The organism is Fibrobacter sp. UWOV1 (genome assembly GCF_900142495.1).
Classification (GTDB): domain Bacteria; phylum Fibrobacterota; class Fibrobacteria; order Fibrobacterales; family Fibrobacteraceae; genus Fibrobacter.
This window is the reverse complement of record NZ_FRBA01000002.1, coordinates 288,357-346,027: the sequence shown is the minus strand read 5'-3', so window position 1 is coordinate 346,027 and position 57,671 is coordinate 288,357. Positions and strand designations below refer to the sequence as shown.

The 57,671-nt window shown below is 50.1% G+C and carries 45 protein-coding genes (2 of these 45 cut by a window edge); 21 read left to right on the top strand and 24 right to left on the bottom strand.

The annotated features are described in order from the left end of the window. Positions 1-417, bottom strand: partial view of a hypothetical protein gene (locus BUC02_RS05180; RefSeq protein ID WP_072809628.1) — the 5' portion only. Its footprint begins 75 nt before the window's first position; the window shows 417 of its 492 coding nt (coding positions 1-417); the start codon lies at positions 415-417; its stop codon lies beyond the left edge, outside the window. A 178-nt stretch (positions 418-595) separates the two neighbouring features. On the opposite strand from BUC02_RS05180, the gene BUC02_RS05175 reads away from it, so the two are divergent. Beyond that, entirely contained in the window at positions 596-1,987 is a 1,392-nt protein-coding gene (locus BUC02_RS05175) for a sugar porter family MFS transporter (protein ID WP_073319563.1), read from the top strand. A 152-nt stretch (positions 1,988-2,139) separates the two neighbouring features. On the opposite strand, the gene BUC02_RS05170 is transcribed toward BUC02_RS05175, so the two are convergent. From BUC02_RS05170 to BUC02_RS05145, 6 genes are all read right to left on the bottom strand, one after another. Beyond that, positions 2,140-4,299 (bottom strand): glycosyl hydrolase family 8, encoded by a 2,160-nt coding sequence (locus BUC02_RS05170; RefSeq protein ID WP_073319560.1) that lies wholly within the window; start codon positions 4,297-4,299, stop codon positions 2,140-2,142. A 223-nt stretch (positions 4,300-4,522) separates the two neighbouring features. Then, on the bottom strand, positions 4,523-5,692 hold the full coding sequence (locus BUC02_RS05165; RefSeq protein ID WP_073319557.1) for an acyltransferase family protein: 1,170 nt from the start codon (positions 5,690-5,692) through the stop codon (positions 4,523-4,525). Between the two features lie 91 nt (positions 5,693-5,783). After that, positions 5,784-6,845, bottom strand: a complete 1,062-nt coding sequence (locus BUC02_RS05160) for a hemolysin family protein (protein WP_073319554.1) — start codon at positions 6,843-6,845, stop codon at positions 5,784-5,786. Beyond that, positions 6,845-9,190: a signal peptide peptidase SppA gene (gene sppA, locus BUC02_RS05155; protein WP_254794109.1), complete on the bottom strand. Its 2,346-nt coding sequence runs from the start codon at positions 9,188-9,190 to the stop codon at positions 6,845-6,847. The genes BUC02_RS05160 and sppA overlap by 1 nt, the downstream gene beginning before the upstream one ends. After that, the gene (locus tag BUC02_RS05150; RefSeq protein ID WP_083564397.1) at positions 9,171-10,118 is read right to left on the bottom strand and encodes a Gfo/Idh/MocA family protein; all 948 of its coding nucleotides are present in this window, start codon (positions 10,116-10,118) and stop codon (positions 9,171-9,173) included. Before BUC02_RS05150 ends, sppA begins: the two co-directional genes overlap by 20 nt. Continuing rightward, entirely contained in the window at positions 10,096-10,803 is a 708-nt protein-coding gene (locus BUC02_RS05145) for a hypothetical protein (protein WP_139261023.1), read from the bottom strand. Before BUC02_RS05145 ends, BUC02_RS05150 begins: the two co-directional genes overlap by 23 nt. Before the next feature lie 213 nt (positions 10,804-11,016). On the opposite strand from BUC02_RS05145, the gene tagD reads away from it, so the two are divergent. From tagD to BUC02_RS05055, 18 genes are all read left to right on the top strand, one after another. Then, on the top strand, positions 11,017-11,415 hold the full coding sequence (tagD, locus tag BUC02_RS05140) for a glycerol-3-phosphate cytidylyltransferase (protein WP_073319545.1): 399 nt from the start codon (positions 11,017-11,019) through the stop codon (positions 11,413-11,415). Positions 11,416-11,452: 37 nt separating this feature from the next. Continuing rightward, positions 11,453-12,682: a CotH kinase family protein gene (locus BUC02_RS05135; RefSeq protein ID WP_163453865.1), complete on the top strand. Its 1,230-nt coding sequence runs from the start codon at positions 11,453-11,455 to the stop codon at positions 12,680-12,682. Between the two features lie 20 nt (positions 12,683-12,702). Next, on the top strand, positions 12,703-14,148 hold the full coding sequence (locus BUC02_RS05130) for a lipopolysaccharide biosynthesis protein (RefSeq protein ID WP_073319539.1): 1,446 nt from the start codon (positions 12,703-12,705) through the stop codon (positions 14,146-14,148). A gap of 10 nt (positions 14,149-14,158) precedes the next feature. Further along, positions 14,159-15,274 (top strand): DegT/DnrJ/EryC1/StrS family aminotransferase, encoded by a 1,116-nt coding sequence (locus tag BUC02_RS05125; protein ID WP_073319536.1) that lies wholly within the window; start codon positions 14,159-14,161, stop codon positions 15,272-15,274. Positions 15,275-15,284: 10 nt separating this feature from the next. Next, positions 15,285-16,280: an acyltransferase family protein gene (locus BUC02_RS05120; RefSeq protein ID WP_073319533.1), complete on the top strand. Its 996-nt coding sequence runs from the start codon at positions 15,285-15,287 to the stop codon at positions 16,278-16,280. 13 nt (positions 16,281-16,293) lie between these two features. Further along, a complete protein-coding gene (locus tag BUC02_RS05115) occupies positions 16,294-17,562 on the top strand; it encodes an ATP-grasp domain-containing protein (protein WP_073319531.1) in 1,269 nt (422 codons plus the stop codon). Between the two features lie 8 nt (positions 17,563-17,570). Next, positions 17,571-18,338, top strand: a complete 768-nt coding sequence (locus tag BUC02_RS05110) for an SDR family NAD(P)-dependent oxidoreductase (RefSeq protein ID WP_073319529.1) — start codon at positions 17,571-17,573, stop codon at positions 18,336-18,338. Positions 18,339-18,342: 4 nt separating this feature from the next. Continuing rightward, complete coding sequence (locus BUC02_RS05105; RefSeq protein WP_073319526.1) at positions 18,343-19,485, top strand: glycosyltransferase family 2 protein; 1,143 nt, start codon at positions 18,343-18,345, stop codon at positions 19,483-19,485. A 125-nt stretch (positions 19,486-19,610) separates the two neighbouring features. After that, the gene (locus tag BUC02_RS05100; RefSeq protein WP_073319523.1) at positions 19,611-20,669 is read left to right on the top strand and encodes a pyridoxal phosphate-dependent aminotransferase; all 1,059 of its coding nucleotides are present in this window, start codon (positions 19,611-19,613) and stop codon (positions 20,667-20,669) included. Between the two features lie 25 nt (positions 20,670-20,694). Further along, positions 20,695-21,414 (top strand): IspD/TarI family cytidylyltransferase, encoded by a 720-nt coding sequence (locus BUC02_RS05095; RefSeq protein ID WP_073319520.1) that lies wholly within the window; start codon positions 20,695-20,697, stop codon positions 21,412-21,414. 13 nt (positions 21,415-21,427) lie between these two features. After that, entirely contained in the window at positions 21,428-21,862 is a 435-nt protein-coding gene (gene rpiB / locus BUC02_RS05090; protein WP_073319517.1) for a ribose 5-phosphate isomerase B, read from the top strand. 2 nt (positions 21,863-21,864) lie between these two features. Then, a complete protein-coding gene (locus BUC02_RS05085; RefSeq protein ID WP_073319514.1) occupies positions 21,865-22,680 on the top strand; it encodes an SMP-30/gluconolactonase/LRE family protein in 816 nt (271 codons plus the stop codon). 35 nt (positions 22,681-22,715) lie between these two features. Next, positions 22,716-23,639, top strand: coding sequence for a LicD family protein (locus BUC02_RS05080; protein ID WP_073319512.1), 924 nt, complete (start codon positions 22,716-22,718; stop codon positions 23,637-23,639). Between the two features lie 14 nt (positions 23,640-23,653). Beyond that, entirely contained in the window at positions 23,654-24,817 is a 1,164-nt protein-coding gene (locus tag BUC02_RS05075; protein WP_073319510.1) for a pyridoxal phosphate-dependent aminotransferase, read from the top strand. Between the two features lie 16 nt (positions 24,818-24,833). After that, on the top strand, positions 24,834-25,838 hold the full coding sequence (locus BUC02_RS05070; protein ID WP_073319507.1) for a glycosyltransferase family 2 protein: 1,005 nt from the start codon (positions 24,834-24,836) through the stop codon (positions 25,836-25,838). Positions 25,839-25,859: 21 nt separating this feature from the next. Further along, positions 25,860-26,816 (top strand): putative nucleotide-diphospho-sugar transferase, encoded by a 957-nt coding sequence (locus tag BUC02_RS05065; protein ID WP_073319504.1) that lies wholly within the window; start codon positions 25,860-25,862, stop codon positions 26,814-26,816. A gap of 65 nt (positions 26,817-26,881) precedes the next feature. After that, the gene (locus BUC02_RS05060) at positions 26,882-27,652 is read left to right on the top strand and encodes an endonuclease/exonuclease/phosphatase family protein (protein WP_175549804.1); all 771 of its coding nucleotides are present in this window, start codon (positions 26,882-26,884) and stop codon (positions 27,650-27,652) included. A 13-nt stretch (positions 27,653-27,665) separates the two neighbouring features. Further along, entirely contained in the window at positions 27,666-29,036 is a 1,371-nt protein-coding gene (locus tag BUC02_RS05055; RefSeq protein ID WP_073319497.1) for an O-antigen ligase family protein, read from the top strand. Here BUC02_RS05055 and BUC02_RS05050 read toward each other — a convergent pair. From BUC02_RS05050 to BUC02_RS04985, 14 genes are all read right to left on the bottom strand, one after another. Beyond that, complete coding sequence (locus tag BUC02_RS05050; protein WP_073319494.1) at positions 29,033-30,085, bottom strand: glycosyltransferase family 2 protein; 1,053 nt, start codon at positions 30,083-30,085, stop codon at positions 29,033-29,035. The genes BUC02_RS05055 and BUC02_RS05050 overlap by 4 nt on opposite strands. Further along, a complete protein-coding gene (locus BUC02_RS05045) occupies positions 30,075-30,905 on the bottom strand; it encodes a LicD family protein (protein ID WP_073319491.1) in 831 nt (276 codons plus the stop codon). Before BUC02_RS05045 ends, BUC02_RS05050 begins: the two co-directional genes overlap by 11 nt. After that, positions 30,905-31,696, bottom strand: a complete 792-nt coding sequence (locus BUC02_RS05040) for a LicD family protein (protein WP_163414918.1) — start codon at positions 31,694-31,696, stop codon at positions 30,905-30,907. Before BUC02_RS05040 ends, BUC02_RS05045 begins: the two co-directional genes overlap by 1 nt. Before the next feature lie 65 nt (positions 31,697-31,761). After that, positions 31,762-33,132: a nucleotide sugar dehydrogenase gene (locus tag BUC02_RS05035; RefSeq protein ID WP_073319485.1), complete on the bottom strand. Its 1,371-nt coding sequence runs from the start codon at positions 33,130-33,132 to the stop codon at positions 31,762-31,764. Between the two features lie 155 nt (positions 33,133-33,287). Continuing rightward, on the bottom strand, positions 33,288-36,020 hold the full coding sequence (locus tag BUC02_RS05030) for a CotH kinase family protein (RefSeq protein ID WP_254794108.1): 2,733 nt from the start codon (positions 36,018-36,020) through the stop codon (positions 33,288-33,290). 131 nt (positions 36,021-36,151) lie between these two features. Beyond that, entirely contained in the window at positions 36,152-36,997 is an 846-nt protein-coding gene (locus tag BUC02_RS05025) for an EamA family transporter (RefSeq protein ID WP_073319480.1), read from the bottom strand. A 15-nt stretch (positions 36,998-37,012) separates the two neighbouring features. Next, a complete protein-coding gene (locus tag BUC02_RS05020) occupies positions 37,013-37,390 on the bottom strand; it encodes a four helix bundle protein (RefSeq protein ID WP_073319477.1) in 378 nt (125 codons plus the stop codon). A gap of 48 nt (positions 37,391-37,438) precedes the next feature. Then, positions 37,439-39,766: a lytic transglycosylase domain-containing protein gene (locus BUC02_RS05015; protein WP_083564396.1), complete on the bottom strand. Its 2,328-nt coding sequence runs from the start codon at positions 39,764-39,766 to the stop codon at positions 37,439-37,441. Positions 39,767-39,854: 88 nt separating this feature from the next. Next, a complete protein-coding gene (ptsP, locus tag BUC02_RS05010) occupies positions 39,855-41,675 on the bottom strand; it encodes a phosphoenolpyruvate--protein phosphotransferase (RefSeq protein ID WP_073319474.1) in 1,821 nt (606 codons plus the stop codon). Further along, positions 41,647-41,919 (bottom strand): HPr family phosphocarrier protein, encoded by a 273-nt coding sequence (locus BUC02_RS05005; protein WP_073319470.1) that lies wholly within the window; start codon positions 41,917-41,919, stop codon positions 41,647-41,649. The genes ptsP and BUC02_RS05005 overlap by 29 nt, the downstream gene beginning before the upstream one ends. A gap of 8 nt (positions 41,920-41,927) precedes the next feature. Further along, the gene (locus BUC02_RS05000) at positions 41,928-42,848 is read right to left on the bottom strand and encodes an MlaD family protein (RefSeq protein WP_073319467.1); all 921 of its coding nucleotides are present in this window, start codon (positions 42,846-42,848) and stop codon (positions 41,928-41,930) included. An 82-nt stretch (positions 42,849-42,930) separates the two neighbouring features. Further along, positions 42,931-43,584 carry a TrmH family RNA methyltransferase gene (locus BUC02_RS04995; protein ID WP_073319464.1) on the bottom strand — a complete coding sequence of 218 codons (654 nt, stop codon included), beginning with the start codon at positions 43,582-43,584 and terminating at the stop codon, positions 42,931-42,933. Beyond that, entirely contained in the window at positions 43,581-44,648 is a 1,068-nt protein-coding gene (locus BUC02_RS04990; RefSeq protein ID WP_073319461.1) for a hypothetical protein, read from the bottom strand. Before BUC02_RS04990 ends, BUC02_RS04995 begins: the two co-directional genes overlap by 4 nt. Positions 44,649-44,650: 2 nt before the next feature. Then, complete coding sequence (locus BUC02_RS04985) at positions 44,651-46,186, bottom strand: M16 family metallopeptidase (RefSeq protein ID WP_254794107.1); 1,536 nt, start codon at positions 46,184-46,186, stop codon at positions 44,651-44,653. A gap of 374 nt (positions 46,187-46,560) precedes the next feature. On the opposite strand from BUC02_RS04985, the gene BUC02_RS04980 reads away from it, so the two are divergent. Both BUC02_RS04980 and BUC02_RS04975 read left to right on the top strand, forming a co-directional pair. Beyond that, the gene (locus tag BUC02_RS04980; protein WP_073319458.1) at positions 46,561-47,505 is read left to right on the top strand and encodes a glutamate--tRNA ligase family protein; all 945 of its coding nucleotides are present in this window, start codon (positions 46,561-46,563) and stop codon (positions 47,503-47,505) included. Between the two features lie 69 nt (positions 47,506-47,574). Continuing rightward, positions 47,575-51,672 (top strand): hypothetical protein, encoded by a 4,098-nt coding sequence (locus tag BUC02_RS04975; protein ID WP_073319455.1) that lies wholly within the window; start codon positions 47,575-47,577, stop codon positions 51,670-51,672. Positions 51,673-51,788: 116 nt separating this feature from the next. Here the strand turns inward: BUC02_RS04975 and BUC02_RS04970 are convergent, their stop codons facing one another. The 3 genes from BUC02_RS04970 to BUC02_RS04960 all read right to left on the bottom strand — a co-directional run. After that, on the bottom strand, positions 51,789-52,193 hold the full coding sequence (locus tag BUC02_RS04970) for an SPOR domain-containing protein (protein ID WP_073319452.1): 405 nt from the start codon (positions 52,191-52,193) through the stop codon (positions 51,789-51,791). A gap of 64 nt (positions 52,194-52,257) precedes the next feature. Continuing rightward, on the bottom strand, positions 52,258-56,931 hold the full coding sequence (locus BUC02_RS04965) for a fibro-slime domain-containing protein (RefSeq protein ID WP_175549802.1): 4,674 nt from the start codon (positions 56,929-56,931) through the stop codon (positions 52,258-52,260). Positions 56,932-57,239: 308 nt separating this feature from the next. Beyond that, positions 57,240-57,671, bottom strand: partial view of a fibro-slime domain-containing protein gene (locus BUC02_RS04960; protein WP_175549801.1) — the 3' end only. The gene runs 4,326 nt beyond the window's last position; only the last 432 of its 4,758 coding nucleotides appear in the window; its start codon lies off the right edge, out of view; its stop codon occupies positions 57,240-57,242.

Sequence of the window (57,671 nt, the reverse complement as noted above, 5' to 3'; positions counted from 1 at the left end):
GCAAAGGGGCTTGCGGCAAGCCATCAGAATGTTGAAGAGTTGTTCGACCACGTTCGCCTCGGACAATTGAAAATAGTAGCAAGCGGCCTGAAAACGCTGGTAATCCGGATCGCTCTTGTAGAGTTCCGCAGGGAGATCCTTCATGACCGTATCCAAGTCGCAGGCAAAATCCTTGCGCATCAGGAATTCGGCCAAATGACCCGCCATGGCAATGTGGGCATCGCCTTCGAGCTCGGTTCCGGCGATGTGGGTAATGCCGGGGCGATCCTTGGACTTGTCCATTTTAACGTATTCGAGAGGGCGTTTAAACAAAAAGGCAATAAGTGCGTGACCCGCCTCATGGTTACACAACTTTTTGAATTCTTCTTCGCCGAAGAACTCCACCAACGATTCTCTTGTTAATGTTTGTTCCGACATTGCGTAATCCAACTATTCGAAAAAAGTAATACAAAAATACAAATTTGAGCACTGATTTTCACCCCGAATATTCCAACTTGGAATATAATTTATCATAAAAAAAGGCGTCAAATCTTGCTTTTGGGAGGACTGAACACTTATATTGTCTATAAATCCTTTAACCCAAAAGGGGGCTTAAATGTCCAATGCAAGGTCAAATATGAGACATATCGTTCTCATAACCCTATCTGCCGCGATTGGCGGATTTCTATTCGGCTTCGATTCGTCCGTGATTAACGGGGCGAACGGAGCCCTTAAAGCACACTTCCATGCGACCGATTATGAACTCGCCTGGGCTGTTTCACTTGCACTGATTAGCGCCGCTGTCGGTGCATTTTTTGCAGGCCGAATTGCCGATGCCTTCGGACGCGTCAAGTGCATGCTTTTCGCTTCGGACTTGTTCCTGTTAAGCGCAATCGGTTCCGGTATTCCTTTTGGCATTTCTGACTTTATCTTGTGGCGCGTGATAGGCGGTTTCGGCATCGGCATGGCAAGTATTATTGCCCCGATTTACATTGCCGAAACAGCACCTGCCCACTTACGTGGACGACTAGGTTCGATGCAGCAGTTCGCCATCGTGATAGGCATTTTCGTGGCGCTTCTCTCGAACTACCTGATTGTGCGTATCGCAGGCTCTGCCAACAACCCGATGATCGGTAATGTCAAGGCTTGGCAGGTGATGTTCTGGGTCGAAATCATTCCGGCAATCCTTTACGGATACGCCGCCTGGAAACTCCCCGAATCGCCACGTTACCTGATTCACAATGGATTTATCGAGCAAGCCCAAAAAGTACTAGCACAAATCAACCCTGAAGGCGTCGATAAAGAAGTGGAAACCATCCAGTCTTCTTTCAAGAACAAGAAACAGCCCAAGTTTATTGACCTGATCGAGATTATTGACGGCAAGGAGCGCATTTCGCCGATTCTGTGGGCAGGCCTCGGACTCGCCATTTTGCAGCAGCTGGTGGGTATTAACGTGATTTTCTACTACGGCACCATGCTTTGGCAGAGTGTCGGCTTCGGCGAAAGCGACGCCTTCCTTACGAGCGTGATTTCGAGCGGAGTGAACCTGGTGATGACCGTAGTTGCCATTTTGCTTATCGATAAAATCGGCCGTAAGCCGCTCCTGTTGATCGGTAGCATTGGCATGGCGATTACCTTGAGCACACTTACCGTATGCTTTATGAGCGCCGGTGCCGACGGCACACTCCCGGGAACGGCCGCTATTATCGCCTTGATTGCTGCAAACCTCTATATTACCTTCTTCGCAGCAACGTGGGGACCGGTCATGTGGGTGATGCTTGGCGAAATGTTCAACAACCGCATTCGTACCATCGCAATCGCTATTTGCGGTCTTGCCCAGTGGTTTGCCAACTTCGTGGTCACCTGGACGTTCCCGGTGCTTACCGGCAAAGATGGCATCGGCGTCGGCCCGACTTACGCTCTGTATTCATTCTTTGCAATCTTCAGTATCTTCTTCGTGGCCAAGTTCATCAAGGAAACGAAGGGCAAGGAACTGGAAGAAATGTAGGATGAGGTATGAGTTGTGACTCATAACTCAACTGATTATTGATAGTAGAGCGGCGTTTAACGCTGCTCTTTTTATTTAGATTGAAATAAAAAGCAAAAGGTCCTCGGCATTGCCGAGGACCTTCGCTCATAGTCTTTCGCTATTCAGCAGAGTTACTTGACAGAGACCTTGCTGAGCTTGTTGCCAACGCGAACCATGTAGAGTCCCTTGCTCGGGACGGACACGGCAGCGTTGCCAAAGATAGCCTTGCCAGAAGCAACCAGCTTACCCTGCATGTTGAACACGGCGATGTTGGAGCCAGCCTTGGCGCCTTCAACAGAGATGTTCATGCCGGCAACGGTAATCTTTGCTGCGGCCGGAGCTGCAACAGCCTGGATACCAGTCTTCGGCGTGTCAGAAATCTTGATGCCAGTAATCTTTTCCGGATCAACAACGTTGCCGCTAGCATCGAGGAATTCAACAGCCTTGATGGAGAGTTCGCCAATGCCGCCCTTAGCGTCCTTGACTTCCCACTTGATACCGGTAACACCCTTAAGAATCTGGGTGCCTTCCGGAGCCTTAGCCTGGTCGACCCAAGAAAGGATATTGATCAAGCTATCCGGATTCGGAGAAGAGCAGCTCTTGTCACGACCGAGGAAGCCCATATCACAAGGAGTCAGATCGTAAGTCGTAGCGACATAGTCACCGCTCACAGGAACGTAGATACCCGGTTCTGCACCAGCTTCACCCGTGAATTCGTTAAGGATTGCCATACGGATCGGGCCAGAAGCCTTCATCGTCACGCGGAGAGACTTGATGTTGAGCTTGGTAAAGTCAACACCCTTCTTGTCGTTAGAAAGGAAGGACATGGCGATACCGGCAGACGGATACTTGAGGAGGCCTGCATCAGCCTTTTCCTGAGTCCATTCCGGTTCCGGACCGATTTCCATGGAAGCTTCGGCGTAGATAGCGCCATCCTTCAGGTAGAGCGGAGAAGAGCCAGAGTCCGGAACCATCTTGGTACCGATACCGAGCTTGTCGTGGTAGGCGCCCCAGTTCCAGAAGCCAGAGAGACCAACAGTAGAATCGCGAGAAGCCATCTGCTGACCTTCGATGTCGGAAACAGACGGAGCCTTGGTCGGATCCGGAGTGAACTTTTCAAAGCCAGTCGTATTATAGAGGTTAGGCATGTTACCAGTCAAGAGGAGGAGGTAGAGCATGTTCAAAGTAGCCGGATAGTACTTTTCTCCTTCGACAGAGCCTTCACCGCAACCCTGAGCGGTAGTGCAGCTCTTCTTTTCCTTAAGAACTCTGTAAACGGTGCCGAGATAGGACTTTGCTTCGTCGCTAGAAATGGATGACGTTGCAAGGCCGAGACCGCCGGAGAAAGTAGAAGAAACAAAGTTACGCTTCACACTCATATCGGCTTCATAAGAGTTGCTCTTATAGGCATAGCCAGAGTTCACACCGCTAGCGGTATGAGTAGACGGAATGAGCCAATCAACGACTTTCTTGTTGAAAGCCTGAGCCTTGGTATCGCCATACCAGTAATAAGCCCAAGCCATGCGCCACGGAGTACGGGCTGCGTCATCGTAGAAACCGATGTCGTTAGAAACGGCTGCAGATGTCAAAGTCGGCTTGTGATCGCCCCAGCTGCACCAGTCCGGCACAAGACCGGTCTTAGAATCCTGGCAAGCGTTCAAGTCAGTGTAAGCCTGGGAGATGACGCTAGACCAAGAACCGCCAGCAACATCCTGGAAGAGCTGGAAGTTGGCAGTCGTTGCATAGCTCGGGTTGAAACCGTCATTCCACTGGTTACCCGGCTTAATCTTGTTGCTTGCGATATCGTTGGTAGCAATCCAGGAAATGAGGGACTTACCGGCAGTGAGGTAAGAATCGTCATTCCACTGCTTGGAAGCCATCACGAGAGCGAGAGCGGCATCGAAGTCAGCGTCAGATGCAGTACCAGTACCACCGCTGCAACCGATACGCCAGTTCATACCGCCACCATTGACGCTGTTGCCAGTCCAAGTCTTATAAAGATTCTTGAAAACATCCTGATCGTCCATGTAGACGGAAATCAACATACCATATGCAATAGCTTCGGAAACAGTAGAGCAAGTTCCTTCCGGAGCGAGCACCCAACCATTGCTAGCCTGGTACCAAGCCTGTTTCCACAGCTTGTAATGTTCCTTGATCATGTCCGTATCGGCATATTCGATAGTCGTGCCGTGCGGATGTTTCATGTTCTGCGGGAACGGGTATTGCCCCGCATAGGCAGCGGCTGCCGTAAGGGCAAGGGCGCCGATCGCAACTTTGAAAGTGTTCTTCATAATTATTCCTTATTGATGACTTTTACACCCACTCTTAAATATAAAATAGAGACCTTTTTTGGGAAAGGTTTCAATTGTAATAATTCAGTTGCAAAAGTGGCGTTTTTACGTAAATTTCTAGGAATCTAGTGATTTTGTTCACACCCCGATTTGCACTTTTTGTTCGCCAAACGTTCTCAAAAAATTGCGGGAATTTACGTCCCGACAAAATGTTAACAGCAAGTTACTTTGTAGAATTCTGCTGCAACTTGGCTTTTGCCTTCTTGCGACGCCAAACTTTGAACTCGCTATACAGCGTACTGACCGTATAGATGAAAATCAAGAGCAGAATTGTATTCTTGGGCTGGTTCAAGTTGCAAATGCCCCATGCAATCGTAATAATCGGCAAATGAATCAAATACGGGTAGAACGAAGCACGGCCGATTTTGCGGACAATGCCAATGCAGAAGAACTTCGCGACAAAACCCTTGCCGGTCAGAAGCGAAACCAGGAAAAGGCCGTACAATAAAATCGGGAGCGAATGATGGAAGAAATAATTGAAGCCAGGATTCAGTTCCGGACGCATCAGGAAGAGACTGCCGTAAATAGCGGCGAGCATGACAAATTGCGCAATACCGCTTGCAAAGTTTCGCTTGAGAAAGTCGAAATGGCCTTCTTTAAAGAGTCTAAAGAGCACCATGCCGAACAAATATTCGAAAATACGGACGGGCGCAAAAATGTGGAAGAAACGGTACTTGGCATCGTAGCTTTCGAACCAGAGGTTGTCGGAAAGGCCGAAGAAAATCGCCCACAGAATACCCGGAATAAAGAGCGTTCCGAAAAGCACCCAGAGCGTGCGATCGCTCTGTTTGAAAAGCCAGCGGCTAAACCAGGGAGTCACCGCGTAGCATACGAAGAAACTCGTCAGCGACCACGACGGTTCATTCAGTTTCATGCCCAAATCGGGCACAATGGACCAAGTAAGCGTGATATGCAAAAGGAGGCTTCGCCACGGGTGGGTCATTTTTGCAAGGCCTGCGGCAAAGCAGTCGCCCATTTCGTTTAAAGCGGGCAGGTGCGTGTAACCGCTAAACTTGAAGACGAGTACCACGAACATGAGGAGCGTCATGAAGAAGTGCAGGCGGTACAGTTTGGAGATGCGGGCGAACATGAAGGGGATTACAGGAATACGGCGTTCCGGATCGCTAAACTTGCTCGCGAAAAGAAAACCGGCGAGCACGTAGAAGATGCCGGCGGCAAAGGCGGGAGCATTAATGATAGGCATGATCCACTTGTAGTCGGACATGTAATTGAGGGCCGAAGAAGAGCCCAAGTGCAGCATCACGATGTTAATGCTTGCGAGGAGTCGAAGGCCGTCAAGAGCCGGGAAGTAGTTAGGCTTATTTACTGTCATAATATAATTCGGAGTTCAGAATTCGGAGTTCAGAGTTGAAATTAATTCGGAGTTAGTAATAATTAATTCTGAAATCTGAATTCCGAATTCATCATTTTTTTCCTTTATCTTGTTGGCGGATGCGGGCAAGGGCTTTGGAGCGGCGGCGGGCGGTTTCCTGGAGGTCGATGGCTTCGTCATATTCATCGACGATTTCACGGCCGAGGATTTCTTCGAGGACGTCTTCGAGACTGACGATGCCTGCAATGGCGCCCCACTCATCGACCACGCCCACGATATGTCCGCGTTGCTTTAGGAATCGGAGCAAAAGCTTGTCAAGCGTAAGGCTGTCGGGAATGAGTTGCAACGGGCGCATCATCTGGCGGAGTTTTACATCGCGCATGCCCTCGGCAAGCTTGTTGTAGGCGTCGCGGCGAAGTACGATACCGACCCAGTTGTCCTTTTCTTTTTCGTAAAGCGGTACGCGCGAAAACGGCCAGTTTCCGCGTTCATCGAGAGTCTCGCCGATAGAGGCGTCAGCCTGAAGCGAGAATACCACTTGACGCGGTGTCATGACCTTACGCACCGGCACCGACTTTAGAGCCAAAATGTTCTTGATAACCAGGGACTGTTGGCGGTCAATGACATCTTCGCGGAGTCCGAGACTCACCAGGCTGTTGATGTCATCGATACTCACGTCTTTCTTGTCTTCTTTTTCGCGGGTCCAGTGTTTGGTGAGCGTGAGGCAAAGCCAGATAATGCCTGTCCATGAAAGGACAATCGTGATGTAGTAGAACGGTACTGCGACCAAGGGGGCGACAATTTTTGCCTGTTTGACGCCAAGCGTTTTCGGCGTAATTTCGCCAAACAGAAGAATGAGCACTGTAAGAATTATCGGGAGCGACACCTGCCCAATCGGCGGCAGATTCTTGACTGCCAGCGCCGTCGCCAAGGAAGCGCCCACCGTATTGGCAATCGTATTCACTACCAACACCGATGCAATGTATCGATCGATATTTTCTTTCACGTGCACAATATAGCGTGCCGTGAACTTTTTCTGTTTTTGCAGTTGTTCAATGGTTGCAGGCGGCATGCTGTAAAATGACGCTTCTGTCACCGAACAGAACGCCGAAATGGCAAGGCAACCTAGAACCGTAAGGACGATATAAAACATTATTCAATACCTAACAAAGCCGGCTCAAAAAGCGCGGGCTCGACCGCCCAAAGTTGCGGGCGGCTCAAGTCATAAATGTATTCGGTCCAGTCGGAAAGCTGGTAAAGCATCTTGGAGCCCGGCGTCGGGAGCGTGAGCGAATGGCCGGAGCCGAGCACTTGCAAATCGACGTCGGTGTTTTCGCCGATGTCGGCAAGTTGCTTGGCGACGGCGATGGCGTCGTCGATTCCGCCGAGGCCGTGCACGAGTCCTGCGGCAAGGGCCTTGATGCCGATCATGACGCGGCCGCCACCGTAGGCGGTATCGACGGTCGCCTGCGGGATTCCCGTAGCTTTAGAAACGACTCCAGTAAAGCGATCGTAGAATTCATCCATGTACGCTTGCAAGGCGGCCTTTTCGCGGTCCGTCCAGGGGCGCGTAAAGGTCGTCGCGTCGGCATATTCGTGCGTCTTGACGGTTTCGGCCTTGAGCCCGATTTTTTCCATAAGGCCCGAGGCGTCGACTTTACCGCCATAGATACCGATGCTACCCACAATGGCCATCGGTTCTGCAAGGATCTTGTCGCCGGCACAAGCGATATAGTAACCGCCCGAGGCGCCCATGTAACCGATGCTAGAAACCACAGGAATGCCAATTTCGCTGATATTGCGAAGCGCAGCCCAAATCTTGTCGGAAGCGATTGCGGAGCCGCCCGGCGAAGAAACGCGCACTATCAAGGCTTCTGCACCGGTGCCGGGCAATTTGCGGATTGATTCGAGTACCGAGCGTTCCATGCGAGAATCGATAGTGCCGTCAATATTCAAGAGGGCGATCTTTGCTCGCGGAGCCCAACTTTCGTTGAAAATCTTCTTGCCTGTCGGCGTCCAAGTGCGGTACGCCGCATTCGGGTAGTCGATATCAAAGAACGTCTTCAATGCGTAAGATGGCACTTGATCCAGGTAAAGCAAGGTGTCTACAAGGCCCGCGCGTTTTGCCGCAGACGCCGTCACCAAAGGCTCGCCCGCCAAGGAATCCAAGTGCTTGTAGGCTTTTTCGGACGACATTTGCGGACCTACACCGCGCATGGAAATGTAGGTTTGCAAAGCGGTCCACAAATCATGATACAGCGTGTCGAAATTGTCACGAGCTTCTTTTGACATAGAATCCGCGACGTACGGTTCTACTGCTGACTTATAAGCCCCATGACGCAGGAATTCCGCCTTCACGCCTAGTTTGTCGAACAGACCCTTATAGAAAAGAATGTTTCCGCCGAGACCGCGCCAGTTCATGTGAGCGGAGGGTTCCACTGCAATACGGTCTACATGCGCAGACGCCAGCAACACCGCAGGGCGGATGTCATCCATGTAGGCGACCACCTTGCTTCCGCGGGCCTTGAGTTTTTTGACGTAGCGGTCAATTTCGCTCGAGACGCCGATGTTACCCTTGTAGCCCGAGAAGTCCAGAATCACGAGGCCGCAGGCCGGGTCGCGCAGCATGTGTTCAAACAGATTACGCACATGCCAGATGCTAATGGAACTCTTGCGGAAGAACGAGAATTCGTCTTCGGTTTCCGCAACTTGCATGTCGAGCGGCACGCGAATAATCTGCGCACTCAAAGAAGCGTTCGGGTTGCGGGCACTGTGATAGCCCCAGGCGCCGCCCTTGGGCAAGAGGTCGTCGTATACATGCAAGGCGACATTGTTGTAAGCACCGAAACTGGTGGAGAAGGTAAGGCGGTATTCGTCATCGCCATAGAGCGGCATGCGGAAGCCCCAGCGCACACCGTAAAGGCCGAGTTCAAAAAGCAAACGGTGGTCTTCGAAATCTTCGACGTCGTAACTCACACTGAAGAGAGGGCCGAGGCGCAAAGTTGCACCCAAGTTCTGCACACGTTCAGGAGCCTGCGGGCCGGCATAAAGCACATTGTCGCAGGAGTAGCCAAGCGACACGAACGAAAGAGGGCGAATCATAACACCCAAATCCATGCTCCATTCCGTGCCCGTAAATTCTGCAGTACGGATAGCGTTAACGCGCTCGCCTACAAAAATCGTGCGGTTCCAGAGAGCGTTTCCGTGAATGAGGCTCCAGCGGGAAAAATCGAGGTGATGCGGGCCCTGGGTATATTCAAAGCCTGCAGCCCAATGTTCTAAATTACCGCCAACACGAAAATCCTTGATGGAATTGTCGTAATCGTAACTAATGAGCGCGCCCTTGGAATCAAAGGCGGCAACGCCGGCCGGGTTACCCCAAATGCCATGTTCATTTTCAAGCGATACAAAACCCGACTCGCCCGGAATATAGGCGAGGGCATACGTAGCGCAGAACAAAAAAAGCGCGGATACAACCTTATTTTGCATCAAATTCATTCGCACTCCCCTTCTTGCATACTTCACCAACCAAAGAAACCATGATCACTGCAGCACAGGCGTCGTATAGGCCTCCATACCAACTGTAATCGGGTTCCTCATCTTGCGCCGTTTTTTTATAACTTCTTAAATAATTTAGAAAAGCCTGATGTTCCTTTTGTAAGGCATACGCCGGATTGCCGTTGCGATAGGCGCCCAAATCCAGCTTGACCGAGCGAGCGCCCATCGAAATTTCTACCGTACGCGAATCAGAGGCGGAATTTCGGTCTGCTATAAATTCAGCATTTAACGTTTTCAAGTCATAGAAGGCGTGCACCCGGTCGTCCGACAGTTCTTCGCAGCGAAACGACTTGTACATCATCGCTTCCTTGCCGGCAAAGAAATGAAGCAGGTCCATGTCGTGGATCATCAGGTCATATTCCACGGAGACATCGCGGTTGCGCGGAGAGAATCCGTGCGTCCGCGTAAACTTGAAGCTGACCGGGGAGGCATCTTGTTTCTGGAGAAACCAGAATTTGAAGTAATCCTGCATTTCCTTGAAAAAATCGGACTTCACAAATTCTTCGATGGCCGGGTTGTAGCGTTCCGAATGGCCGACAAAGACAAATGCATTACGCTCCGAGGCAATGCGCCGAAATTTTTCTGCATTTTCAAAAGAGATAGATACCGGCTTTTCGACAAGCACCGGGAGCATGATTTCGATAGATTTTTTGACGTATTCGTCGTGCGTTACTGCAGGCGATGCGACCACGGCAAAGTCCGGCGAAAGTTTGCCGACTGCGATTTGTTTGAACAGGGCGGTCGCCTCGGCCGTGGTATCCGCCACTCCGATAAATTCAATGCCATCGGCTTCGAACAACCGCTTGTGCCGCTGCCCCATAGTTCCGTTGCCGATCAGGACTGCTTTATAAGAACATGAATTTTGCATAAAGTCCTAACGTGTGGCCGGTTTCCATTCCAAACAGGTAGCCGCGATTTATTTCGTAAAAAAGGGCGATTCCTAAAGAATTCTTGAGCACGGCAAAATAGCGGGCGGCGTCAACGCGCATTCTAAAGCCTTGGTCCAGGTCATCCATTTTACGGTACGACTTTTGCATGTTCAGGTTTTCGGATTCCTGAATGCGCCAACGGTACAGGAAAACGTAATCGAACTTCCAGCCGGAATAATCGTCACGGTCCCAGAGGAACTTCCACGAAATGGAGCCCTTTACGCCCAGTTCATCGCCCGGTTGATAATTCTGCTTTTCAAGGAACGTGTAGTATTCAACCGCGGCCCCAAGCGTCATATTCCGGGAGAATTCATAAAGGCCGAAGGGCGAAACGCCCAAGCGGTAGAATCGATTGACTTGCGAGCCCTCGCGCGGCGGAAGGGCCCAGTTTAAATCTACCCCGAAAAACGGGAAGGGGCGCATTTTTACACCCAGGTACGATTCATTCAATCCGTTGACATGCAAGTTCAGCGCCTCGTGACGCTGATCGTGAAGTTCCGTATCCCACAGGTAGCTTACAAAACGGTATGAGAAGTCACCGTAAACGCTAAAGCAATGGCAAGGAGCGAACTCCCCCGACACATTCATGTCTGCACTGTAAACGTCGTCTCGAAGTTCCGCCAAACCTCCAAACAGGGCATAGCTTTCGGGGGCTCGCACCGGCAAAATAGATTCGCGGGCATGGCCCAAAAGCGCCAAGACAACAACACAAAAGGGAATTATTCTTAAAGAAAGATATCGTTTCACAGCTAGATGACTACAATTTAACAAAAAAGACAATCCTGCAGGCACGGTTGGTTGGAAATCCCATAACGATTATCTATATTAGGGTTCATCATGAAGAAGATAATCACATACGGTACTTTTGATCTTTTACATTACGGCCATATTAACCTTCTGAAGCGCGCCAAGGCTTTAGGCGATTATCTTATTGTAGCCCTTTCCACTGACGAATTTAACTGGAACCAAAAACAGAAAAAATGCTACTTCAGCTACGAGAAGCGTAAGCAGCTCCTGGAAGCAGTGCGCTACGTGGACCTCGTGATTCCCGAAGAAAGCTGGGACCAGAAGAAAACGGACGTCAAGGAATACCACGTAGATACTTTTGTGATGGGCGATGACTGGAAAGGAAAATTCGATTTCCTTAAAGATTCCTGCGAGGTGGTTTATTTGCCCCGCACGCCGGAAATCAGCACGACCCAAATCAAAAAAGATCTGGAAACTTTAAAGAAATAGTAGACTTACAATGAAGCGTCCATCCCCGAAGCTTCTATTGTTTTTCGTTCTTCTTTTTTTAGCATTTATTGTCAATTCTTGCGGTACCTGGGGCGAAAATTCATCGCAGGCCGCCGATTCGGCGTATTTACCGCTGGACGATTCAGAACATCCTTACGCAGGATTGCCGCGCCTGGTGATTGAAACAGAGAATTTTAGGCAAATTAACAACAAAGAGACGAAAGTCCCGGCACGACTGCAGTTCTATGGCGAGAACAAGCCTTCTAGCGAAATTCTGGACCTCACGATTAAGGGGCGGGGCAATTCCAGTTTTGTCATGACCAAATACGGCTACAAGATCAAACTTGCCGAAAAAGAGTCCATGCTCGGAATGCCCAAGGACAAGGAATGGGACTTGATTTCCAACTTTCGAGACAGATCCATATTGCGCAACTACATCACCTACCAGCTTGCGGGAATCCTCGGCGACGAATACTTTCCGAAGGGCAAGTTCATAGAGCTATACCTGAACCGGCAATACCTGGGAATCTACCTTCTAGTCGAACACGTCAAGGTTTCCAAGAGCCGCGTCGACATTCCCAAAAGCGATTCCAGCTTTCTTTTCGAAAAGACCTCGGCCACCACGACAGACGGAGCCCTGTTCACATCCGGTCTCGGCTACATTTTCAAGTTCCGCCAGCCCAAGGAACCAAGCGAAGAATCCAGGGCCCTTCTCGAAAACCACATTGACGATTTCGAGAATTTTCTGCAATCCAAAAACATTTATAAACTTGACCTCATCGGGAATTGGATTGACATCGATGACTTTGTAAGGTATTACTGGATTCAGGAGTTCACGAAGAATATCGATGGACACAGGCGAAGCATTTTTATTACCTGGGAAACGGACAGCGTCCTGAAAATGGGCCCCGTATGGGACTTTGACCTAGGCTACGGAAATTCATTAGACGTTAAAAGCGGACCCGAGGGGTGGCTGATTCGCAAGTACGGATGGAACCGCTATTTGTTCAAGAACAAGGATTACGAATCGCGGGTAAGGGAATACTGGAAAAAGAACCGCTCCGCATTTGTCGCGACCCTGGATTCCATTGATTCCATGTCCGAAAAACTGGAGAGAGCATCGGCAAACGAATTCAAAAAATGGCCCATTCTGGAAAACGACTCCAGGTGGCCCTTCCATGAAAAATTCGACAGCTACCAGGACGCCGTAGACGATCTAAAATCCTGGATAGAAGCGCGAATCCAGTGGGTTGACGAGAACATATAATTCTATATTATGCCCCGAAAATGTCTTTGAAGCAAAAAACTTTCAAAGGCGTCATTTGGAGTGCTGTAGAAAGATTTTCTACCCAGGGCGTTCAGTTCCTGTTCGGTATTCTTTTAGCTAGACTTCTGACGCCTAACGATTACGGCATGATTGCCATGCTCACCATCTTTATGGCGGTGAGCCAAACTTTCATTGATAGCGGTTTTGGAAACGCACTCATTCGAAAGCCGGACCGCAACGAAGCCGACAAGGCCACCGTATTCTTCTTCAATATCTTTATGGCGGCGGCCTGCTATGGCATAATCTTCTTGGGAGCGCCCTTTGTAGCCCAGTTCTACAAGATGCCGCAGCTTTCGGATATTCTCCGGATTCTCGCCATCAACCTGATTATTCAGGCCTTCGGATCAATTCAGCGATTGAATCTGACCATTGACCTGAATTTTAAAACGCTGGCAAAGGTTTCCCTGATTGGAGCCATCGTGGGCGGCACGGCAGGCCTTATCAGCGCCTACAATGGACTTGGCGTATGGTCGCTGGTTATCCAGCAAATGGTCACGACTTCTACGAGAGTGGTTCTGTTCTGGACTCTTGTTCACTGGCGTCCCAAGACATTTTTCAACAAGACGTCTTTCAAGAACATGTTCGGTTTCGGGTCCAAACTTTTGATTTCCGGTTTGCTGAACACCCTGTACGAAAACGTCTACGACCTGATTATCGGTAAAGTCTTTTCGGCAGGCACCCTTGGTAACTACAGCAGGGCATCCCATTTCGCCAATTTCCCGTCAAGCAACATTAACGGTATTTTCCAGAGAGTCACGTTCCCCGTTCTAAGCAAAATCCAGAACGACCATGACAAACTGAGAGTCGGATACCTGAAGTTCCTCAACATGGCCACCCTGGTCGTATTCCCGCTGATGATCGGTCTTTCGGCTGTGGCAAAGCCATTCATTCTCTTGGTTCTTACAGACAAGTGGGTCGACGCCATCCTGATTTTGCAAATCATCTGCTTTGCCCAAATGTGGTACCCGGTACATTCTATCAACCTGAACATGCTTCAGGTATTGGGACGTTCCGACCTATTCCTGAAACTGGAAATCATCAAGAAAATTGAAGGTATAACAGTACTCTGCATAACTCTTCCCCACGGCATTATCGCCATGTGTTTTGGCCAATGGTTCAACGCCTGTTTTGGACTAGTTATAAACACATACTATTCTGGAAAACTACTAAATGCCGGACTTTTACCCCAACTCAAAATGTACATTCCCACCATTTTGAATTCCCTAATCATGGGAGCAATTTGCTTAGGCGTCACCAAGCTTCTCCCCGAAAAGGAATATGGCATTCAGTTGATCCTTGGAATAACCGCTGGCGCCACCTACTATTTGGTCAGTAACTGGATATTTAACAGATCTACCGTCAAAGAACTTCTAGAATTATTAAACAGAAAGAAAAAAAAATTGTAAATTAACTACCATGAGCGAAAACAAGAAGATTACAGTCACGTCACCACTACTTCCGAAATTGGAAGACTTTATCCCGATGCTACAGGATATTTGGGACAGAAAGTGGCTGACGAACAACGGATTCTACCACGAAATGCTTGAGAAAGCTCTTGCCGAATATCTGGGAGTCCAATACATCAGTCTGTTTACCAACGGAACGCTCCCCCTGATTACGGCCCTGCAGGCCATGCGAATTTCGGGCGAAGTGATCACGACTCCGTACAGCTTTGTCGCGACCACCCATTCTATCTGGTGGAACGGCCTCAAGCCCGTCTTTGTCGACGTGGACGAAACAACCGGCAACATTGACCCTGAAAAAATCGAGGCCGCCATCACGCCACACACGACGGCGATCATGCCCGTGCATGTCTACGGCACGCCCTGCAACATGAAACGCATCCAAGAAATTGCAGACATCTATGGCCTGAAGATTATCTACGACGCGGCCCACGCCTTCGGCGTCAAGAAGGACGGCGAATCGGTCCTGAAGGCCGGCGACATGAGCACCCTCAGCTTCCACGCCACTAAGGTATACAACACTATCGAGGGCGGCGCCCTCGTCTGCCACGACGAGGCAACAAAGAAACGTATTGATTATCTCAAGAATTTTGGTTTTGCTGGAGAAACAACCGTCGTAGCACCCGGCATCAATAGCAAGATGGATGAGATCCGTTCCGCCTACGGCCTGTTAAACCTGAAACAGGTGGACGACGCCATCGCTAAGCGCAAGGCCACCGCCGAGAAGTACCGCGAAGCCCTCAAGGACGTCCCCGGTGTACGCTGCCTGCAGGATATCGAGGGAGTGCGCCACAACTACGCCTACTTCCCGATCTTTATCAGTGAAGAATATGGTTTGAGCCGAGACGCTCTTTATGAAAAATTGAAAGAACACAACGTCTACGGCCGTCGCTACTTCTACCCGCTCATCAGCACGTTCAGCGCCTACAAGGGATTGGAATCGGCCGACCCCAAAAATCTCCCTGTCGCACACAAGCTCGCAGACCAGGTATTGTGCCTGCCGATGTTTGCTGGAGTGAGCGACACTGATGCCGAACGAGTGGTCGACATAATCGTCAACAAAGGATAACCATTAGCAAATGGAACAATCTATCAAACGGCTTAATTTTATTGACATTGCCAAGGGTATAGGAATTATCCTTGTTGTGTTAGGGCACTGCCTTGCATACGAATGTCATAACAAGCTATTTATGATGATTTATTCGTTCCATATGCCACTTTTCTTTTTCCTGTCAGGCTTTTTATTCAAAAGCAAAGACTATGCAGCTTATCTCTCGGGAAAAGTAAAAACATTGCTATTCCCAATGATATTCTTTCAAGCACTGAATGTCATTTCCTATGGAATTCTTTTCATATTGGGATTAGAAACGTTCCACGACACAATTGCCTTTGGTGGCTTTTGGTTTTTGGGAACATTGCTATACGTATCATGTCTTTACTACATGCTATCGGAAAAAATATTTTCTAATTCCAAACGACGCGGCATCATTATTTTAACAAACGCATTAATCGCAATGGTCTTTGGCCTTATCTACGCAAAAAATGTCAGCGACCAGCCAAACCAGTTAATCGCGACCTCATTCGTTGCATTCTCATTTTACGCTTTAGGACATGTCTGTAATACGAATCAAAGCCTACAGAATCTTGCGTTACGCGACTCCAAACTGATGCGAGTTTTCGCAACCATCGGATCCATAGCCTTGTTCGTTCTGTTAGCATATCTCACAAGCTTTACTAGCAGAAACGTCGACATGAACACGAGCAGATACGGAAACAGCTTGTTTTTTATTTTAAACGCACTTGTCGGAATCAGCGCCGCATTTTTGGCCAGCGTGGCCATTTCCAAAAATCGCATCCTTGAGTTTTTTGGCAAAAATTCACTAATGATATTTCTGCTTCATATTCCATTGTGGAAAACATTTGACTTTATCATGAAAAATCACTTCAGCATGCTGAGTGTTAGTTGCAGAATTTTTTGCGTATTCCTTACAAGCATAACTATTTCAACCATACTTGCCATCATCATAAACAGGCATTTTACGTGGTTAAAAGGCCAAATAAATTTCAACAAATAAAAAGATAAGACACATGAATACAAAAGGGAAAAAACTTCTTATTCTTGGAGCAAACCCGGAAACCGCCAATATTGTCAAAGTGGCCCAGGAAATGGGAGTCACAACCATCGTAACCGATTACGATCCGCAGGCTCCTGCCAAGAAAGTTTCCAATATCAGCTACAACATCGATGCCATGGACGTCGACGCCCTTTACGATATGGCTATCCGCGAGAAAGTGGACGGAGTGCTTGTCGGTGTAGCAGACCCATTGATTGCGCCTTACCAGAAGCTTTGCGCCCGCCTTGGAGTCCCTTGCTACGGCAACGAGGAAACAGTCAAGGCGTTTACAAACAAGCGCCATTTCAAGGAAACCTGCAAGAAATTCGGCATCGAAGGCATCCCCGAATATTCCATTGACGATAAGGACGCGGTCAAGTTTCCGGTGATTGTCAAGCCTGCCGACAGCAATTCCGGTAAGGGAATCACACTTTGCCGCAACCGTGAGGAATTGGACAGTGCCATAGAACGCGCCCAAAAGGAATCCCGAACGCATACCGTCCTGATTGAACGTTACATGAAATGCGACGACCTGAGCATCTACTACACCATTGTCGATGGACAAGTTTACCTTTCGAGCCTTTCGGACCGCTACACTTTGCGCACGAATACCAGCGCCCCCCCCATTTGCGTAGGCGATGTTTTCGTTTCCAAGTACTACGATGAATTTGTAAGGAACGAACATCCCAAATATGTGAAGATGTTCAACGAACTGGGTTTGAAAAACGGTGTGCTTTATGTTTCCGCCTTCTGCGAAGACGGCCACTTCTATGTTTACGATCCCGGTTTCCGCCTCCAAGGCGGCGGCTTCCACTTAATCCTCAAATACATGAACGGCTTTGACCAGCGCAAAATGCTGGTGAATTTCGCCCTCACCGGATCCATGGACTACGCAGAAACCACCGGCGGAAACTTTGACGAAAAGAACGACGCGAATATGCATGGTAAAAGCGCCGCGGTCGTATGGTTCCTATTGAAGAACGGAAAAATTGCCGACATCAAGGGACTGGACTTTGTCAAGAATCATCCCTCCGTCGATTTCGTTATTGACCGTTTTAACATCGGCGACGAAATCACCCCGAACATGCTAGGCACAGAACGCCAGGTATTCCTGCGCATCTTTATGCACTGCGATAGCAAAACGCAGCTTGCGACAATTCTCAAGGATTTCCAAAGCCATTTGACCGTGACCGACGAAAAGGGCGAAAGCTTGATTCTACCGTCTTTACTGAACGTCTTGTAGGAGGAACCATGGAAATTTCACTGAGCAAAAAAGTCATTGCCATTTCGGGCGGCACAAAAGGCGTTGGCAAGCAACTGGCTCTGCAATGCGCCGCTAACGGTGCACATGTAGTCATTTCCGGCCGCGACGAATCAAGCGCCGCAAGCATTGTGAATGCAGCCAAGGACGCCCCCGGCTCCATCGAATTCAAAAAGACGGACTTGCACAACGTCAGTTCCATCCGCGAACTCTTTGCCTTCGTCGCGAAGAAGTACAACAAACTAGACGGTTTCGTGAACTACGCCGGCATCACTCCAGCCGCATCCCTTACAGAATGTTCCGAAAGCCTTTTTGACGATGTCTTTGACATTGATATCAAGGCGGCCTTTTTCTGCTGCCAGGAAGCAGTAAAGCTTATGCAGAAATCAGGCGGCGGCTCCATTATCTTAGTCGGCTCCACGCACCACACCAGAGGCAACAAGGACCGTACCGCTTACGCCTGCGCCAAGGGAGCCCTCTACACACTATCCAACCACATCGGCAAGCACTACGCCGAAGACAAGATTCGCTGCAATTACCTCGTCATGGGCTGGACGCCCACCGATGGCGAACTCGCTTTACGAAAGTCCCAGGGCATGTCCGAACAGGAACTACGCAAAGAAGCAGCAAAGGCAATTCCCATGGGCAGAATGACAGAGGCGTCAGACATTGTTCCCGCCATGGTCTATTTGCTCAGCGATATATCCTCTATGGTAACAGCCACCGAATTCAAAGTCAACGGTGGAGAACTGATCTAATCTCATGGCTACTGTAAGCATCATTGTTCCCATCTATAATGTTGAAGCGGAATTACGCAAATGCGTTTCCAGTATTTTAGCACAAACCTACAAAGACATTGAGGTCATTCTTGTAGATGACGGCTCCCCCGACAACTGCGGAGCAATCTGCGACGAATTTGCCTGCAAAGACGCCCGCATCGTGGTCATCCACAAAGAAAACGGAGGCCTAGTCAATGCGCGCAAAAGCGGTCTTGAAAGATCAACGGGCCGGTTCATTTCTTACGTCGATGGTGACGACTGGATTGAAGAAGATTTTATCCAAAACCTCATCGATTGCCAACAGAAATACAACGTTGATATTGTAGCGGCTGGTTTTTCTAAAGACATCGGGGACATATCCGACGAGCACGCCAATGTAATTCCTTCTGGTCTTTACGACAAACAAAGAATGATTGCCGAAGTATATCCAAGAATGATTTGCGCAGGTCCCTACTTCTATTTCGGCGTCTGTTCCTATGTTTGGAATAAATTATTCAAAAAAGAATTGCTTTACGATTGCCAAATGGCAGTAGACCCACGCATTTCCATTGGCGAAGACACCTCCGTCGTTTATTCCGTATTGCTCAAGTCTAATTCGCTCTACATTAGCGATAACGCTAGCTACCATTACTATCAAAAAGCTTTCTCTATGCTGAAAAGCATGGGTTCCCTAGAAAAAGAAAAAGAGAAAATCGGTTGGTTAAATAATTATCTAGTAAATTCCTTGAAGGACACTCCCTCAGAATACAATTTGACGGGACAAATAGAGCGCTACATCGACAGCCTAAGGATTATTCGCTACGGAGAAACCAAAGACCCTTCACAGAATCGCTTTTTCAATGTGGATTCCGCAACTCGTGTGGCCATTTTCAACAGCGGAATCGTAGGCCAAAACATATATTCCATCTACACGACCAAGAAAATAGCCCCCATCACAGGATGGTTCGACAAGGACGCCGTCTTTTACCAAGCCCATGGTTTAAACGTAAAAGACTTCGACGAAATTCCAAACACAGAATTTGACAAGATCATCATTGCAAATCTTGATGAGAAAAGCATTCTGAGCGCTCTGAAAATCCTTGAAAAATTCAAAATCGACCCGCATAAAATAATTACCCTGCTGTAAGAACATTGCGTACTCGCCAAGGGTTTCAAACAGCCCTATTTTGCAATGGCGGAAGGCATACTGCCAGCCGTAAAAAAACTATATTTAAGCAAAGAATTTATAAACTACCTTCAACGGGAAGCACCATGTACTACGTAAATCCCATTATCAAGAGTTTTTTCCGCACAAACCAACCCGAAGGCCGCGGTAAATACGTAAGACTTGACCAAAACGAAAATCCGGACGGAATTCCACAATGGCTCTTTGACAAAGCTATGGCAAAAGTCACGCCGGAATATCTTTCCATCTATCCGGAAGAATCCAAGCTCACAGCTGAATACGCCAAGGTCATCGGTCTCAAAGAAGAAAACATCGCACTCACCGACGGAAGCGTCGTTGCGATGGGCTACGTTATCAAGGTATTTGGTGAACCCGGCAAAGACCTCATTTGCGTCACCCCGACATTCGGCATGTACAAAGTCTATGCCGACATGCAAGGCATGAACACGAAGTTTGTACACTACGAAAAAGATTATACGTTCAATATCGAAAAGCTTCTCGTCGAAATCAACGAGAGCACAAGCCTTGTCTCTCTCGTGAATCCGAACATGCCTATCGGCAACGCCTACACCATGGACGAAATCCGCAAGGTGCTCGACAAGGCCAAGGAAAGCAATGCGCTTGTCATCGTTGACGAAGCCTATTATCTTTTCCACAAAGAAACGGCGCTTCCGCTCCTAAAGGAATACGACAACCTCGTCATTCTCCGTACGTTCTCCAAGATGCTTTCGATGCCGGGACTCCGCATCGGTGTTGTGATTTCGAGCGCAGAGAATGCCCAGTACATCCGCAATTACAAGCCGCACTACACGGTGAACGCGGTAGCACTTGCTGTTGCCGAAGAAATGGTTGCGAACTATGACCGCGTCGTGAAAGAACTCACCGACAAATTCGAAGCGGGCAAAGCTTACCTGCTCAATGCGCTAAAGGAAACCGACTACTCCTTCATTCCAACCGAAGGCTGCTTTATCTGCATCACGCCAAAGCACAAGACCGCAGAATACATCACCGACGAACTCAAGAATCGCGGAATACTTATCTTCTGCGGCAAGGGTGATTCCGCCGGATTCCTGCGCGTCACCATCTGGGACAAAAAATATATGGAAATGTTCATGAAAGAACTTGTGGACATTGACGTAGCCTAATTCAATAGCGAGAACAGGATTTTCAATGAAGCATGTAGCAATTATTCTGGCAGGTGGTTCCGGAACCCGGATGGGGGGAGCCATGCCCAAGCAATTTCTCTCTTTGATGGACAAGCCAGTCATTGTTTACACGTTGGAAAATTTCCAGCGGAACGAGAACATCGATGAAATTCTCGTCGTTTGCATAAAGGACTGGATTGAACACCTTAAAGAAATTTTAGATGAATTCAAAATTCCCAAGGTAAAATGGATTGTTGAAGGTGGCGCGACCGGTCACGATTCTTCCCGCAATGGCATTTTCTTTTTGAAGGACAAACTGGAAGATGGAGACCAGGTAATTATTCACGATGCAGCCCGCCCCATTCTGCCCCAGCAAGCCATCAACGAGATGTTAAAAGTCTCACACGAAAAAGGAAACGCATCTCTCGCTATTCCCTGCTACGAAACGGTGCTGTTTACCGAAGACGGTGGCAAAAGCGGACTCAAAGAATTGGATCGTAGTTCCATTATGCGTGTACAGACCCCGCAAGCTTACAACTACAAGTTAATCCGATCCATGTACGAAAAAGCCGAAGCCGAAGACAAACACGATTTTATTTATGCAGACCTTGTTTGCACCTATTATGGTGAACGCATTTATTTTTCCAAAGGCTTTACGAACAACATCAAGATTACCCGCAAAGAAGACATTCCTCTTTGTAAGGCTTTGATGAAGTTTAGTGACGAAGAGCTGTTCAATTCCTAACCAAAGGATTCATATGATCAAGAAAATTGCAATTGGCGCAGACCACGCTGGAGTGGAATACAAGCAGCCCCTTATCCAATATTTAGAATCCAAAGGCTATGAAATTGTAAACGTTGGCACTGATACCACAGACGCCGTCGATTACCCCATCTACGCCAAGAAAGTTTGCGAAGAAGTCACAAGCGGACGAGTCGATACAGGCATTCTCATCTGCGGTACCGGAATCGGCATGAGCATGATGGCAAACAAGCAGAAGGGCATCCGCGCAGCTGTTTGCGGAGACACTAAATCAGCCGAATTCACCAGGCTCCACAACGATGCAAACGTTCTCTGCATGGGCGCACGCATTATCAATTTTGACCTCTGCAAGCAAATTACAGACATCTATCTTGCAACCGACTTCATGGGCGGCAAGCACAAAGTGCGCATCGACATGTTCGAAGATTAATCATGGCAGCCGACAACTTTCCAAAGCTTGTATTTTACGCGCAATCAACACTGCTCGAAGGTCCCTCCTTCAGCAAGGACTTAAACCTGATTCTGTGCGTTTCTATTGAGCAGGAACGCCTATTTCTCATTAATCCGGACGAGCAAACTGTAAAGACATTCAAGACCCGCGGACAAGTTGGTTTCGCCGTTTTCGGTGGTAACGACCATATTATCTACGCCGCTTACGAGGGCGTATTTCGCCTGAATATTTCTACAGGCAAAGAAACATTCCTCTACCATCTGATTAGCGATCCGCAAATTCGCTACAACGACGGAAAATGGGATCCGAAAGGCAGACTCCTCTTGGGAACGACCGGCTACAAGTGTTTCAAGGAAAAGCAGAACGCGCTCTACAGCCATGACGGGCACACCGCCAAGGTTCTGGTAAGCGGCACCAGCATTTCCAACGGCATCGGATTTTACAAGAACTACATGTTCTTCATTGACACCCCGACGCGCAAAGTGGGCCGTTACCTCTATGACGAAAACGGAAACGCCACCTTCGACAAATACATCGTATCCATAGAAGGAGCAGGCGTCCCCGACGGCATGGATATCGACGACCAAGGCAACCTCTACGTTGCCATTTGGGGTGGTTCACGCATCGAGAAGTACAACCAGGAAGGACAAAAAGTCGGGGAACTCGCAATCCCTGCCCTCAACGTCACCTCCGTATGTATCGCCGGCGACAAACTCTACATCACGACCGCAATGCACGACGACGGAACCGCAAGCGAACCGATGGCCGGCGGGCTTTTTGTTGCTGACAAATTCTAACGACTTTTTAAAAGCATTCACAACCGGAACTTCAAATGACTGAAATTGAAAGAATCAAGCAAGAAGGTTGGCTCCCGGAAAACTTCTGGAACGAAGAAATCCGAGACGAATATCTGGTATCTGCCGAGATGAAAAAAGTCTGGGCCATCGAAATGGACTTGTATCGCGAAGTGACCCGGGTTCTGAACAAGTTCAACCTGCGCTATTTCACCGATGGCGGAACAACGCTGGGCGGTGTTCGCCACAAAGGGTTCATCCCCTGGGATGACGACCTCGACATTTGCGTTCCTCGTGAAGACTACGAAAAGCTGCACCAGTTGGCAAGCGAATTCAAAAGTCCCTATTTTTTGCAATCGACAGTCACGGATCCTGAATACGGCTACTCTTTCATGCGTTTGCGCAACTCCAACACATCCGTGGTGGTAAAGCCATTCACCCATGCAAAGTTTAATCAGGGCATCTACATCGACATCTTCCCACTGGACAACGCCACCATGGAAGATATCGCACCCCGCATGCAGAAAATCGAAAAATTGATTCTCAAGAATTCCGCTTACATGCGCAAGGACTTTCCCGAAAAAAGTGAAAACGACTTGAAAAAGATTAAGGAATTCCTTGACCCGAACATGAAACCGATTGACGTGTGGAACGAAATCAACAAGGAAGCTACGGCCGACAACGATACGGAAACCGGCTACTGGTCAACCATCGTCACCACGATATTCGCGCCCTCCAAGAACATATTCCCTAAAAGTATTTTCGATTCCTACAAGGACATTCCCTTCGAATCCATTTCCATTCGCGTACCCACAGGTTATCATGAACTGATGACCATCTACTACGGCAACTACATGGAATTCCCGCCTGTGGAAAAACGCGGAAACTGGCATTCCATAGAATTCTTTCCAGATATCCCCTACAAGCAACTATATAAAGAGAAATTCGGATTAGAACTATAAACAACATCAGGTTTATGAAAGATTTAAGTGTTAGAACATCACGATTCAGCGATTCGATGATTCGCCAAATGACCCGCATTTCCTTGGACTGCGGGGCAATAAACCTTTCCCAGGGGTTTCCAGACTTTGATCCGCCTAAAGAAATTACCGACCGTTTGAAAACGGTCGCCGACGAAGGCCCCCACCAATACGCAGTCACTTGGGGTGCTCCGAACTTCAGGGAAGCCCTAGCAAAAAAGCAGAGCCATTTTACCGGACAGTATATCGACCCCATGAAAAACGTCGTAGTCACCTGCGGCAGTACAGAGGCCATGGTGGCAGCCATGATGGCCGTGACAAACCCAGGCGACAAGGTCGTGCTGTTCTCCCCCTTCTTTGAGAACTACATCGCAGATACCATTCTCTGCGGTACAGAGCCCATCTATGTACCCCTGATCCCGCCCGACTTCAAGTTCGACGTGGATGCACTTGAAAAAGCCATCAGCACCGAAGGCGTAAAGGCAATCCTCATTTGCAACCCATCGAACCCGAGCGGCAAGGTTTTCACGGAACAGGAACTCCAAGTTATCGCCGACATTGCCATCAAATATGACATCTACGTCATTACCGACGAAGTCTACGAACACATCATCTACGCCCCGCACAAGCATAAGCACATGTCTACCCTGAAGGGCATGGAAGAAAGGACTCTTGTCTGCTCTTCCCTCTCAAAGACCTTCTCCATTACGGGCTGGCGTCTCGGCTACGTCATTTCAAGTGAACGCATCATTGACAGAGTCAAGAAAGTCCACGACTTCTTGACCGTCGGTGCGGCAGCGCCACTTATGGAAGCCACCGTTGTCGGCTTGAACTTTGGCGACGATTACTATATCGGGCTTCAGCAACATTACACCCACATGAAAAATCTTTTCACGCAAGGCCTCAAAGATTTGGGAATAGCATTCACCGACCCTCAAGGCGCTTATTTCGTGCTAGCAGACATAAGTAAATTCGGTTACAAAAGCGATGTTGAGTTCTGCGTGGATCTTGCTCAAAAAATCGGTGTCGGAGCCGTGCCGGCATCCTGTTTTTTCAAAGAAAACGTTCATCATCTCATCCGTCTGCACTTTGCAAAGAAAGACGAAACATTGAATTCCGCGCTAAACAGACTTGAAAAAATAAACACACTGATCAAATAGACATCTTCTTAAAGCCATGCTGAATAAAACTCAAGAAGAAATTACCGTAAAATGGAAAAGTATGGATACCGAACATCCACTGGTATCCATAAAATGTTTGGCCTTCAATCAAGAGAAATACATTGCACAAACTTTAGATGGGTTCCTAATGCAGGAAACCGATTTTCCGTTTGAAGTGATTGTTCATGATGACGCTTCTACAGATAAGACAGCAGACATTCTTCGGGAATATGAAAAGAAATATCCGCTTATCGTAAAGCCCGTTTACCAAACGGAAAATCAATACAGCAAGCGAGATGGTTCCCTTACCCGAGCATCCAACGCTCCTTTGAAAGGCAAATATGTTGCCACTTGTGAAGGCGATGACTACTGGACTAACCCGCACAAGTTGCAAATGCAGGCCGATTTTCTCGAAAGTCATGATGACTATTTTGCCATTGGCCACAATGTGCGAATCGTTGATGACAATGGGAACGCCATGACTCAGGATAATCCCATATGGCGAAAATGGTTCGACACATACACCAATATGGAAGACAGGGATTATTCCATTCATGATCTTGAAGAGGGAATCATGTTTGGTCAAACCTGTACCCGCATGTATAGAAATATCGTTCAAAAAATGGACGCCGATTTAGAGAAAAAATACTTTGCAATGGATTACACCAACGGAGACGTTTTAATTTCGCTCCTTTGTTTTTGTAAAGGTAAGGTTCGATGTTCGTCGTTGGTGGCTGCGGACCATCGCAAATCTATAATCAACGACAGTTGGACGGCCAAGACATTTAAAAAGAACATGACTCGCAGGGACATCTTATCTTTGCTGGAACAAGAAGATTTCGCCAACAGTTTCGGCATCTATCCCGACTTTACAGACCAGCAATACAGGCACGTACGCAGATCTTTTCTACATTTCAAGCAAAGCAAAAGTTGGTCTGATTTTTCCATATTTATCGGCAATTTGCGAATAATAAGACACAAGATCAAATTTTTCAAGAGACTTTTCAGGCTCGTCAAGTAGCCCTTTCGAAAGAGGTTTCCCATGACGTTCGTCTACGTTCTCGTCAGCAATGAAAAAGACACTTATTATGAACAGACCATGATAAGCGCGTCCAGCCTGCTTGCGCACAATAAAGACGCGGAGGTCGTGATTATCGTTGACCAGGGCACGGCGGCAACATTTACTGGCAAAAGGAAATTCCACGAAAAGCTCGGTGTTGAAATTCGCGAAATTCAGGTTCCTGAAAGTTACAACAACCGAGACCGTTCCCGGTTCTTGAAGACCACGATGTACCACTACATCGACGAAAACTTTCTCTTTATCGATGGCGACACTCTTGTATGCGAAGAGTTGAAACCCGACTTCAGCGAAGACATGTCTATCGGAATGGTTCTTGACCGTCACCAGAAAATTTCCGAAGGCAGCTACCAGAATTTCTACGAGAAACGTTCCAGGCCTCTGCACTGGAGCGCCGGATACCAGGACTTGCATTTCAACAGCGGAGTCATCTGGGTCAAAAAATCGCCCGAGGCCCAAAAGTTCTTTGACGAATGGCACTCGCTCTGGAAAGAGACTCTTGAAAAATACGCCGTCGTTTACGACCAGACGGCACTCAACGAAGTCAACGCCCGCCTGGGCGGCATCGTGAAAGAAATGAGCGGCATCTGGAATTGCCAGGCAACGCGAAGATCGTCGTTCCTCAAGTACCTTTACAACGCAAAAATCATGCATTACTATGCAAGCTTCGGCCTCACTTGCTTTGATCTCGCAAACAAGGATGTCCAGAGAAGCGTCCTCGAAAAGACTCACGAAAAACTGGACGCCATCTTGGCAAATCCCAAAATCGCATTCAGTTCCGTGCAAGACGTAAACGCAGACCTCGTCTCTGTAAAAGTCCAGAGGACGGCTTTCTACAGGGCGATCGTGTTCATGTACAAACGCCTGAAACCGGTTTATCGAGTCATTGACAAAATCTGCGGGCTGTTCATCCACAAATGACAAGACTCCTCGCCATTCTTCTTGTCTTTTTGCCGTGTTTCCATTCCCTTTCTTTCGGAGAGGAATTGCGTTACGCAACATGGAACATTCGCTGGGAAGACCCCAAGGACGTAGAAAAAGGCGACGCCTGGGAAAAGCGCAAGGGACCAATCGCAGACGTGATCCATTCTCACCAATTCGACATCGTAGGCCTTCAGGAAGGAAGCCCCTATCGCCTGAAGCAGTTGATGGAACTTTTGCCCGAATACGAAATCATCCTTTCGGACACCATGGAGTACAACCCCATCGTCGTACGCAAGGGAATGTTCACCGTCGCCGACTTCGGGCGATTCTACTTGTCGAAGACTCCCGAAAAGAAAAGCAAGAGCTGGGATTCCAAGCACGCCCGCTACTGCACTTGGGCAAAACTCAAATTCAATCAAGATTCCCTGTATATTTTCAACGTCCACTTTGACTACCACGGCAAAGACGCCCAGGCCGAAAGCGCAAAGCTCATGAACCGGAAAATTTTTTCCATGGCCGGGAATACCGCCTTCATTTTTGCCGGCGACCTGAATTTTACCGCAGGCTCCAAGTCCTACCAGAATTTGGATATGCATGTCATGAAAGATTCCAGAAACGCCGCCGATTCCGCAAGCGCCCCGAACGGCAGCTTCAACTACTTTGACCCGCAAAGGTCAAGCAGCTGGACTTTCGACCATATTTTTGTATCTCCGCCCATCAAAGTTTACCGTTACGAGATTCTGAACGAGACCTATCGCGACGGCGAAAAACTTCGTTACCCCTCCGACCACTCCCCAGTCACCATTCGAATTGAACTGGGTAGCAAGAATTAGTATATTTGAAAAAATGAGCATTGTTGTCCTGTTATTCTTCTTTGGGCTCCTGGCCTACATGTTCTTGACGGACACCCAAGGCAGATTCGTGACGTTGGTCATGGGAACGGTCTTGTTCCCGACAACAGCTCTCTTTATTAAAAATCCCTCCATTTCGCCGCAGCATATTTTCTTATATGCGTTCTTCTTCATTGAATTTTTCAAGGACAGGGAAAATTTCAACAAGAGCCTCTTCAGCGGAGCCCTGCTTGTTCCGATTGGCATCAGCATCATAAGCTACGTCTTCACCGCCATATACAATTCCGGCATCGCCTCCAAGGACATGTATTACGGCATACGCGATGTCATCGACGGTTTTGGCTACATTTACGCCGCCTACATTTGCGGCCGCAAGGAAAGCGTTTATGCGCTCGCCCAGAAACTGATTCCCTTCGTCATTATCATCTGCCTTTTTGGAATCGCCGAAATTCTTTTGGGCGACAACTACCCTTACAAAATCGTTAATTCCGCCTTCCCCTACTACGAAGGCAGCCGCAATCTCGACGCTACGGTCAGTTTCACCGAAAGTTGGCGTTTCAGGTCGTGCTTTACCACAAAGCACCCCACGGCTTTTGGCACGTTACTCATGAGTCTGTTCCTGTTCTATGCGCCCTATTTCAAGAAAGAGGGCCCGGAACACAAAAAGATCGTCCTTGTACTCGCCCTGCTTGCATTGAACCTGTTCCTTTGCGGTTCCAGAACGGCAATGCTGTGCGCCGCCCTTGGCGTCGGCCTTTACATCTATTTCAAGTTCAATCCGTTCCTGAAAATTTTAATCGCAGGTTTTACCCTTTTTGCATCGACAGCCATTCTCGCGATTTTCCTCCAGAATTTCCAGACCAATACGGAACACGGCGGGTCTTCGCTTGATTTCAGAGAAAGACAGCTACTATACTCCGTCGCCGCCATCTACAACTCACCGATTTTCGGTAACGGAAACAAGTATACCTCCCACGTCATCTTCGCCGAAGAAACTCGCGCCTCCGACAGCAGCGGCCGAGATTTGGGAGGTCTGGAATCCATCATATTCTCGTTGCTCATCGACAGAGGATTTTTCGGCCTGGTCTCCTACTACCTTCTGCTGTTATGGATGTGCGTACTGCTGTTCCGCTACAGAGAAAAACTTCAGCAAATTAGCGGCGGATTCGCCCTCATGACAAGCGGGACCCTATTTCTCACGCTCTCGGGCACCATCGGGAACAGCTCTTCGTTCATATTCCTGTTTACAGGCCTGCAATTGGGCTACATCGCCCAGTACAAGCAAATCGCCTACGACAACGACACCGAAGTCAGCGACGAAGACGAAACGGAAGAAGAAAACGACCAGGACGCCGAAAAAGCCTAGCGACGGATTCTAGTCCGCAATTCATACATCAAGGCAGTTGCAAGGAACAGTCCTCGGCCAACCAATTTACCGTAGGTTGTTTCGTTACCGCAGAGTTTCAACCTGGCGGAATTCTTTACGGCAGTGCAATACGGTTCCGCGGCCAAAACTTCCTTGAAGGCCTTGTAGCGGCCAAGGAACGAACCTTCCGCCCCCTTGCAGAAGAAACTGCGCAAAGCCATTTTCTTCGTCAAGAAAAGAACGCGGGCCATAAAGGCGTCACGCAAAGCCACATCATTTCCGCTCGCGCAAATAAAGGTCTCGATTTCGCGAACAATATTGGCGCAATCCATTACAAGCCTCTGTTCGTTGACATGGCAAAGCGAATCGTTCAAAATGCGGTAATGGTAAACGGGCACCTGCTTATAGGCAACCGTTTTGGCATGCTCAAAAACCTGCAAGGCCACCAAGCCGTCTTCGTACAGCTTTAACGCACCCGAAAAACGGATTCCGTTATCGACAAGCAGCGTTCGACGAATCAGCTTAGACCACAGCGCCGAAAACATATAGCTACAACTTGGCGAAGGGAACGGCGAATAGCCTTTGTACAAGACCATGCGCTGCACACCCTGGATTGTCGTTCTTGAATCCGTCGAGAATTCCTTTGCAAAAAAGCGATGCACGCTTTCGGAACCCTTCTCTTTCCAAATCCAGTGATCTGCAATAGCGACATCCACCGCACCGTCCGAAGTCGCCTCGAGCAACACCTGCAGCGCATCTGCACTCAGCCAGTCGTCTGAATCTACGAACAGCACGTATTCGCCGCAAGCCGCGGCAAGGCCGTCGTTGCGGGCCGCCGACACGCCGCCGTTCGCTTTGTGAATCACCTTGATGCGGGAATCTTTCGCTGCATATTCATCGAGAATCGCAGGTGATTCATCCGGGCTTCCGTCATCGACTGCCACCACTTCCCAATCCGAAAAAGACTGAGCAAGCACGCTATCGATACATTCACGCAAATATTTTGCGGAATTATAGACCGGAATGACAATACTGACTTTAGGCGTCATCGCTTACCGTCTGCAGAGCGTGATGATTGCGGTCATCAACCTTCGGCGGCGTCATGTAGTCGCCATAAAGTTGCGTACAGACAAAGTCATAATCTTCGGGGCCACAAATTTCGGTATCCTCGAACGGATACATTTTGCCCTTGCCGTAATACTTCTTATGGAACATCTCGCGGAACTTGTAGGCGCCCATGGCATTCACCAGATAATCCGACTTTTCGTACGGAGTCGCCGTCAGTGCGCGTTCCAAGCGGGCAAGGCATTTCTTGGTATCAAATAATTTCTGGATCGGCGTATGCAGACCAATCCACACTAAAATTCGTTCGTGCAGCGGGCGCCCTTTCTTGTTCACATCGACTAGGCGGTCAAAGCAAGAAAAACGATACATGGCTCGCAACAGCAGGACCTGATAAACTTTCAGCTTACGCAACAAACCGTTGTTCGGCATGGCGTCCAGCGGGAACAAGTCTATCCAGGCGAAAGTTTCTTCCGCCTTCAGTTTGTCATGACGTACAACCTTGAAGGTCGTATCTTCAATATGTCCAAAATAACGGATGCAGTCTTCGGAATTCTTGTACGAGCGGAACTTGATATTGCTCGATTCCGGCAGGCCTTCCAAAATCTTGCAAAGGCGTTCGTAATCCGGGCGCGGAATACCGACATCGATATCGTCATCCCAAGGAATAAAGCCCTTATGGCGAACCGCACCAAGCAATGTCCCGCCCAAGGCATAGTATTCAATATGATTATCTTTGCAAACTTGCTGGAAATATTTCAGCAAGTCAAGTTCCTTCAGTTGCAATGCGCGCAGGGACTCGTCCATCAATACGCCTGTTGCTCAACAAGTTGAGCGTCATGCACGTTCTTGTCGCAGTCTTCCGGTTCCTTCATGTAGTCACCGTACATTTGCGTAAGAACCTTGTCGGCATCTTCGGGGCCCATCAGTTGCATGTCTTCGAACTGATAAAGCTTGCCCTTGCCGTAGTAGGACTTCGGGAACATTTCCTTGAACTTGTACTGCCCCATAAAGTTCACGATCCAGTTCGAATCCTGCACCTTATAGCGGCGAAGCACTAAATCCAACTTGATTAACCACTTCTTGTAGTTCTTATGGCCGCTAACGCCCAAATCCTTGACAAGTGCGATCACGATTCGTTCGGACAACGGTCGGTTCGGGCGGTTCAGGTTGACCTTGTCAAAGCAGGCGACATGGTAACGCAGGCGCAACCACAACAGTTTCAGCATGTGGATCTTGCGCACAAACCAATTGTTCGGCATGCCATCCAGCGGGAAAATGTCGACCCAGAGGTTTTCCTTTCTCGAGACCAGGCTCCCGTTACGGTTCATCTCGTAGCGGGTATCCACAATTCTCGAGAAATAATAATGGTGGTCGGACTTGTCGCGATAAGAGCGCAATTCCAGATGTTTCGGAAGAATCTTCGGAACAAGTCTCAAAAAACGTTCGTAATCTTCTCGGACGATACCGATATCGATATCGTCATCCCAAGGAATAAAGCCCTTATGACGGACAGCGCCAAGCAAGGTCCCGCCCAACAGATAATATGGTATAGAATTTGCCTCGAGAACCGGTTTTATTTCCTTAAAGATTTTCAAAATAGGCACCTGCGCCTTCGAAAGAGGCACTGGTTGCCCAGTTTTTGAATCGAGTCCCATTTTCTTTACTCCGCTTTCCCCTTACCAATGCTAGACACTTCGAAACCGATCTTACGGAGCGCTTCGGCATCCAAGATATTGCGGCCGTCGAATACGAAGGCAGGCTTGGCCATGCCCTTGTAAATGCGGTTCCAGTCGAGTTCTGCAAAGCACTTCCATTCCGTGCAGACTACCACAGCGTGAGCGCCTTCGGCGGCCTTGTACGGATCCTCCTCGAACTGTACCTGATCAAGCACGTCCTTCAAATCGCGCTTGGCATCAGGGATAGCCTTCGGATCGGTAACGACCGGCAGTGCATGTTCGGCGAGCAAGTCGCGCACAACAAGGTTTGCAGGGCTTTCGCGAGTGTCGCCGGTATTTGCCTTGAAGGCGAAACCGAACACGGCAATTTTCTTGCTTGCAATCGTGTTGAACATGGTCTCGAGCATGCGGTCCACCACACGGTGGGTCTGCCATTCATTGATTTTCACCACCGATTCCCAGTAGGCAGCCACTTCGGGCAGTCCATAGTAGCCGCACAGGTACACGAGGTTCAAAATATCTTTCTTGAAGCAAGAACCGCCAAAGCCGATAGAGGCCTTGAGGAACTTGGGACCGATACGGCGGTCCTTACCCATCACGTAGGCAACTTCGTCCACGTCGGCGCCGGTCTTTTCGCAAAGGGCGCTAATCGAGTTAATAGAACTGATGCGCTGCGCCAGGAAGGCGTTAGCGGTCAATTTCGTGAGTTCGGAACTCCAAAGATTCGTCGTGAGGATTCGATCGCGCGGCACCCAGTGGGCATAAACGTCTACCAGCTTCTGGCAGGCGGCAAGGCCCGATTCCGTCTGGTGGCTACCGATCAGCACGCGGTCCGGTTCAAAAAGGTCGTTAATGGCGGTACCTTCGGCCAGAAATTCCGGGTTGCTGAGCACTTCAAAGTGCAGGCCCTTGTCGTTAGAGTTCAAGATTCGTTCCATGGCGGCAGCGGTACGCACCGGGAGCGTGGACTTTTCCACGATAATCTTGCCTTCATCGGCAATTTCCAGGATGTTGCGAGCCGTCTTTTCCCAGTACTGCAAGTCAGAAGCCTTGCCGGCACCATGGCCAAACGTCTTGGTCGGGGTATTCACAGAGACAAAGATAATGTCCGCTTCCTTGATAGCAGAGGGGATATCTGTGCTAAAGAAGAGGTTACGGCCACGGGCACGCTTCACCACGTCATCAAGGCCGGGTTCAAAAATCGGGAGGTTGTCGCTATTCCAGGCATCAATACGGGCCTGGTTGATATCGACCACAGTCACTTTCACATCGGGGCACTTGTCGGCGATAACAGTCATAGTGGGGCCACCGACATAGCCCGCGCCAATGCAAAGAATCTTGGTATTGTAACTCATAATGTGCCCAAATTTAGAAAATTACGCAATTCCTGACCTTGATTATAACTAAAGAAGGCACCGTTGTGCACACTCGTAAGGTTTATATTAGAACTTTCCGTTCACGGGGTGTTCGCTATAATACGAGGTGCTTGTTGCTCACACAGACCGCAACTTTACTTAAATACCGCGGTCAGGGCATCGATTTCACCCGGATTGACCGAACGCACCTGCTCCATTACACCATCGTTCCAACCCGCCCAAACGCCACCGACGGTTGGCTCGGCTTCGAGTGTCACGGGGAGTCCTTCAAAGAAATTCACCGCCAGCGGGTACGAATCTATTTTCAGTCCATGGACTTTTATGATACCCGGTCCGCTTACCGAAAGTGACAACGCAATCGGGCGACCCAGTTCAAAGTATTCGCGCAGTTCATCGTACACGACCTCCGGGCGATCCTTCGCAAAGCTCTTGATATCTTCAAGCTCTCGGTCCATTCTCGAAGCATTCAAACGCCAGCGTTTTTGATCGCGCGGAATTTCCGATTCGATTTCGGACATCATGCTTTCGATACGGGCCAGCACGCGCGCACTCGAGAAATTCATGTTCAACAGCACCGCCATGCGGTTTACGAACGCCGTACGGAACCCGGGATTTTCAAGCAGGCTCCGGAACAGGAACGTATACTCGGGGCCGTTTGGCCAAGAAGGCCCGTCTTCTGCCGCGGCGAATTCAAAGATATTGTTCGTGTATTCGCTATAGCCGTTACCCATTCCGAAATCCATGTCGTACAGGAACCATTTCCATTTCGTTTTCGGATTGCCGCTGCGCCATTTTTTCAGATTGTTGCCGGGCCAGTCGCGGTTATTCGCATACATTTCGGTCTGCATGTAATTCATGAAATTGTCAACGTCTATTTGCGACGATATATACGCATAATTCGTTTCATTTTCGAGGCTGTTCAATTCAAGCCACTCCATCAGCGCCACGTAATCGACGGCGGAGCCTGCCGACACGGAATTGTCCGCCTTGAGCAGGTCGATATTGTCCGGATTCAACCCGTAATGCGTTTCAAAATAGTATTCCGTCGAGCGTTCGCGAATGCTATGGATGCCATAGTATTCACCGTTATAGTACACCACCGCAAATCGCCCGCGCTGGTAATCCACACCCAGGCCTTCGCTAATCGAACTTGCCAGGCGGTCGCGAATGTAATCGTTACCGAAATTGCTTCCGTTATTACGCAAAATGAAAACCTTGAACTTGTCCAGCTCCGGAAATTCCGGGAACAGGCAATAACGCAAGCGCTTGTCGCCATACTTTTCGCGGAAGGTGATCGCGACCGATTTCTTGTCGTTCTGGCGGCTGTAATTTCCAAAAATCTTGAGACCCGCACGTTTCACGAACGCCGGCGCATTCACGCCCGGTTCCAAGAATTCCACCGTCACGGGGATTTCCTTGTCGAGCCAGTAATTCGCACCATAATGCGGAGCCTTGCTCTGCGCGAAATTTCCTTCCATGTAGATACCCGAATCCGGATCAAAAAGCGAATTCGGATCCGCTGTCAAGAGCACCACCGGCAAGGAATGTCTTTCGCCCAAGACATAAGTGCGCACCATTTCTTCGCCAGGGAGTTTTCCCGCCTCAAAAGAGGCACAGCGAATCGTCGTCGATGAATCCACCGCCAGCGAAACCGTCTCCGGAGAATCTGCCGTAGGCGCAAGGCCGCCCTTTTCGCAACGCACATTCGCGCCCTCAGGCAAGGCAATCACAAAAGGCTCCGCATAAAAACCTGATGACGGAATTTCTGTCAAAGTATCGACCGCCGGCGAACGCGACTGCACCACCGGTTGCGCCGCAAGGCCATAGGGCGAAGCTTCGCCAAAGCCAAAGCCCTGCGTGCCGTCGGCAAGCGTCCCGAAATTCCAGGTTTTTCCGACAGGCATTTCGGGGTACGCCACAGAATCCACAATCGCCGTATCCGCATTCAGCAAATACAGGCTCCCTCCCGACTCAGAAATCTTGAAGCCCGCATGCGGTTCATGCCCACGGTTACGGGCAATGTAGCTGAAAACCTTGACAGTCACTTCTTGAGACTCGTTCGCCTCGGGGCTCATGCGCGTGCCGTAAATATTCTTGAGGTCCGGGAACGTTGTCCCTGTCGGGAGTGGCATACGGTAAACCGTCGAAGAATCACCGGTTCCCGTAAGCACCATTTCATAGCCCTTCCAGTCATCGATATCGGGCTGCGTGAGCCTGAAAGACACCTTGCGATTCTTGGTAATGTAAGCCTGCATCAGGATTTCATTCGCCGCCGAAATGTCGAGCACATCGTCCTTGTCGGAACTTCCAGTGCCCACGAACACTGCAATCGAAGACCAGCCAAGCTCCTCGTTCTCGCCCAATCGCATCACGGCTCCAAAACGACTTTCACCATTTTCCTTAAAGCAGTTCTTTTTCTGACCAGGCAAGGGATCCGCATAGCTATAACCCGGCGGGTCGCTTTGGGAATCAGTCCATGTCCAGCAACCAGGTCCAATCATGTCAAGCGAATCATGCGGCAATACGTAATCAGGGTAATTCTTGCCCGACATGAACACCAGCAGAAACGCATTTGGTGCCATTTTCACATTCCCGAATTTCCACTTGAACGGTTCCGTTTTCGAATCGGTCAAATACAGGCCCGACAAATCTACCGTATCGGCCGAGGTATTGAAAAGTTCTACCCAGCCGGCATCACCACCCTCGTGGTCCTCATAAACGATATTGATCGGGTCAATCTCGGTAAACATGACCGGGCCACCCACAAACCGGAGCGTTACACTATCGGCAGCCGTAGAATCATTTGCAGGAACATCCTGTTCAGACTTGGAAGAACTCGACGAATCATCGGAACATGCCGAGAACATCAAAAACGACAGCAACAATATGCAAGAGAACGACCCTCCGGCCTTACGAACTAAAGACGAGAAAAAACGCCAACACACCATGTATTGAATATATATTAAATCGCCTACAATCGGCGAATAGTAAGATATTCTTAAAGTTGTTGTTTAATCTTTCTTCTAGGGCGGCGCACAATGAACAGGCATGCACCAATCAACACAAGGGTCACCGAAATCACCTTGCCCATCGGGAACGTTTCCGAAAATACGAGCACGCCGGCCAAAGTCGGCACCGCAGCGCCAACGGCCGCGCTGAACGGAATAATGAACAGCGCGCGACCGCGGGAGAACGATACCTGCGAATACAAGAAGGCTATGCCATACGTCGCAATGTAGCCGAGCGTCCTAAAATCCAAAAGCAAGTTCGCAATCGAAGAAAGTTCGATATGGTCCAAGTCAAAATCCATCGCGAGACTCTTATAGAATGCTGCCGAAAGTCCAAAACCCACACCCATAATCAAGGAGTCGACCATTTCGCGATCCTTGACCCACAAATGCGCCAGCAACGTCACGGCACTCAGCCCGCCGGCGTATGCCCACAGCATTCCGACATTCTGGACCGCCGTCGATCCGCCCAGGTTTTCGACAGAGTACAACAGGCCAGCCACCACAAAGCAAATCGCGATCACAATGCGCTTGGTCAAAGCCTCTTTCAAAATGCAAAAGCCCATGAGGGCGGTAAGCACCGGATTCAGGACCATCATGGGCTGCACCTGGCTCAAGTCATAGCGGGCCATGGCAATGTAGTAGCCGAGCGTGGCAAGTCCCGAACAGCAAATGCCAAGCCACCAGAACTTGTTGGTGACAACACCCTTGAAAAATTCCCAAGGCTTCGAAGTACCGCCCGTGCGCTTGCCCACCGCAGACACGCCCGATTTCTCGAGAATGTTCCCGCAAGCAAAAAGGAACGCCGGTCCTATTGTAAGGAGAAGAAAGAGCATAGCAGTTGGTAGAACTTAGTTGGTAGAACTTAGAAATTTTCTAGAAGTAGGTTTTTCTAATCCATGCAACATCTTAATAATTTCATTTAAAGCTACTATAGAGGTTTGAACATCTTCATCATTTAAATAACCAAGATTTTTACAAATCAAAAGTTGAGTTTCCAACTCTGTTGCTGAACCTCTGGCAACTCTCATGAAAAAAGATTTTTCATTTTGATTATAACGACCACAGCCTTCAGCAATATTAGATGGTATAGAAACAACAGCCCGCCTCATCTGATCTGACAATGCGTAATTTTCTTCCCTAGGCAATTTTTTTACAAGGCCATAAACATTCGTAGTCAAAGACATAGCCTTTTGCCAAACAATCAATTTCTTATAATTCGATTCCATACGTATATAGAACGGTTGTTCTAAAATCTAAGTTCTAAGCTCTAAGTTCTATAACCCATCATAGATTTCCTGGTAAATCCAATAATTCCCCATGACGCGCTTTACGTAGTCGCGGGTTTCCCAGTAGCTAATGTCTTCGGCGCGCACATCCCAGGACTTGCCTTCACCAGCCGCCTGCCAGCGCTTGGTGGGCTTGGGACCTGCATTGTAGTTACCCAGCACATACATGTAGTCGTCGTTATATTCGGCCTTCAAGTCCACCAAGTAGCGGATACCCAGGCGAATGTTCATGTAGGCATTAAACAGCTGACGCGGCTCGAAATTCGGGATGCTTTCTTTTTCGGCAAGCATCTTGCCCGTTGCAGGCATAATCTGCAAGAGTCCGCAGGCACCAGCCGGCGACATGATTTCAAAATTGAAAATCGATTCCTGGCGCATCACGCTGTATACAAAGAACGGATCGATGCGGTCACCCGAATGGAACTTGACCTGGTCCATATACGGAACAGGGAACAGGTAATGCAGCACGTCGATGGGCGGCGCCATCAGGCGGCGTCGATCGATATTGTTCTGGAACTGGCGAGCGAGGCGATACCCGGCAGCGGTTTCGCCCATTTCGTAGAAGAGTTTGCCGTATTCGTACAAGAAATCCAGACGTTTCGCGTTCTTCTTGCGGGCTTCGTCGTAAAGGGCAAAGGCTTGATCGCTAAAGCCGTACTGGAACAGCGTGCGAATGCGGTTGTAACGTTCCGGATTGTAAGTCGTATCGGGCTTGCCCACCTTCTGCGAGGCACGCACCCAGGCAAGCGTCTGTTCCGGAGCCATGCGCACGCCGTGTGCATACGGTACATCCTTTTCATCCATCAGCTTGTATTCCACCAACTTCATGCGGCTGCGGTGAGCATAGTAGGCCAGCGGGAAATCGCGAATACAGTCGAGGTAAGCTTCACGGGCCAAGGAGTCCTTTCCGATTTTCATGTAGGCATCGCCCAGGAACATGCGGGCGCCGCTTCCGCTCCACAGGAACGGCTCCTTGGTCGCCTCAATCAGCGCCGGAATCGCTTCATTCCACTTTTCCTGTTTGAAGTACACAAAGCCAATACGGAACTTGGCCCACTGGCGCTTGATATTATTCTTAAAGCGTTTGTGCGAAAGAGTCCTGTAGCAGACAATGGCGCTATCGTACTGTTCCTTCTGTTCGTATTCGAAGCCCTTCACCCACAAGTTGTTGGCGTTTTCCTTGCTGAACTGGTTTGCATCTTGCAAGGCGGCATCCATCTTGCGGATTTCCTTTTCGTAACGGGCGGCGTTATTGCGGTACAGGCGCAGAATCGACTGCATCCACAAGGGGCGCGCTTCTACAGAATCCAGCAGGAACTTGAACTGCTTAATGGATTCATCATCGCGCTTGAGCGTGCGCAATGTCACTGCGCGCTTTTCCCACAAGGCAATACGGGTTCCCATATCCAAGGAGCTCGGCGCAAGCTTTTTCTGCAGCGAATCTTCGGGCGGCGGGAGCGCCGCCTCCGGCGAAAGCGAGACAAGCACCGAATCCAGAATGCGAATGGAATCCAACAGAGTCAGGCATTCGTTGGCATTATCTTTGGCGCAAGCCATCCTGGCATAAGCCACCTTTTCTTCCAAAGTCTCGGGAGCGCCACGCACCTTGCGCAGCCTACGGATGGCAGCGAAAGCGGAATCCTTGTAGTTAGAGGCACTCGTCAGGAGTCTCAGGTAAATTCGCTTTGCCTCTTTCATCTGCTTGAACTGTTCCAGATACTGGGCATAGCGATAACGCAAAGCCGCCGCATCGTCGGACTTCGGGTACTTTTCCACGAAAACCTTCAACGAATCCGCATGGGCGCGGTCACTCAACGTAGAGTCAGCCATCGCCGCCTCAATGCGTAACCTGGATGCAACGCGGTCAAAAGAAGCATCCTGGTCCAGATTCTTGTACAGTCCCAGCACCACGCGCATATTCTTGTAGTCACGCAGCTTGAACAGGCACTTGGCCATTCTCAAAATCACGGAGCCATCCAACAGGGCATCGCGACCACGCAGGGAATCGTAAGCGAAGTAGGCGCTGTCCCACCGTTCCTTGTAAAAGAACTGGGCCGCACGTGCAAAGTCGCGGACGTTCTTGGGCTGTGCCTTGTCTTCGCTCAAAGCCTTCAGGCGGTCGTAGCGCACCACCACATCCTGGAACTGCGAGGGCGGAATCTGTTCCAGGGACTCGTACGGATTCGGGGGCGTAAACGGCATCGACGCAATCAAGCTATCAGTCGCTTGCGATGGTAGCGGACTCGGCGCCACAGACGTAGAGCCAGCGAACACGCACACGCCTAAAAACACAACCAACAAAACAATCCTACACATATTTTCTCCTAAAGTCTGCCGCAAGGACCTTCGGTCCTTCAAGCAGGGAGCGTTACCGCAAACCGATTCTGCGATAGGCTCATTCCGTCTATTTCTTACTGCTGTCCACCTGACCCACAAAGCTGGAGATGCCCAAGTCGCGAATCGTCTGGGCATACTTGCCACGCATAAAGGAGTTCACGCTTTCCGCATCATCCATCTGCAACACCGTCAGCGCAGAATCGCGCACATCTTCGAAGTTGATCGAGCGAATAATCTTCTTTGTGGACATCACGCTCCACGGAGTCATCGAGAGTTCGTCAACTCCAAGGCCAACCAGCAACAGCACGCTCAACGGGTCCGCACTCATTTCACCACAAACCGCCACAGGGATTCCTTCGCGGTGTGCCGCCTGAACCGTCTGGTAAATCATGCTGAGCACTGCCGGATGGTGAGGCTGGAACATGTCCGTAATCAATTCGTTCGTACGGTCCACGGCAAGCGTAAATTGTACAAGGTCGTTCGTACCGATGCTAAAGAAGTCCACTTCTTTGGCGAGCTTGTCGACAATCATCACGGCAGCAGGCACTTCAATCATCACGCCGATTTTCACCTTCGCGACTTTCTTGCCGGCCGCTTCCAGTTCCTTTCGACACTTGACAATGCATGCCTTGGCGCGACGGAATTCTCCCATGCCAGAAATCATGGGTAACAACAGCCGCAAGTTTTCCTTGGTGTTGGCAAGGAGCAAGGCCTTGAGTTGCGTACAGAAAATATCTTCGCGGTCCAAGCACACGCGAATGGAACGCCAACCCATAAACGGGTTCGATTCGTTCACTGCCGTAATGCCACTCACCAGCTTGTCGCCGCCGGCATCCAGAGTACGGATCGTCACCGGGCAGGGGTACATGGTTTCAAGAATGTAGCGGTACGCGTCGCGCTGTTCATCCTGAGTGGGAGCGTCGTTTCGCAAGAACAAAAATTCAGAACGGTACAGGCCGATTCCCGTCGCACCGAAGTCGGTCACCTTTTCCGATTCCGACGGAAGTTCAATGTTGGCGTGCAGGGTAATGTACTTGCCGTCGCGGGTCATCGGCTCCAGCTGGCGCATCGTGAACAATTCACGGCGCTGCCTTTCGAAGACTTCTTGCCTTTCGTGGAAATCCTTGACGTCATCCTGGTTCGGATTGATAATAACCTGGCCGCTCGAGCCGTCGACAATCACCGTATCGCCGGTCTTGACCTGGGCCGCAAAATTTCTAAGGCCAGACACCAACGGTATCTGGAGCGAGCGAGCCAAAATGGCCACGTGGCTCGTGCGGCCACCGGTATCCATCGCAAGCCCCGCCACCTGGCCGGGCTTGATCGACATCAAAAGGCTCGGTAAAAGTTCGTGCCCGACAAGCACCACTCCGTCTTCGGTAGCCACGTCCTCGAGCACCGGTCCGGAATCTTCCATGGCCGCCATCAAGCGGTTGTACACGTCCCTCAGGTCGGCCGCCTTGTCGCGCATGGCCGGCGAGTCAATCTGTTCGAACTTGTCGATGTAGGCACCCAAGACCACATGCACCGACCAGCGGGCATTCTTGTGTTCCTTGCGGACCTTGTCGATTACCCCGTTGATCAAAGTGGGGTCCTGTAAAATCATCAGGTGAGTCGCAAAGATTAGGCTGTCCTTCATCCCGGTGCGACTTTCAGAAAGTTCCTTGATCTGTGAAACTTCCTTGACCGTCTTGTGGACCGCCTTCAAGAAAAGCTGTTCTTCGTCCGCAAGTCGGCTCTCGGGGAGAGTCTCCTCCACCACCGAAATCTTCCGGTTCGTGACCGGAAAAACACATCCCATGGCAAAGCCCGGGGATGCAGGAACGCCCGTCATAACAGTACGGACGTGTTCCGGCTTCTTAACAGGGTTCTTCGTTGAAGTGGTCATTAAACAGACTTTCCAACTGAGACGCGACCTGTTCTTCGTCTTCGCCATCAATTTCGAATTTGACTTCGGAACCTGCAGGAATAGCAAGCATCATCACATTCAAGATGCTCTTGGCATTCGCCTTCGATCCCTCGAACACGATGGATATATCGCTCTTGGCTTGGCCGGTGATATCGACTATCATTCCGGCGGGCCTTGCGTGTATCCCCAACTTGTTTGTTACCACCAATGCTTTTTCGATCATTGTTTTCCTCAGAAAAAATCCACGTTGATGTCTAGACCATCTTGTAAAATAATGCGAACCAAGCTATCCGCCGAATGAACGGTCTTGACCAGGTCGTCATGCAGGGTGCGGTCGTTCAGCAAGATACCCACCGTGTTGTCCTTGGATTCAATCTTCTTCTGGACCTTCACGACGAGTTCATCCAAATGAGTTGTCACTTTTTCCAGTTCGCCCAGCAACTTGTCGGCGTTGCCCATCACCTTTTCGGTGTTCGCGAACATGTTGTCGATCGGCGGTTTCACGCCATCAATCAAGTTATTCACCTTGACCGTCACCTGGTTCAAGCCTTCAAGGCTCTTCCTAAGCTGCGGGTCAGCCGTATTCAGCATCACAAGCACGCGGTCTTCCAGCTTTTCTGCCTTCACGAGCAAAGTCTTGAAGCGTTCCTGGAATTCCGGGTTCACAATCGTCTGGTTCAAAGCCTGCTTGACCGATTCCAGCAGCACCTTCGTCGAGTCGCAGACTTCACCCACAAGACCAAGAGCTTCGGCGATACCGGCATCGAACTGGCCTGTAATGGTATCGCCCGGGGCAAAGTAGCTCGTCGAATCACCCAGAATCATACCAATCTGGCGTTCGCCCATGATACCGATGTTCTGCACGCGAATTTCGGAATCCTTGGGGATTTTCACGTCGGTGCGGAGTCTAATGGTCACCACCACGCGGTGGCCGGCCAAATCGATCGATTCCACCTTACCGAGCTTCACACCGTTTACCTTGACGGGGTCATCGAGCACCAGGGTACTCACCTGGGTAAACCGCAGATAATAGGTGTTAAAGGTTTCGCGAGGGTCCTTCTCGTTTAAGAAGAATATTCCAAAAACAAGAATAATCAGGGCTAGGATGACCACCAAGCCTACTGAAAAATAAAGAGCCGAATACTTTTTCATTTGGGTTTTAATCTAGCATTTTTTGTATGCTATACAGAAAAAGCTCTCCGAAAGAGAGCTTTTAAAACCGGATTTATGGGGGCTATTCGTCAATTCGAACAATCGGACTGTTGTTCTCGATGCCATTCACATGGCGATCCAGCCAGTCCAAAAGCAAGGCATCGCGTTCTTCCTTCGGGAGCAAGAACTTTTCGCGGCCCACCTTCTGCATATAAACGTCCAAATACGTCATCAAGACGCCTCCTGCCACCGACACGTTCATAGATTCGGTAATGCCGTACTGGGGCAGTTTGAATTCGTAGTCTGCATGGGCGAGCGTATCGGGGTGATTCCCATGGAATTCACTACCCAGGTAAAAGGCGGTGGGCTGGCTCAAGTCCAGATCCAGAACAGAATTCGTGGTATTCGTGCTGGCCACGGCAATCTTGTAACCCTTGGCGCGCAATTTTTCCATGCACAGCATGCGCTTCTTGTAAAGGTACAGGCTCATCCACTTGTAGCTACCTTTCAGAATGGACTTGTTCACGCTATAGGCGTTGTCTTCTTCGATAATGTGGACATCCTGCAAGCCGAACACTTCGGCCGTACGGATCACGGCAGAAATATTGTGCGGGTCGAACAAATCTTCGAGCACCATGCAAAAATGTCTCGTACGGCGGTCCACCACAGACGTCAAAAGTTCACGACGGCGTTCCGTCACGCGTTCCAAAAGGGATTCCAAAGTTTCGTTCGTCATTTCTTTTCCTTAATAACCTGAAGGTCCTTTACCATAATAGGCACCGCCTGCATATCCTGTTCCCGCTTTTGCTTACGTGCTTTCTGCAAGCGTTCAAAATCGCCAAGTTCCCAATGAGCGCCGTTTACGACTTCTTCGAAATCCAAAACGTACTGCACGTTTTCATCGGACTTGAGAGCAGCACTCTTGAGCATGGGTTCCTTATTGCCGCTAAAGTACATTCCCGACGCTTTCTTGATATCGTTCACAATCTGCTCGATTTTCGTGTTCACGACACTTCTGAACACCTTCATCTGCATAATGGAATTGAGCACCGAATTGCCCGGGAACACGATTGCAGTTAACTTGTACTTAATAATCTTGCCCGGCATCGGGTCCATGTCCAAGTAGGCGATTGCCGTTCCGTGGAGAGCCCACTTCAAAATTTTTGCATGACCGTACCCAAAGAACAAGTCGCGCATGCCAAGCTTTTGACCGGCGCTGTCCTGCAAGGCCCAGTAGAATTCGCCCGAAAGGCTACGGCCATTGCTACCGTTAAAGAACCGTCTGTTCGGGTGCGTGTATTCAAGCACGTAGTTTTCGTCGAGATAGGCGTTTATCAGCTGCGCCGTAAACGGCATGTTGTCGAACAAGTACTTGATAACGTTTTCATCAAGCGGAAGCGTTCCCGCATAAGTGTATTCCACGCGGTACTGGCGTCCGAGTCTCGCATAAATTTCAGGAACCATCGGGGCCTTGGGGTCGGCCTTGTATCCGCGACTTGCCAGTTCCTTGTAAGGCTTGCAGAATTCGTCGTCGTACTTGACCTTGGGCCATGGTTTCATGTCATCTTCAAAACAGCCTTCGAACACCTGGTTCATGCAAATCTTGAGCCCAGAACAAAGCGAGCGCAAATCATCGTTGCTGCCCAGTTTCTTGCGCAGGTTATCATGCATGCGCACCTTCACCATGGGGTCTACCGATACGGCATAGTTCGCCGCAGGATTGTCACCAGCAAAAGAAACCGAAATGCTCAAAAGCATTCCCGCAAGCACACCCCCTGCAATACGGCTTAGCCACGACATGATTATCTAAACTCCAGACTGTCCTGAGGTATAACGGTGAAGGGTTTAATCGATTCCAATTTCGAAACGGGAGCAACAATCGAGGTGGTCATTTTATCCATGTCAAAATATTTCTTGACCATCGCCTTCACTTGGTCGGCAGTCACGGCATTGATTTCTTTCACGTATTCCAGGTAGTGGTCGTAAGACTTGCCCAGCAGTTCGCCCTTTGCAAAAATCACGGCAGTCGCCTCAGGGCTGTCAAACAGGCTCGGCAGGCTTTCGATCAGGGATTTCTTAGCCTGTGCAAGTTCTTCTTCAGTGGGTCCCTGTTCGGCAAATTCGTTCACCACTTCGCGAATCAGCTTCAAGGCGAATTCCACCGATTCCACCTTGGTCTGCAGCGCAATGGTCACCATGGCCGTGTCGCGGTAGTCGTTACCCACCGAGCTGTACACGCTGTAGGCAAGGCCTTCATCACTACGCACACGGTTCATCAGGCGGCTCGTAAAGCTGCCGCCGCCCAGAATAAAGTTCGCCACCGCCGCCGGATAGTAATCCGCATGGGGCCTACGTACAAAGGGCTGGTTCATCGAAATGTTGGCCTGCGTGATATCCTTATCGACCACATAGATTCCGGGCTTTCTTACAAACGTAAGCGGAGTCGGTTCCTGGAACGGATTCTTGGCATCTTTCTTTACGTTCTTTGCGACGGCGGCATTCCAGCTTTCAAAGAATTCCTTGAGCATCACGACTGCAGAATCCTTATTCACGTCGCCCGAAAGAGCGAATATGATACGTCCGTTGGCATACACGCCCTGGGCCAAGCGTTTCAGGTCAGCCACCTTTACCTTCTTGTAATCGTCGGCATTGGCGTCCCACAGTCTCGGGTTCGGAGCGTAATTCACCTTGGAACGGAGCGCCGAAAGCACTTTTGCCGGAGTATCGTAACGGCGGTCGTAGGCGGTCAAGAAATTCGCCCGCATAATTTCGAACTGGTCCTTGTCAAAGGCGGGAGCCGTCAGCACCTGCTTCGAAAGAGCTAGCATATTCGGGAAATCCTTGGATAGGCAGTCGATATCGAAAGACGCTGTAAAAGTCCCCACCGAAGAAGAAATTCCGGCACTGATAAATTCCAAGGAATCGTCCAAAGCCTTGGCCGAAATTCCCCCGCCGCCACCACGACGCAACAGGCCACCCATTATAGACGTAGCCGCTTCGTCCTTAAGTGCCAACGGAGCCCGGGGCTGTTCGAAATAGACCGAGAAATTCACCAGCGGCAGGCTCCTGTCGCTCACGATATAGCCCGAAATGCCCGGAGCAATTTCTACGCGATAATCCTTCGGATAGGGAGCCACATACTTGTACTCCGGAAACTGGATATCCTTGTAACTTGCGGGAATAGCGGGCTCAGCCTTTTTTTCAACGGCGGGAGTCGCCACCGAATCCGCCTGCGCGACAGCCGGAGCCGGCTCCGTCTGCGGTTCCGGCGAACTAGAACAAGCCCACAAAGCAAATGCAGTCGCTACCGACGCAACCATCGAAAAGAGAACTTTCAAATCAAACTTCATCATCATGAAAGATAGTAAATCGGCATATAAAACCACACGGATTCGAAATGCCTAACGGCATTTCTCATAAAAAATAAATATTCAACCAATTAAAACTTGATTTCACACTAAAAATCTATGAAAAACAAGAAAACGCGTTAGCGTTTTCCAATAAATGCGCAAGGCGAGTGTTGCAGGACTGCTTGCAGGCCTATAACCGAGCCGAGCATTTAACGCCGTTGGCGTTCGTGGCTACGGTTATGCCATAACAGAAAACAAGTTTTCTGCTGCGTCATAACCTTGCACACTTTTAGTACTTTAGTACAATCCGTGTGGCTCTAAAAAAAGCTCTTGACGCGCAATTCTTTTCTATCTTTCGCCACATGCCAGGCATCATCCGTTTTGCACCGAGCCCTACGGGCTTTCTACACGAAGGGCACCTGCTTTCCGCCCTTTACGTGTACGCCGCCGCAAAAAAATGGGACCTCAAAATCCACCTGCGCATTGAGGACCACGATCAAGGCCGTGCCCGCAAGGAATATATCGAAGGCATCCGCGAAGATCTCGCCTGGTTCGGCTTCAAGTACGACAGCGAAAGCATCCAGAGTTCGCATTTTGACTTTTTCCAGAAAGTTCTCGACAAGCTCACCGCCAATGGCCTCGTTTACCCCTGCACCTGCAGCCGCAAGCAATTGCAATCCGAAAACCCCGTAAGCGAAACCGGCGAAGTCATTTACCAAGGCAAGTGCTATAACGAATTCAGAATTCGGAATTCAGATTTCGGAGTAAAAAATTCTAAAGTGCGAACTCCGAACTCCGAATTACCGCACAGCCTACGGGTGGTTATTCCAGACAAAGTAATTAACTGGCACGACGAACGCCTCGGCGACTTCGCCGAAAATCCGAAAAAGCAATGCGGAGACTTCCCTATCCGCGACCGCGAAGGCTTTTGGACCTACCAATTCGCCGTCTGCATCGACGACCTCACCGAAGGCATTACCCACATCGTCCGCGGCGAAGACATCCGCAATTCCACCGCCCGCCAGATAGCGCTTTCCCAGCTGATTGCCGACACCTGCCAGGGCGACCAGGCCCTTGCTATTCCCCCGTACACGCGAGCGCTGTATTTGCACCACCCCCTCATTGTGGATTCCGGCGGCAAAAAGCTTTCCAAGCGCGAACACGCCTATAGCCTCCGCCAAGACAAGGACAGGGGTAAAACGCCCCAGGAACTCCTTGGGCAAATCCTCTACAAAGCGGGATTTTTGTCCAACAATACCCCGACAACGTTGGAACAGGCGATAGCGACCGTCGCAGAGCGTCTATAAGCACGCCTTTTTTGCCCCTTTTTAATCACCTAATTCCCCAACCAGCAATAAATTAGGTATATTCAAGGTATGTCTTCACCTTCTGCTATTGTCGCCAAAATTCGGCAAGAAGCCGCCCTCTTTGACTCCAAAGACCGTTTACTCAGTTTTTCGACCAAGAACGACTTTCAGTCTCCCCTGATTACCGAAGCCGGAGACCTCTTCTACGAAAAATGGGTACAGGCTCAAGGGCCGCTTCCCCTGGAATCCTTTTTCCAGGTTTCCCAGAATTTTTCGGCGCAGCAAAAGATTACCGCCCTCGACACGATTTCGGCGGTACTCCGCCAAAAACTCGACGATCTCGGTGAGACAGACCTTTACCTGCTTCTCGGCTTTTTAAAGTGGGACGGCAACGCCCTTGCCCCGAGCCTCCTGGTTCCGCTCGACTACGACGCCACCAAGGGCACGGTTACCATTTCCAAGCGTACCCCCATCGAAAATATCGTTTTGCGCGAGCGCCTCAAAGACTCCATCGCGCTCCCCACCGCCGAAGACGCAATCATCAACGGCAAGTTCAGCCTGCTTCTGTACTTTTCACAATTTGAAAAAGCCATAGCTTGCGAACGCAACTGGCGATTCACCCGCCACGGGCTTTGCCTCGGTTTTTTCAATACCAACCTGCTCGCCCTCAAGAAACGGTTCAGCAAGGGCTTTTCCGACAAGTCTATCGACGGAAACCCCATCCTGGCATCCCTCCTTCGCAACGAAGGCTTCCAGACCCAGGAATCCCTTTTCGAAGAGCAGGATTTCGACAATGTCTTCTCGCCCGCCGACCACCATTTCCTTTACACCACTGATTCGCATACGAATAAAGTGACGGTGGATGCCGAAAACGAGAACGCCTGTGCATACGCAATCCAGACGCTCCCCGGCACCGAAAAAATAAAGGTGGCCGCAAACATTGTCGCCGACGAAATCGCCCAAGGTAAAAAAGTCCTAGTTGTCCACAAGCGCGCCGTTACCAAGCGTGCCTTCCAGAACGCCTGGCGACCGCCCTTCCGCAGTTTCCCGAACAGCGACAGAAGTGCACTCGAACAGAAAGTCCGCGCCATGCGCAACGGTTTTCTGGAATACTACAACGCAGTCAACAAGCCCATTCCGCCCACCAACGTGGTGCTTTCGGACTTGCTACGCGAATTCAAGGACGTAAGACCGCCCAAGAAGAAGTTCCCCGACCGCATTTTCCGCGGTATCGCCCAACTGGACTTTGACGGCTACCAGGAACTCAAGAAAGATCTCCAGATTCTGTCGGAGCTCTATTTCGACAAGAAGGGAGTCGAAGCCCGCAAGGCCTTCCGCGGCGTAAAGATTTCAAGCCTTTCGCCCGAACAGCAGCAAGCACTTTCCGAAGAGCTACGCTGCGCTGCAGAAAGCGCCCAGAAACTCGCCCCGATTATCCAGAAAATGGAATCGACCGGGCTCTTCCCCACCGGCATATTCCTGTCGGGCATGATCGACATCCTCGAACTGCTGCGCGACAACTTTGACGAAAAAACGCCTACGTTCGAAGACTGGCAACTGCGCAGCCACAACTGGACCGCCTACAGGGACACCCTCATGCACCTCCCCGAAGCGGGCGACCAATGGGTGCGGTACCGCAGGCAGACCTCGGACATTTACACCGACAACGCCGTCGACGAAAACATCCAGAACGCGCGCGACGACTTCGCCGAATGCCAGAACATTTCTCTCAAGGGTCTTTCGGAACGCTACCGCACTTCGCGCAAGCGCCTCATGCAGGTCATCCGCAAGCCCAAGACCGTCGACTCCGACGCCAAGCTCCTGGACTTGATCGACACACTCCTCGAACTGCAGGCAAACAAGAAAACTTACAAGGAAAGCGCCGTACTCGGCAACCACTTGCTCGGACGCGACTGGCACTTCGAAGGTTCCAACTGGGTCGAACTCAACCAGAAGATTCAGTATATCTACAACTTCCGCGACCAGCACCAAGACGACCCCAGGTTCGACCTGTTGTTGCAGCTGCTGGAACAGTGGCACAACTTCAAGGACTTGCAGCCGGAACTTTCGAACCTCTGGAATTCCGTCATCGAGCTCCAGACATCGATCAAGCAAATCAACAAGGACCTGGATCTCGAGACTCCGCTCGAAAGCCTGAGCATCGAAAAATGGCTCGGCCAGATCCAGGTATGGAACGACAACTGGAGCCACCTCGACATCCACCTGCAGCTGACAGCCCATCTCAAGAAGATGGAAGGCTACTGCAACACGGCCCTCATCGAATACCTCAATGATCCCGAAAACGCAGACGCCGACTTCAGCAGCGCACTCGCCCATTACTGGACCGGCGCCCAAATCCAGGCTGCCACCAAGGAATGTCCCGTGCTCTTCTCGGAATCGCCAAAGACCAAGGCACAAAAGAGCAAGGAATACCGCTCGCTCCTAGACCAGTTCTGCAGCGCAAACTTCAGGGAACTGCACAGCGCCGTCGATGCCGACCCAAGCGTTCTTGTTGTCGAAGAACTTTCCGACGCCCTCAGCATCCCCGAAAAGCAGACCTTCGACATTTCGATTATTCTTGACGCCGACGCCATCTCGCTGGTCGAAGCCTTGCCGATCCTGCTTGCCGCACCCAAGACCATTCTCATTGGCGACCCGCACAACCCGAGTCACGACAACCTGCCGATCGACGCCTTCCACGAAGAAGCTGTCACGCGCAGTGCCTTCTTCCAAGAAAGCATTCTGACAGCGGCTCTACGCCAGGGCGCACCGACTAGGGAACTCTGGTTCACCTCGCAGTACGGCGACCCGGCAATCGTCACGTTCGCCAACGAACGCATCTACAATCACGGAATCAAGCAGTTCCCGCCCCCGAACAACGAAATCTTCAAGGGGATTTCGATCAAGGAAGTTTCCGACAAAATCGAAACGATCGCGCTTACGGCTATCCGCCACGCAGAGCGCCATCCCGAAAAGACTCTTGGTATCATTGCATTCCACCAGTCTACCTGTCAAGAAATCGAAGACGCTATTCGCGCCAGACTTGTTGCAGGCACCCCTGCAGCCGCCTTCTTTACAAGGCCGAACGCAGACATCCGCTATTACGTCAAGACGCCCGAACGCGCCGTGGACCAGTTCCGCGACACCATTCTCCTTTGCATGGAAGCCGAAGGCGCCGGTGGTCTCGACCACAAGATTGCAGTCTGTTCGACACTTGCCAAGCGCGAACTCCGCGCCTTCATTACCGAAGCCGACCTTGCTAAAATCGCATCGCAAAAGAATTCGCTCTTCCGCGAATGGCTCAACTTCTTGCAGTCCAGACAATACGACCCCGTGGTCGACATCGAACCTGCAGACTCCCCGCTCCGCAGCGAAGTCATCGAAGCCCTGAAGAACGAAAACATCCTGGTGCAGGAATATTCTTCAAAGGGAGGTATTCCCGTGGGCCCGGTCGTTATCGACGCAAACAACCCCACGCATTTCCTGGCGCTTATCGAAGACGATTGCACCACGGAACGATTCCGCGATTCTATCGAAGACCGCGACTACGTGCGCCCGCAGATTCTCAAGCAGCTCGGCTGGAAGGTCATGAACCTTTGGCTGCCGTTCTGGTACATGGCCAACAAGGACGAAGTCGGACACCTTCTCGCAACGCTCGCTATCGAACAGAGTGTGGCACCCCCGCCCACTGTCGAAACCGACGAAGACGACGGTTCCGAAGTGTTTGACGCCGCCTCGAAACCCATGACAGAACCATACGTGGTCCAGCATCCGAAAATCGAAGGCACGGCCCACGACAAGCCCATCGCAGAACTCCCGACTGCAGCAATCATTACGCAGCTCAAGTTCTATGTTGATTCGGAAGCCCCGATCCACGAAGAAATCTTGAAACAGCGCGTTCTGGAACTGCATCATGTCGACAGGGCAGGCCCCGTGCTCCAGAAAGCGCTCACCGAAGCAATCCTCCAGGGTTTGCAGAAAAAACGCTTTATCAAGACCGGGCCGTTCTACTACTCGCTCAAGGCCAAGGATCTGGTGGCACGCAACCGCGCAAACCGTCCGGACTTTGAACGCAAGCTCGCCTACGTGGCGCCCGAAGAACGCGCCCTCATGCCGCAGAGCATGGACGAACACGCCATCAAGCAGGCTATGGGACTGTTAGAATAATTTGTAATGCGGAATGTGATGTGTGCGTGCGGCTTCGCCGCAATGCGCAAAGCGCGATGTGGAATGACAAATGTGGAATGAATAATTTCACATTCCACATCTCACACTACACATTCTTACTTCACTTTTACTACGAAAGCTGTAATGTTGTAGGCGGACAGTTCGCGAGCCTTGTCCTCGGCGGCCTTCTTGTTACCCCAGCCACCGCCACGGAGCTTGTAGAACGGGGCGTCGAACACCACCTGGACCGCATAGCCGGTGCTTGCAGAAAGCTGGGCGCGGCGACGCTGGGCGGCATCGAAATCAGCCACCGATTCAAACTGGAGCATGTAGTAGCCGTCAGACTTGGAAGCCTTGGCAGCGGCCTTCGGCATAGCATCGTTCTTGGTGCTAGCGCTATCGCGCAGGGAGGCGTTCAAAACAGGTTTGTATTCCTTGCCGCGGAAAAGGGAATCCAAATCGGTCGGTTCAGCGGCAAAGGCCAAAGCGCAAAAACTAATAACAGCTAAAATCTTTCGCATGTCATAAATATAAAAAAAGGAACGGATTTTATCCGTTCCCTTTTCAAATCTGTCCTTCAGATTCCTAGTTGCTAGAAGCCTTCAGGTAATCCGTCACAGGCTTCGGCGAGCGCTTGATGCCCCAGACAGATGTGCTTTCCTGCTTAGCTTCCTTACCGGCAGAACCGAGCTTCACGTAGGAATTGAGCTTCACGATGTAAGCACCGGTACCCACCATGCGGCCCTTGTCGGAACGCATGTTCCAGCCGATGAAGAAGTTACGGTCGTTGCCAGCATCGGTGCAAAGTCCACCGTTGAAGTACTTTTCAGAGTTCTTGCTGTCATCGCAGTAAATCTTCTCGCTCTTGCTAGCCACGAAGCCACCGAGGTTCGTGTAGTACTGGACTTCGTAGTAGAAGAAGATGTCACCAGGTTCAATTTTCTTGCGTTCTTCTTCGTCGAGACCGTTGAACAGGGCGTACATGTCAGCCTTGACAAAGTGACCCGGCTTACCGCCTTCAGCAGCCATGACTTCGTTCTTGGTCATAGTTGTACGGTAGGCGTTCACAGTCACTGCAGGCACCTTGTCGCCAGACGGACCGTTAGCCGTAGAAGCGAACTTGTTTTCGATCACGGCGATTTCAGCGTCACCCGTGACTGGCACCCACATAGACGGGAGTCTCTTCGTTTCGTTGTAACTCGTCGGAGAGTTCCAGTAGTAAGCCGCATCGGAAACAGCACGGAGCGTGTCACCACCCAGGTTCGTCAAGTCAGTCGTATCGGACCAGAAGATGTTGGACAGGTCACCGCCCAAGCGAACGTAGTCACCCACGTGCGGAGAAACACTACCGCGCAGGTACATGTACTTGATACGGCCTTCGCCCTTGGCGGCACCCAAGGCAGGTTCGTTCTGGGCAGTCACCTTGGCAGAGGTATTGCCCAAAGCAGACACGAAGCGGTTGGATTCCGGCAGGTCGATTGCAGAATTCAAGTAGAAGTCCAGAGCGTCCTTCCTATTAGAGGTCGTAACAAGCTTAACCGGTTCAGACATGATAATCACGAGGCTATCGTAGTCAGTCAGGTCATCACCATTCTTGATGGTACGCACTTCGGCACGCAGCGGCACCGGAGCCATACGGTCGGTCAAGGCACCGGCAAAGCCCTGCTTCACCTTCTTACCCTTGTCTTCGAAGATTGCGTAAGAATGGACCTTACCCACGCCAGCCGTCTTGACGGCTTCGGAGAGTGTGAGGCCACCGATTGTAATCAGGTTGGTGCAGTAGCCAGCCGTTCCGTTGTATTCGACCAGGCTAGAGCAATCGATGTTGGACGTAGACACTTCCACCAACTGGTTGCAGGTAATGGAGGTATCCTTCGGAATGGTAGAATAGCCATCCTTATACGGGTTATGATTTTCTGCCGAAGCGGAATCCCACATCACGCAAAGCTTGGTCGGCAGGGAGTCCTTGTGAATCGGGCGGTCATAGTAAATCGCAATGGAGTCACCGATACCATCGAGGTATTCCTGGGACATACTGAAGTACGGGTCAGGAATCTTGTGTTCCAGCGAGGGGGTCTTGCCCTTCACGTCGAACACGTCAGCCAAGACCGGGTACGGGACCGGAGGATCGCGGAAGTAGATCGGGTTGTAAACGGCCTGCACAAAGTCGTTGTATTCGGCAACGATGGTTGCGGGGCTGTGGATAGAAGGATCCGTATCCCAGCGATACTTGGTCAGCGAACGAATAGAAATCGTGGCATAGCCATTTTCAAAGGTGTAGACACTGTCGATGAACTGAATCTTCGGAGAGGTCTGAGAACCCATGTGAATCTTGAGGCCATCGCATTCAGTCAAGCAAGCACTATAGCTACCGTCTTCATTGGGCTTGAGCACGGCGAGGTACAGGTCGTACACAGAGCCGACCCAGTATTCATCATAAGAACCGTCGGAATTCGGAGTCTGGCCCTTGACGGACTTGGCGCTTGCGCCTTCTTCCGGAATCTTTTCGATGAACGTAATCTGCGGCAAGTAGAAGCTGATCGACACGGTATTTTCACGGCCCGTTACACCCACCTTGAAGGACTGAATGGAATTGGTCATGTTGTCCATGTCAATCGTCGCATAGAGAGTATCGACACCGGATTCACCGATAATGCGCTTCTGGCCAGAGGCGAGCTTTACGCGAGCCGTAGAACCATCGGCCAAGGTAGAATCGTAGTAAAGTTCCAGCACCTTGTCGTAGGAGAGCGTGTATTCGACACCGGCAGCATCCTGCGGGAAGATTTCAACGCCCTTTGTATTGCCTTCGCCAGGAGCCACAGAAGACACATAGACCGGGATATATTCGCCAGCCATAGCGGTGGTCTGCAGGTTGTACTTGCCACCCGGAATATCGACACCGTTCGTATCCTTGGCGACACCGTTAGCATAAATCACGTCCACTTCGCCACTCATACGGAAGGTAGCCACCTTCTTGGACTTGCCGTCAATGTTCACGAACAACGTGTAACGGCCGCCACCCAAGCACATCTTATCCTTGTCCACCTTCGGAGCAGTCAAAGAGGTCAAATCGACACCGCACTTGTACACACCCGGAGTAGTGACATTTTCAAAACCCGGCACCGGTTCAGAAGAAGCGAGGTTTCCGTTCACGAGGGTGTAGGAAATATTCAAGCCGGCATTCTGAATTTGATCACCGCAATAGGTTTCTTCCTTGTCGTCACCCGTCATGGCAGCGGCGCAAGAACCGTCACCCGACTTGGTGTAGCAAATATTGTAAGAGGTTTCGGCCGGGTTCTGCTTGTTCTTGGTACCCTTCACGTCAATAGCGGTCTTCTGCATAATGTACATGTTCGTCTTGATACGCACGTTACTCATGGTGGTACGGCGGTCGCAGAAGAAGATATCGAGGTCATACTGGTTACCGGCAACAAGTTCGCCGCTCTTGCCCTTGAATTTATCCAGGTTCACATACCCCGGAGCGGCCAAGTGAGTACCACCGAGATCCACAGCAAGTTGGTTATCGATGAACACCCAAATGTCATCGTCGCCGCGGAAGTTGAACTTCAGGCCCGGCTTGTGGGTGAACTTGGCATGGGATTCAAAGCAGAACTGCTGGTTACGACCACCGGTACCCTGAGCATTTTCCTTAGACGTCCAACGCGGAGCGCCCTGCTGATTTCCTGTAGGAGCAGTTTCCGTTCCATCAGCAAAGAAAGCCCAACCCTTCGGGGCATCGTTCGGGCAGCTCCATCCGAAGACGCAATCATTCGGGGCCGCCATACTAAAGTGTTCCCTAACAACAGTTTCAGTTCCTTCGCCATCGGCAAAGAGACCATCGCACTTGATACCGCCATCCCAGCCCGGACCATTACAAAGAACGTCAATTGCAGGAATTCCTTCAGTCGGATCTTCAGCACGGAGAACCGGTCCATAGAATACCGGACCTTCAGCCGTACGCTTGGTGCGGGCTTTAGCCACCGGAGTCTGAGTCGGGTCAGCTTCGAGAATGGTCGCATCCGTCGTCGCTTCAACCGGGTAGAAACCACCCTGCACAGACAGTCCCGGACTAGTATAATAGTCAGAGTCAAATTCCCACTTACCATCGTTGGAACGATGGAACGGCATATCGAAGCAACTCTTTTCGTTCACGCCCTGGGTATAGTTGAACAACTGGTTAAAGTACTTGTCATCCATAAAGCACTTCTTACCAGCGGAAGACAGCTTAGGCTTTCTTTGAGACTGCGGAACAGTTTCATCAAGAGTCGATTCCACAATGCCCGGAGTCACACCGATACAAGCGTTAATAGCTGCAATAGCCGTTTCTTTGTTAACACCCTGCGCTGCTGTGCCCGACATTGCCTGGCAGCCTTCGCCACCCTGGGACCAACAAGAGAACGCCGGGTGCAAGTCAGCATCTGTATCGTAAATAATAGCAGCCATGGTGTAAGAGCAGTTGCCTTCAATGCCATCCACTTCGGCGGCGCTATAGTAGTAACCGTCGTCATTGGTCTTCTGTTCTTCGTCCGGAACAAAGAACAAGGAGTCCACCATGTTGAAAATCATGCCCAAGGCAATCGGCTGGGCCGTGGCAGCGGTTTCCCAGTTGCCGTTCACGCCAATCATGTCTTCGCGTTCAGTATCGTCATCACGGAAGAGCACCACGTTGTCCGTGATTTCTTCGTTGAAGAACACGTAGGAATACCATCCGCACATGCCATCCACGGCCTTCATCGGCTTACCGGTCTGGCCGCCATCCGTACTGAGCATCGGCACGGCAGACATCCACTCTTCATAGTCAGGCGGAATCATTACAAAGAAATACTTTGCGTCAGGCGGATTTTCGCTGATCACAGGCTTTTCCGGATCCGTCGGATTCGGGAAAATGTAAAGGTCACCCGTCTTGCTACAAGGAATACCGGCATTCTGAGTACAGCTAGCCTTGTCGTATTCAATGTTCGTAATGCCTGGCTTCTGGCAGTAGTCGTTGTTTGCCGAGGCAATAAAGAACGTGGTGTCTTGTCCCTGAGCAATAAGGGAGGACGAAACAGTCCACCAGCCATCGGCTTGTTTTTTAAAGGGAACAAACTTGCCACCACCGGCGGCATAAGCTTCTGTCCAAGATGCAGGGACCTGCAAATAAACGGTACCTTCGGCACAAACCTGACCGTTCAACGCAAAAGCGCTCTGCACTCCTGCGAGAAGCAGACAAACACCCAACGCCCACTTGACCAGGAGGTTCATTTTGTTCATTTTCATTTTAGTTTCCATCGATGGTTTTCCTTCCAACATAGAATGGCAAAAAGGCAATCCTTTTTTGAAATGCCATAGACCGCCCTCAAATTTACTCTTTTTTGCGGAAAAAGCCAATTTATTTTTTTCGATTTTTTGTGAATTTTTAGTTCCTTTTGTGTACAAAAACTTATAAAAACGAAACTTCGTGAGTTTTGTCACAAGAAAAACAGCTAGTGTAAAATTATGTTTTCAACGTAAGGGTGTCAAGCCTGATCCATATAAAAAAGGAATGGATTGATTCCATTCCTTTTTTTAGCCATAAGTCGATTAATTTATTCGGCAACAGCCTTCATGTATCCCGTATCGGGTTTCGGCGAACGTCTGACGCCCCACACGGAGGTACTTTCTTGCTTAGCACGCTTACCGGCAGAACCGAGTCTCACGTAAGACTTGAGCTTCACGATGTAAGCACCCGTACCCACCTGGCGACCATTGTCAGAACGCATGTTCCAACCAATGTAGAAGTTACGGTCGTTACCGGCATCGGTACAAAGTCCGCCACCGAAGTACTGGATACGTTCACCCGTTTCCGGATTCACTTCAGTGTTCTTGCTGTCATCGCAGTAGATCTTCGCGGTCTTGCTTGCTACAAAGTTACCCAGGTTGGTATAGTACTGGACTTCAAAGTAGAAGAACACATCCTGCGGCAAGATCGAGGCACGTTCTTCCGGAGTAAGGCCATTGTACAAGGCATACATATCGGC

Coding starts and splice junctions, on each gene's coding strand:
- BUC02_RS05175 (WP_073319563.1), top strand. CDS start 596: ATGTCCAATGCAAGGTCAAATATGAGACATATCGTTCTCATAACCCTA.
- BUC02_RS05170 (WP_073319560.1), bottom strand. CDS start 4,299: ATGAAGAACACTTTCAAAGTTGCGATCGGCGCCCTTGCCCTTACGGCA.
- BUC02_RS05165 (WP_073319557.1), bottom strand. CDS start 5,692: ATGACAGTAAATAAGCCTAACTACTTCCCGGCTCTTGACGGCCTTCGA.
- BUC02_RS05160 (WP_073319554.1), bottom strand. CDS start 6,845: ATGTTTTATATCGTCCTTACGGTTCTAGGTTGCCTTGCCATTTCGGCG.
- sppA (WP_254794109.1), bottom strand. CDS start 9,190: ATGAATTTGATGCAAAATAAGGTTGTATCCGCGCTTTTTTTGTTCTGC.
- BUC02_RS05150 (WP_083564397.1), bottom strand. CDS start 10,118: ATGCAAAATTCATGTTCTTATAAAGCAGTCCTGATCGGCAACGGAACT.
- tagD (WP_073319545.1), top strand. CDS start 11,017: ATGAAGAAGATAATCACATACGGTACTTTTGATCTTTTACATTACGGC.
- BUC02_RS05130 (WP_073319539.1), top strand. CDS start 12,703: ATGTCTTTGAAGCAAAAAACTTTCAAAGGCGTCATTTGGAGTGCTGTA.
- BUC02_RS05125 (WP_073319536.1), top strand. CDS start 14,159: ATGAGCGAAAACAAGAAGATTACAGTCACGTCACCACTACTTCCGAAA.
- BUC02_RS05120 (WP_073319533.1), top strand. CDS start 15,285: ATGGAACAATCTATCAAACGGCTTAATTTTATTGACATTGCCAAGGGT.
- BUC02_RS05115 (WP_073319531.1), top strand. CDS start 16,294: ATGAATACAAAAGGGAAAAAACTTCTTATTCTTGGAGCAAACCCGGAA.
- BUC02_RS05110 (WP_073319529.1), top strand. CDS start 17,571: ATGGAAATTTCACTGAGCAAAAAAGTCATTGCCATTTCGGGCGGCACA.
- BUC02_RS05105 (WP_073319526.1), top strand. CDS start 18,343: ATGGCTACTGTAAGCATCATTGTTCCCATCTATAATGTTGAAGCGGAA.
- BUC02_RS05100 (WP_073319523.1), top strand. CDS start 19,611: ATGTACTACGTAAATCCCATTATCAAGAGTTTTTTCCGCACAAACCAA.
- BUC02_RS05095 (WP_073319520.1), top strand. CDS start 20,695: ATGAAGCATGTAGCAATTATTCTGGCAGGTGGTTCCGGAACCCGGATG.
- rpiB (WP_073319517.1), top strand. CDS start 21,428: ATGATCAAGAAAATTGCAATTGGCGCAGACCACGCTGGAGTGGAATAC.
- BUC02_RS05085 (WP_073319514.1), top strand. CDS start 21,865: ATGGCAGCCGACAACTTTCCAAAGCTTGTATTTTACGCGCAATCAACA.
- BUC02_RS05080 (WP_073319512.1), top strand. CDS start 22,716: ATGACTGAAATTGAAAGAATCAAGCAAGAAGGTTGGCTCCCGGAAAAC.
- BUC02_RS05075 (WP_073319510.1), top strand. CDS start 23,654: ATGAAAGATTTAAGTGTTAGAACATCACGATTCAGCGATTCGATGATT.
- BUC02_RS05070 (WP_073319507.1), top strand. CDS start 24,834: ATGCTGAATAAAACTCAAGAAGAAATTACCGTAAAATGGAAAAGTATG.
- BUC02_RS05065 (WP_073319504.1), top strand. CDS start 25,860: ATGACGTTCGTCTACGTTCTCGTCAGCAATGAAAAAGACACTTATTAT.
- BUC02_RS05055 (WP_073319497.1), top strand. CDS start 27,666: ATGAGCATTGTTGTCCTGTTATTCTTCTTTGGGCTCCTGGCCTACATG.
- BUC02_RS05050 (WP_073319494.1), bottom strand. CDS start 30,085: ATGACGCCTAAAGTCAGTATTGTCATTCCGGTCTATAATTCCGCAAAA.
- BUC02_RS05045 (WP_073319491.1), bottom strand. CDS start 30,905: ATGGACGAGTCCCTGCGCGCATTGCAACTGAAGGAACTTGACTTGCTG.
- BUC02_RS05035 (WP_073319485.1), bottom strand. CDS start 33,132: ATGAGTTACAATACCAAGATTCTTTGCATTGGCGCGGGCTATGTCGGT.
- BUC02_RS05030 (WP_254794108.1), bottom strand. CDS start 36,020: ATGTTCTCGGCATGTTCCGATGATTCGTCGAGTTCTTCCAAGTCTGAA.
- BUC02_RS05025 (WP_073319480.1), bottom strand. CDS start 36,997: ATGCTCTTTCTTCTCCTTACAATAGGACCGGCGTTCCTTTTTGCTTGC.
- BUC02_RS05020 (WP_073319477.1), bottom strand. CDS start 37,390: ATGGAATCGAATTATAAGAAATTGATTGTTTGGCAAAAGGCTATGTCT.
- BUC02_RS05015 (WP_083564396.1), bottom strand. CDS start 39,766: ATGTGTAGGATTGTTTTGTTGGTTGTGTTTTTAGGCGTGTGCGTGTTC.
- ptsP (WP_073319474.1), bottom strand. CDS start 41,675: ATGACCACTTCAACGAAGAACCCTGTTAAGAAGCCGGAACACGTCCGT.
- BUC02_RS05005 (WP_073319470.1), bottom strand. CDS start 41,919: ATGATCGAAAAAGCATTGGTGGTAACAAACAAGTTGGGGATACACGCA.
- BUC02_RS05000 (WP_073319467.1), bottom strand. CDS start 42,848: ATGAAAAAGTATTCGGCTCTTTATTTTTCAGTAGGCTTGGTGGTCATC.
- BUC02_RS04995 (WP_073319464.1), bottom strand. CDS start 43,584: ATGACGAACGAAACTTTGGAATCCCTTTTGGAACGCGTGACGGAACGC.
- BUC02_RS04990 (WP_073319461.1), bottom strand. CDS start 44,648: ATGTCGTGGCTAAGCCGTATTGCAGGGGGTGTGCTTGCGGGAATGCTT.
- BUC02_RS04980 (WP_073319458.1), top strand. CDS start 46,561: ATGCCAGGCATCATCCGTTTTGCACCGAGCCCTACGGGCTTTCTACAC.
- BUC02_RS04975 (WP_073319455.1), top strand. CDS start 47,575: ATGTCTTCACCTTCTGCTATTGTCGCCAAAATTCGGCAAGAAGCCGCC.
- BUC02_RS04970 (WP_073319452.1), bottom strand. CDS start 52,193: ATGCGAAAGATTTTAGCTGTTATTAGTTTTTGCGCTTTGGCCTTTGCC.
- BUC02_RS04965 (WP_175549802.1), bottom strand. CDS start 56,931: ATGAAAATGAACAAAATGAACCTCCTGGTCAAGTGGGCGTTGGGTGTT.